The organism is Candidatus Methanomethylophilus sp. 1R26 (genome assembly GCF_001481295.1).
Lineage (GTDB): Archaea > Thermoplasmatota > Thermoplasmata > Methanomassiliicoccales > Methanomethylophilaceae > Methanomethylophilus.
The window spans coordinates 1-40,382 of sequence record NZ_LOPS01000016.1 but is presented as its reverse complement, the minus strand read 5'-3'; the positions used below and the strand labels follow the sequence as shown (position 1 = coordinate 40,382).

42 protein-coding genes and 4 pseudogenes are annotated in these 40,382 nt (G+C 60.8%); 29 read left to right on the top strand and 17 right to left on the bottom strand.

Going from position 1 to position 40,382, the window contains the following annotated elements:
- Window positions 1–193 (top strand): hypothetical protein (locus AUQ37_RS09880; protein ID WP_235584880.1); only part of this gene is annotated, 193 nt, incomplete at its 5' end.
- Window positions 194–422: 229 nt separating this feature from the next.
- Here AUQ37_RS09880 and AUQ37_RS03440 read toward each other — a convergent pair.
- The 7 genes and pseudogenes from AUQ37_RS03440 to AUQ37_RS03415 form a co-directional block, all read right to left on the bottom strand.
- The gene (locus AUQ37_RS03440) at window positions 423–668 is read right to left on the bottom strand and encodes an N-acetyltransferase (protein WP_235584881.1); all 246 of its coding nucleotides are present in this window, start codon (window positions 666–668) and stop codon (window positions 423–425) included.
- Window positions 629–823, bottom strand: coding sequence for a hypothetical protein (locus AUQ37_RS12100; RefSeq protein ID WP_235584882.1), 195 nt, complete (start codon window positions 821–823; stop codon window positions 629–631). The genes AUQ37_RS03440 and AUQ37_RS12100 overlap by 40 nt, the downstream gene beginning before the upstream one ends.
- Window positions 820–1,968, bottom strand: a complete 1,149-nt coding sequence (locus AUQ37_RS03435) for a phosphatidylserine/phosphatidylglycerophosphate/cardiolipin synthase family protein (RefSeq protein ID WP_058747416.1) — start codon at window positions 1,966–1,968, stop codon at window positions 820–822. The genes AUQ37_RS12100 and AUQ37_RS03435 overlap by 4 nt, the downstream gene beginning before the upstream one ends.
- Window positions 1,941–2,810 (bottom strand): hypothetical protein, encoded by an 870-nt coding sequence (locus AUQ37_RS03430; protein ID WP_162262201.1) that lies wholly within the window; start codon window positions 2,808–2,810, stop codon window positions 1,941–1,943. The genes AUQ37_RS03435 and AUQ37_RS03430 overlap by 28 nt, the downstream gene beginning before the upstream one ends.
- Before the next feature lie 125 nt (window positions 2,811–2,935).
- Window positions 2,936–3,612: pseudogene (gene tpiA, locus AUQ37_RS13485) on the bottom strand (triose-phosphate isomerase).
- Window positions 3,605–4,744, bottom strand: coding sequence for a fructose-1,6-bisphosphatase (locus AUQ37_RS03420; RefSeq protein WP_058747414.1), 1,140 nt, complete (start codon window positions 4,742–4,744; stop codon window positions 3,605–3,607). Before AUQ37_RS03420 ends, tpiA begins: the two are co-directional and overlap by 8 nt.
- Before the next feature lie 86 nt (window positions 4,745–4,830).
- The gene (locus AUQ37_RS03415; protein WP_058747413.1) at window positions 4,831–5,499 is read right to left on the bottom strand and encodes an AIM24 family protein; all 669 of its coding nucleotides are present in this window, start codon (window positions 5,497–5,499) and stop codon (window positions 4,831–4,833) included.
- Between the two features lie 188 nt (window positions 5,500–5,687).
- Here AUQ37_RS03415 and aspS point away from each other — a divergent pair.
- Together aspS and AUQ37_RS03405 are read left to right on the top strand one after the other, a co-directional pair.
- Window positions 5,688–6,990, top strand: a pseudogene (gene aspS, locus AUQ37_RS03410) (aspartate--tRNA(Asn) ligase).
- An 88-nt stretch (window positions 6,991–7,078) separates the two neighbouring features.
- Entirely contained in the window at window positions 7,079–7,651 is a 573-nt protein-coding gene (locus AUQ37_RS03405; protein WP_058747412.1) for a Holliday junction resolvase, read from the top strand.
- A 114-nt stretch (window positions 7,652–7,765) separates the two neighbouring features.
- Here AUQ37_RS03405 and nadA read toward each other — a convergent pair whose 3' ends face one another.
- The gene (gene nadA, locus AUQ37_RS03400; RefSeq protein ID WP_058747411.1) at window positions 7,766–8,668 is read right to left on the bottom strand and encodes a quinolinate synthase NadA; all 903 of its coding nucleotides are present in this window, start codon (window positions 8,666–8,668) and stop codon (window positions 7,766–7,768) included.
- Between the two features lie 106 nt (window positions 8,669–8,774).
- On the opposite strand from nadA, the gene AUQ37_RS03395 reads away from it, so the two are divergent.
- The 6 genes and pseudogenes from AUQ37_RS03395 (at window position 8,775) to AUQ37_RS13480 (ending at window position 13,156) form a co-directional block, all read left to right on the top strand.
- Window positions 8,775–9,161, top strand: a complete 387-nt coding sequence (locus tag AUQ37_RS03395; protein WP_058747410.1) for a dihydroneopterin aldolase family protein — start codon at window positions 8,775–8,777, stop codon at window positions 9,159–9,161.
- A 169-nt stretch (window positions 9,162–9,330) separates the two neighbouring features.
- Complete coding sequence (locus AUQ37_RS03390) at window positions 9,331–9,873, top strand: NTPase (RefSeq protein WP_058747409.1); 543 nt, start codon at window positions 9,331–9,333, stop codon at window positions 9,871–9,873.
- A complete protein-coding gene (locus tag AUQ37_RS03385; RefSeq protein WP_058747408.1) occupies window positions 9,873–10,805 on the top strand; it encodes a N2,N2-dimethylguanosine tRNA methyltransferase in 933 nt (310 codons plus the stop codon). Before AUQ37_RS03390 ends, AUQ37_RS03385 begins: the two co-directional genes overlap by 1 nt.
- Window positions 10,775–10,993, top strand: coding sequence for a hypothetical protein (locus tag AUQ37_RS12875; protein ID WP_255354873.1), 219 nt, complete (start codon window positions 10,775–10,777; stop codon window positions 10,991–10,993). The genes AUQ37_RS03385 and AUQ37_RS12875 overlap by 31 nt, the downstream gene beginning before the upstream one ends.
- Entirely contained in the window at window positions 10,993–11,790 is a 798-nt protein-coding gene (locus AUQ37_RS03375; RefSeq protein WP_058747406.1) for a hypothetical protein, read from the top strand. Before AUQ37_RS12875 ends, AUQ37_RS03375 begins: the two co-directional genes overlap by 1 nt.
- 60 nt (window positions 11,791–11,850) lie before the next feature.
- Window positions 11,851–13,156: pseudogene (locus tag AUQ37_RS13480) on the top strand (adenylosuccinate synthase).
- Window positions 13,157–13,280: 124 nt separating this feature from the next.
- On the opposite strand, the gene AUQ37_RS03365 reads toward AUQ37_RS13480, so the two are convergent.
- Complete coding sequence (locus tag AUQ37_RS03365) at window positions 13,281–13,850, bottom strand: InlB B-repeat-containing protein (protein ID WP_082662385.1); 570 nt, start codon at window positions 13,848–13,850, stop codon at window positions 13,281–13,283.
- 107 nt (window positions 13,851–13,957) lie between these two features.
- Between AUQ37_RS03365 and AUQ37_RS03360 the strand changes: the two genes are divergently transcribed.
- Window positions 13,958–14,347 (top strand): NifB/NifX family molybdenum-iron cluster-binding protein, encoded by a 390-nt coding sequence (locus AUQ37_RS03360; protein ID WP_058747404.1) that lies wholly within the window; start codon window positions 13,958–13,960, stop codon window positions 14,345–14,347.
- A gap of 141 nt (window positions 14,348–14,488) precedes the next feature.
- Window positions 14,489–14,752 (top strand): hypothetical protein, encoded by a 264-nt coding sequence (locus AUQ37_RS03355; protein WP_157844266.1) that lies wholly within the window; start codon window positions 14,489–14,491, stop codon window positions 14,750–14,752.
- Window positions 14,753–14,847: 95 nt separating this feature from the next.
- On the opposite strand, the gene AUQ37_RS03350 is transcribed toward AUQ37_RS03355, so the two are convergent.
- Window positions 14,848–16,116, bottom strand: coding sequence for a UbiD family decarboxylase (locus AUQ37_RS03350; RefSeq protein ID WP_058747402.1), 1,269 nt, complete (start codon window positions 16,114–16,116; stop codon window positions 14,848–14,850).
- Between the two features lie 23 nt (window positions 16,117–16,139).
- Complete coding sequence (locus AUQ37_RS03345) at window positions 16,140–16,856, bottom strand: TetR/AcrR family transcriptional regulator (RefSeq protein WP_058747401.1); 717 nt, start codon at window positions 16,854–16,856, stop codon at window positions 16,140–16,142.
- A 297-nt stretch (window positions 16,857–17,153) separates the two neighbouring features.
- Here AUQ37_RS03345 and AUQ37_RS03340 point away from each other — a divergent pair, with 297 nt between their 5' ends.
- The 4 genes from AUQ37_RS03340 to AUQ37_RS13475 all read left to right on the top strand — a co-directional run bounded on the left by AUQ37_RS03340 (window position 17,154) and on the right by AUQ37_RS13475 (window position 23,432).
- Window positions 17,154–20,009, top strand: a complete 2,856-nt coding sequence (locus tag AUQ37_RS03340) for an MMPL family transporter (protein WP_201013700.1) — start codon at window positions 17,154–17,156, stop codon at window positions 20,007–20,009.
- A 124-nt stretch (window positions 20,010–20,133) separates the two neighbouring features.
- A complete protein-coding gene (locus tag AUQ37_RS03335; RefSeq protein ID WP_058747418.1) occupies window positions 20,134–21,657 on the top strand; it encodes a nitrite/sulfite reductase in 1,524 nt (507 codons plus the stop codon).
- A 91-nt stretch (window positions 21,658–21,748) separates the two neighbouring features.
- A complete protein-coding gene (locus AUQ37_RS03330; protein WP_201013699.1) occupies window positions 21,749–23,290 on the top strand; it encodes a glutamate--tRNA ligase in 1,542 nt (513 codons plus the stop codon).
- Window positions 23,274–23,432, top strand: a complete 159-nt coding sequence (locus AUQ37_RS13475) for a hypothetical protein (RefSeq protein WP_394325618.1) — start codon at window positions 23,274–23,276, stop codon at window positions 23,430–23,432. Before AUQ37_RS03330 ends, AUQ37_RS13475 begins: the two co-directional genes overlap by 17 nt.
- 120 nt (window positions 23,433–23,552) lie before the next feature.
- On the opposite strand, the gene AUQ37_RS03325 is transcribed toward AUQ37_RS13475, so the two are convergent.
- Window positions 23,553–24,209: a metal-dependent transcriptional regulator gene (locus AUQ37_RS03325; protein WP_082662382.1), complete on the bottom strand. Its 657-nt coding sequence runs from the start codon at window positions 24,207–24,209 to the stop codon at window positions 23,553–23,555.
- 193 nt (window positions 24,210–24,402) lie between these two features.
- Here AUQ37_RS03325 and AUQ37_RS03320 point away from each other — a divergent pair, with 193 nt between their 5' ends.
- The 8 genes from AUQ37_RS03320 to AUQ37_RS03285 all read left to right on the top strand — a co-directional run bounded on the left by AUQ37_RS03320 (window position 24,403) and on the right by AUQ37_RS03285 (window position 29,522).
- Window positions 24,403–25,245, top strand: coding sequence for a DUF1638 domain-containing protein (locus AUQ37_RS03320; protein ID WP_082662381.1), 843 nt, complete (start codon window positions 24,403–24,405; stop codon window positions 25,243–25,245).
- 13 nt (window positions 25,246–25,258) lie between these two features.
- Window positions 25,259–25,594: a winged helix-turn-helix transcriptional regulator gene (locus AUQ37_RS03315; protein WP_394325617.1), complete on the top strand. Its 336-nt coding sequence runs from the start codon at window positions 25,259–25,261 to the stop codon at window positions 25,592–25,594.
- 186 nt (window positions 25,595–25,780) lie between these two features.
- Entirely contained in the window at window positions 25,781–26,506 is a 726-nt protein-coding gene (gene ribB / locus AUQ37_RS03310) for a 3,4-dihydroxy-2-butanone-4-phosphate synthase (RefSeq protein WP_058747399.1), read from the top strand.
- Window positions 26,507–26,508: 2 nt separating this feature from the next.
- Window positions 26,509–26,940: an adenylyltransferase/cytidyltransferase family protein gene (locus AUQ37_RS03305; RefSeq protein WP_058747398.1), complete on the top strand. Its 432-nt coding sequence runs from the start codon at window positions 26,509–26,511 to the stop codon at window positions 26,938–26,940.
- Window positions 26,937–27,407, top strand: a complete 471-nt coding sequence (gene ribC, locus AUQ37_RS03300) for a riboflavin synthase (RefSeq protein ID WP_058747397.1) — start codon at window positions 26,937–26,939, stop codon at window positions 27,405–27,407. The genes AUQ37_RS03305 and ribC overlap by 4 nt, the downstream gene beginning before the upstream one ends.
- 54 nt (window positions 27,408–27,461) lie before the next feature.
- Complete coding sequence (ribH, locus tag AUQ37_RS03295) at window positions 27,462–27,890, top strand: 6,7-dimethyl-8-ribityllumazine synthase (protein ID WP_058747396.1); 429 nt, start codon at window positions 27,462–27,464, stop codon at window positions 27,888–27,890.
- A 254-nt stretch (window positions 27,891–28,144) separates the two neighbouring features.
- Window positions 28,145–28,813: a formate/nitrite transporter family protein gene (locus AUQ37_RS03290; RefSeq protein ID WP_058747395.1), complete on the top strand. Its 669-nt coding sequence runs from the start codon at window positions 28,145–28,147 to the stop codon at window positions 28,811–28,813.
- A 139-nt stretch (window positions 28,814–28,952) separates the two neighbouring features.
- On the top strand, window positions 28,953–29,522 hold the full coding sequence (locus AUQ37_RS03285) for a phosphatase PAP2 family protein (protein WP_058747394.1): 570 nt from the start codon (window positions 28,953–28,955) through the stop codon (window positions 29,520–29,522).
- An 82-nt stretch (window positions 29,523–29,604) separates the two neighbouring features.
- Here AUQ37_RS03285 and AUQ37_RS03280 read toward each other — a convergent pair whose 3' ends face one another.
- From AUQ37_RS03280 to AUQ37_RS03260, 5 genes are all read right to left on the bottom strand, one after another.
- A complete protein-coding gene (locus AUQ37_RS03280) occupies window positions 29,605–30,789 on the bottom strand; it encodes an ATP-binding protein (protein WP_058747393.1) in 1,185 nt (394 codons plus the stop codon).
- A 435-nt stretch (window positions 30,790–31,224) separates the two neighbouring features.
- Window positions 31,225–32,214 (bottom strand): hypothetical protein, encoded by a 990-nt coding sequence (locus tag AUQ37_RS03275; RefSeq protein WP_058747392.1) that lies wholly within the window; start codon window positions 32,212–32,214, stop codon window positions 31,225–31,227.
- Between the two features lie 2 nt (window positions 32,215–32,216).
- Entirely contained in the window at window positions 32,217–33,005 is a 789-nt protein-coding gene (locus AUQ37_RS03270; RefSeq protein ID WP_157844265.1) for a hypothetical protein, read from the bottom strand.
- Window positions 33,006–33,009: 4 nt separating this feature from the next.
- A complete protein-coding gene (locus AUQ37_RS03265) occupies window positions 33,010–33,336 on the bottom strand; it encodes a hypothetical protein (protein ID WP_157844264.1) in 327 nt (108 codons plus the stop codon).
- A gap of 243 nt (window positions 33,337–33,579) precedes the next feature.
- Window positions 33,580–34,755, bottom strand: a complete 1,176-nt coding sequence (locus AUQ37_RS03260) for an aminotransferase class I/II-fold pyridoxal phosphate-dependent enzyme (RefSeq protein ID WP_201013697.1) — start codon at window positions 34,753–34,755, stop codon at window positions 33,580–33,582.
- A 209-nt stretch (window positions 34,756–34,964) separates the two neighbouring features.
- Here AUQ37_RS03260 and AUQ37_RS10775 point away from each other — a divergent pair, with 209 nt between their 5' ends.
- The 6 genes and pseudogenes from AUQ37_RS10775 to AUQ37_RS03240 all read left to right on the top strand — a co-directional run bounded on the left by AUQ37_RS10775 (window position 34,965) and on the right by AUQ37_RS03240 (window position 40,108).
- A complete protein-coding gene (locus tag AUQ37_RS10775) occupies window positions 34,965–35,864 on the top strand; it encodes a PUA domain-containing protein (RefSeq protein WP_201013696.1) in 900 nt (299 codons plus the stop codon).
- Window positions 35,821–36,915 carry a phosphoadenosine phosphosulfate reductase family protein gene (locus AUQ37_RS10770; protein WP_201013695.1) on the top strand — a complete coding sequence of 365 codons (1,095 nt, stop codon included), beginning with the start codon at window positions 35,821–35,823 and terminating at the stop codon, window positions 36,913–36,915. Before AUQ37_RS10775 ends, AUQ37_RS10770 begins: the two co-directional genes overlap by 44 nt.
- 107 nt (window positions 36,916–37,022) lie before the next feature.
- Window positions 37,023–37,673 (top strand): serine O-acetyltransferase, encoded by a 651-nt coding sequence (cysE, locus tag AUQ37_RS03250; RefSeq protein WP_058747388.1) that lies wholly within the window; start codon window positions 37,023–37,025, stop codon window positions 37,671–37,673.
- Window positions 37,670–39,090 (top strand): annotated as a pseudogene (gene cysS, locus AUQ37_RS03245) (cysteine--tRNA ligase). The gene cysE and the pseudogene cysS overlap by 4 nt, the downstream one beginning before the upstream one ends.
- On the top strand, window positions 39,075–39,227 hold the full coding sequence (locus tag AUQ37_RS09875; protein ID WP_157844263.1) for a hypothetical protein: 153 nt from the start codon (window positions 39,075–39,077) through the stop codon (window positions 39,225–39,227). Before cysS ends, AUQ37_RS09875 begins: the two are co-directional and overlap by 16 nt.
- The gene (locus AUQ37_RS03240) at window positions 39,203–40,108 is read left to right on the top strand and encodes a radical SAM protein (RefSeq protein WP_058747387.1); all 906 of its coding nucleotides are present in this window, start codon (window positions 39,203–39,205) and stop codon (window positions 40,106–40,108) included. Before AUQ37_RS09875 ends, AUQ37_RS03240 begins: the two co-directional genes overlap by 25 nt.
- Window positions 40,109–40,382 lie beyond the last annotated feature (274 nt).

Genomic DNA, 40,382 nt, shown 5'->3' with positions numbered 1-40,382 from the left:
CTCCCAGGGAGGCACCTACGAACCGATGGCGCATCTGTTCGACGAGCTGCGCAGCGACCGCCCCGAGTACATCGAAGGGCATGTCTGGATGTTCCCGAGGGAGAAGACCGATGTGAAGGGCCTCATAGGGAGGATCGGGCCTGTGGACGATCCGATACTGATAGAGAGCATCCCTCCTTCGATGATAGTCTGAACCGGCGCGTGCGGCATCCCGATAACATAGATGACCTCGGCGAAGTGGTGAAATACAGGCTGGCATTCTCGGACAGGCTGCCGGACGGAGATAGGTTCGGCCATATACTGCCGTTCCTGAGCGTCTGGCTGAGATGATGCGGTGCCGATCGGCCGACACAAAAGCTCATGTCCTCCGCCGAACCGGAGATGGCCTGAAAACGGACGGGCCCTACGGGAGACGTTATGCATCAGTTGTTGCCGCCGTATACCGATGCGATCATCCTGATCCCTGTGCCGCCGTCATCATAGAAATGTTCCATGCGCTCAATCGGCATGAACCCGCGGCGGCTGTAGAAGCGGATGGCGGCGGGATTCGTCTCGCGGACGTCCAGCTGGATGGAGGTCGCCCCGTCCATCCTCGCCTCGGTCCTGAATCTTTCAAGGAGTTCGGAGCCTATCCCTCTGCCGCGGCAGGAAGAATCGACGCAGAACAGGGCGATGTTCGCTCTCCCCTCCCCGAGACGGCTCCTGCCAGATATCCGACGATCCTTCCGAGCGGGTCGACGGCGACCAACTGGCCGAACGGCCATTGGAGCATGAAGTAATCCACGACCGAAGGCAGGAAGTACTGGTCGAGGGAGGAGTTCACCAGCGCGTATATGCGTTCAGATTCCCCGGGCCTTGCCCTCCGTATCTCCGTCCCCTGTTCCCCCTGCGGCCGTGCAGGAATGCAGCGGCCGTTCCGACGAGGATGACTGATGCCGCGGTTAAATAGATGATGCACCCGGACAGGCCGTCCTCTGACGGGACGTCGAATTCCGCCGTCTGGGATACCTCCGTCCCTTCCAGCGTCACCGAGGCGGTGTGATGCCCCGGGGAGACGCTGAACATCGCGGACGGATGCTCAGACCTCCTGATGTCGCCGTCGATGTTCCAGATGTAAGAGGAGCCCTCGGGGCCTGACGTCCGCAGGACCACGGAGCGCCTGCCTCCGCCTGTGTCCACGACATCCGCCGTCAGTTCCAGGCCGTTCTCCTCCAGGTCCTCGGAATCCATGCCGTAGTCGGACATGAACAGGCCGGCGAAGAAGTCGGACACGCTTTCCGAGACGATGAAGGCGGCCGTTTCGCGGTTCCTCAGGAACGAGTTCTCGGTCCAGTTCACAGACCCCACCCAAACCCCTCCGTCGATGACGACGCCCTTGTTGTGGATCAGGGAGAACCCCTGCCCGCCGTCGACCGCCTTCGCGCGGACCTTCGTCGTCTGGTTCATCAGGTTGGCGAAGGTCTCCGCATCTCCGGAGGAGGTTGATGCGTCGAGTATGAGCCTAGTCTCGACCCCTCTGACGGCGGCCGCCGCCATCCAGGACACGGGGGAATCCCCCGATACGGTCCTCAGGGAGCTTCCGAGGTCCATCTCCTCCGCGTAGATCCTCTCCTCGGCGGATCCCATCAGTTCCTTCATAGCGGAGAACGAATCGTCCGGGGAGAATATCGGGTAGACGAGGGACCTGAAGCTCTCCCTTTGTACATCATCGGGAGGCTCGTACGAGAGGTCTCCGCGGTAAGGCTTCGCATCCGGATACGCAGATGCCAGGGTGACGGTGTCTCCGAATCCGGCGGAGAAATCGTTCTCGAAGACCTCCTCCATGCACGAAGCGTACTCCGTGCTGTCGATGACAGCGCCCCAGCCCCTGTTGCCGTTCCCGAACCCCATGTTTCCGGAGGTCCAGTTCTCCGAGGTTATGACGGTCTTCTCGCCGTCGATCACGGCGTATTTGCTGTGGACGTACATGTAGCGCTGGGCGGCGTCGCGTGGTTTATCAGCCGGACATCGGCTCCTGTCCGGCGCAGGGACTCCAGGAGGGAGATCTCGGTGCTGATGTCGGTCCCTAACGGTTCGGCCTCCGCGAGGACGCGGACGCTCACCCCCCTGCTCTGAAGCTGTACCAGCAGCGCGACCGTGTTGGGGCAGGATATAAGGTAGATGCAGATGTCCGCGGTGCGCGAGGCGGATTCCAGCAGACGGTAGACGGGCTCTCCGCCGCTCTCAGGGAAGGAGAACGGGGTCACGTCGGCCTCGTACGGGCCGTCCCCCGGGAACGTGAACTCGGTCCATCCCGGCTTCGCAGATTTCCAATCCGATGATGTGCCAGTATCTTCTCCGGGGATGCGTTTCAGATAATGCCCGGAAGGGCACGTCGCCGGAGTCCCAGACCATCCGGACGCCCCTTTGGAGGAGCCCCAGCAGACGCTGTCTGCGACGGCATCTCCATGCATGAGGATGAGCTCGTCGCCGCCGTCCGCCAGGACGAGGGACCCCTTCCTGGTGCCTGCTTCTGAATATGAGATGCAGTTGTCCCCGGACCCCAGCCTGCAGCCGTCTGGGTCCTTGCAGAATACCGCCGATGAACCGGGAGCGACCTTTATGCCGGAGAACGAGAGCGTGCCCTCGCCGTCCGTGATGCTCCAGCCGGACAGCGATGCTTCGGAGCCGCCGATGTTGGCAATCGCGAACCCCTCTCCGGAAGGATCAGCCGCCTCGATACGGAACGTCTCCCCTCCTGCGCCCGATGAGCCATCGGCGGACAGCGCCGAAGGGAACAGCAGCAGCGCTGCCAGGAACGCAGTTAGCACGACGGATCTCCGCATGTGCATACGGAGGATATCAGGAACTTAATGGGAGCATGCGGCAGTCAGCGGTGCACCGCGGACGCATCAATCGAAGAGAAAAGAAGCCGCGGCATTGCCGCGGAGAGGTTTCAGAGGCCCGACGCGAGGTCGGAGAGGGCGGCATGCCAATCGGCCGCTTTGACGACGCCGCTGGCGATGAGGACGCCGTCGGCGCCCAGCTCGATCGCTTTCGAGACATCCTTTCCGTTCTTGACGCCGGCCCCGCAGAGGACGCGCACCCCGCGTCCTGCGTCAGCGACGGCCTCGACGGTGCCGGAGACTATCGCCGGGTCCGCCGTGGTGACGCTGATGTCCCCGCCGATGAGCTCGGGCGGCTCGACAGCGACGTAGTCGGGGGAGAGGGCGGCCATGGCGGCCGCTTCCCTGACGTCGGCGGCGCATACACAGGTCATGAGGCCTGCCTGCTTGGCCGCGGAGACGATCCTCCCGGCGGCGTCCGCCGGCACCCTGTGCTCCGAATGGTTGATCAGGGTCCCGGCCGCTCCGGCCGCCTTCACCATGGGGGCGGTGACCCAACCGGTCGCGACCCGGGTGCGCGGTCGTCGAGGCTCTGGGAGAACACGGGTATGTCCACCGAGCGGGCCACGGCCTGCAGAGAGACCATCGGAGGGCAGACGGCGATGAGGGCGCCGGTCTCCTCGGAGACCTGCTGGCACATCTGCGCCAGCCGGACAGCGCCCTCCCCGTCGACCTGCGGGTAGGCCTTGAAGTTGACTGCTATGACGTGCTTGCCCGTCTCAGTCAAGAGGCTCGAACCTCTTCTTGAGGTCCTCGAGGACCTGGGGCCTGGAGGTGTATTCCATCTCCTCGGCGCCGAGGATCGAAGGCTGGAAGGGTCCCTGGCTCCTCATGAGCTTGCAGGCGCGCATGGCATCTGCCCTGACGGTGTCCCAGGTGGAGTTGCCGAAGAAGTCGACGGGCTTGTGCTCGCCGCCCTTGGCCCCTTCGGGCTCGAGTCCCTGGAGGTGGCCGTTGTTCAGCTGGAACCCGAGGGCGCAGATGCGGGGAGGCCCGTCGAAGTAGACAGGGTTGCTCTCCTCGGGAGAGCAGGGGTAGAACGCGCCGATGTGCGATCCCCTCATCCATCCGGCGACCAGCCAGGTGTTGTTGAAGACCTGGGTGTACTCCCCGACGGAGGGGAACCCGCTCTGGCACCTGCAGATGCAGACGGGGTCGTCTTTGCCGACGTACCTGCCGGCGGTCATGTTGAGCTTGTCGGTGGAGACGACGCAGGCGGGGCCGAGGCCGGCCCTGCTGCTGATCCTCTTGATGGCGTACCTGGAGGTGTCGCCCAGGAGGCTCAGGATGCTGAGGGTCTCCTCGGGAGAGGACATGACGACCTTCTTGTGGTCCATGACGTCCTGGATCTCTACATCGAATCCCATCTTGGCCCTCTTGTCGATGACGAGGCCGGTGGTGGTGAAGGGGTCGAGGAAGATCCTCGAGAGTATGGGAGAATAGGCGGAGGGCTCGGTCTTGTCCGCCATGAAGAACAGGAGGGGCTCGGAGGGCCTCTCCTCGAAGGTCATCTCGGCGGATCCGGGCCCGGCGCCCTTGACATTGCCGGAGAAAGCATCGGTGAGGATATCCTGACCGGCGGCGTAGAGGTGCATGCGCTTGGAGATCTTGGTCGCTTCCTGGAAGCACTCCCAGGCCGCGGTGTGGACCTCCTTGTTGCCCTCGCCCTTGTAGTGGGTCATGTAGAGGTTGATGTCGTCGCCGACGCGGGTGACGTAGAAGTCCTCGATGATGCCCTGCTTCTGTTTGTCTGTCAGGATGTCTTTGGCGGCCTGCATCATCGCCGGGTGCGGGGCCATGTGGCCGCAGACGGATCCGATGTCGGCTTTGATAATGGATACAGTGACTTTGTCAGTCATGGATTCACCGATTGGTTCGGTGTTAGGGGCACGACATTAAATAGATTTGCGGTTCGTCCTTATTTAAGTTAAAGAAGAGAAGAACCTCAGAGGAGTCTGCGGTCGGTATCGGGCCCGCTGCCCAGCAGGGTCGTCCTCCTGGGGCTGAGGCTCTGGAGGATCACTTTCCCGGGCCCCTTGAAATCGACGAGGGTCACTCCCTCCCAGCCGTCCGCATCGTAGACCTTGGCCCTGACCGAAGCCTGCCATCCAGCCGTGTGCGCCACGGACGCGGTGTAATGCTGCTCGGGGCGGAGCTCGAGGGTGAAGGCGTTGCCGACGGTGCTGATGAAGGCGGTGCCCGTGCCCGAGAGCTCGGCCAGGACCAGGCCGTCCGTCCCGAGGCGGGGGTCGTCGACGTGCTCCTCCGAGTGCTTGGTGATCTCCACCCCGTCCCCGGCGCCGAGGACCGAGTCCTTTTGGACGATCCATTTGGATTCCCCTATGTCTAGGTCGCAGACCTCTCCCGGGAAAGCAGGGCCGACGGTCACGGTGCAGGGATCCCCCTCGGTGGAATAGACCACCATGGGGATGAACGAGTCCGAGATGAGCCGCCTCAGGCCGGAGAGCCTGCCGGTCTCCGGGACCGCGCGGGTGTTCCCGGACATGTATATCAGGCGGGGCGCAGGAGATCTGAATGTCTCGTCCCTGCTGAGCATGACGCTCAGCATCCCGCTCAGCATGCCGGTCCCGGTGAACTTCATGTCCGACGCCATCCGCTCCGCCGTTATAAGGTTAATGCCGTATGCACGGATGTCATATGTGCCAGATGCGTGGATGCGTGCACGGGGCCCGTCCGAACGTTCCGTTCTGCGCGTCCTGTTCCCCGCATAAATCCCGTCCTGCCGCGCCGCGCCCTGCTGAAGCGGTTTTATAACTGTGCGCGATAGCGGGATATGTTAACATGGCAGAAGTCAGGAATTCCTCAAGCATAGCCGGAACCGAGGGCCAGGCCACCGTGAACGGCTGGATCCAGGACACCAGGAACATGGGCGGTATCTCGTTCATCATCCTCAGGGACCGCTACGGGACCCTGCAGATCACCCTTCCCAAGAAGAAGATCGAGCCTGGGCTTTTCGATCTCATGACCAAGCTCCCCAGGGAGTCCGTGGTCTCGGTCACCGGAGAGGTCAAGCCCAGCAAGCAGACCGCCCTCGGCGTGGAGCTCATCCCGTCGGAGTGCATCGTGCACAGCAGGGCGGCCGCCCCGCTCCCCCTGGGAGTCGTGGACAAGGTCAACGTCGAAATGGATACCCGCCTGAACAGCAGGTTCATGGACCTCAGGAAGCCCGAGGTCAGGGCGGTCTTCGAGATCAGGTCCGTCCTCACCGCGGCAGTCCGCGAGGCGATGGAGTCGAGGGCGTTCCTCAACGTCGTCACCCCCAAGATCGCGGCCGCGGGGGCCGAGGGCGGCGCGACCCTGTTCAAGGTCGACTACTTCGGGAGGCCCGCCTTCCTGGCACAGAGCCCCCAGCTGTACAAGCAGATGCTCATGTCCACCGGGATGGACCGCATCTACGAGATCGGCCCCGCGTTCAGGGCGGAGGAGTCCAACACCACCAGGCACGTCACCGAGTTCACATCATTCGACGCGGAATACTGCTGGATAAAGAACGAGGAGGAGGTCATGAGCCTCATCTCCGAGATCGTCAGCAGCGTCCTGGCCGCCGTCAGGGACAGGTGCGCCCCGCAGCTGGCGCTCCTCGGGAAGGAGATCAAAGTGCAGCAGGCGCCGTTCCCCATCCTCACATATTCCGAGTGCCTTAAGATGGTCCAGGACGCCGGCCTCCCCCTGAAGGACGGGGACGACCTCGGGACCGAGGGCGAGAAGATCGTCGGCGAGAAGATGGCGGAGAAGGGCATCGACCTGTACTTCATCGCCGAGTACCCGGAGGAGGCCAAGCCGTTCTACATCATGGAGAAGGACGGGACCCCCTACTCCTACTCCTTCGATCTCGATTACAAGGGCCAGGAGATCGTCTCCGGAGGGCAGAGGGAGCACAGGTACGATGTGCTCGTCGCCAGGATGAAGAAGAAGGGCCTGAACCCCGACGACTTCGTGGACTACCTAGCGCCTCAAGTACGGCATGCCTCCCCACGGCGGATGGGGAATGGGGATCGACAGGCTCGTCGAGAAGATGCTCGACCTCCCCAACGTCCGCGAGGCCATCCTGTTCCCGAGGGACCTGAGCAGGCTCACCCCGTGATGCCCGCGGCGCAGGGGCCAGATTCGGTCAGAATCGGCCACCCCTGCCGCTTCTGTTTTAATATCCGTAAAACTCTGGCACATTTATCATGGCAGCACCGGGCGATGTTTACGAGCGCGAACTGAAGTACCTCCTCACGGGGGACCCCGGTACGGTGACCAAGATGGTCAAGACCTGCGACGATGAGGAGACATCGGCGTACTGCTCCACCATGGACCATCCTTTCATGGTCATACGCGCGGCCGGCTCCCTCGGGGTGGACCTCGTCGCGCTCCGCTGGGACTTCTCTTTCCCGGTGGAGGTCAAGAGCTCGGAGAACGACATCCTGTACCTGAGCAAGAGCGAGCGCCTCCGCGACCAGGCCGTCCGCATGCTCGATGAGTGCGACAGGTGCCATGTCATCCCGATCTACGCCTACCGCCTCAAAGGCGTACGCGGGGACCCGTGGAGGATCTTCACGCTGCCGTCCGAGTCCAAGCTCATCGGCAGGATACAGATGCTCAGGGACCGCATCCCGAAGGTGGAGATCACCAAAGGTGGGAACTTCGTCCTGCGCTGGTCGGACGGCATGAAGCTGTCCGACCTCCTCGCATTCGTGGGGCAGGCATCGGACCCCGGCGAGGGGACCATCGCGGACACCGCCGCGTACGAAGAGGACTGAACCCGCTGGGACGCGTCGGCACTCATAGGGCTCATCACGGATCAGCTCGGAATCTCTTCATCCGGCATCCCGCCCCTTGATAGCGGGGCGGGGTTAAAGGAAGATGTCCGGACGTCAGCCGAGGATATCGGTCATTCTCTTCACCGGGACGTACGCCTTTCTGGCAGCATCCTCGGACAGGACGACCTCGTTGCTCTCCTTCTCCAGGCACTCGAGCACGGATTCGGGGGAGATCATCTTCATCGTCATGCACAGCGACTGCTCGGTGAAGTAGAACTTCTTCCCGGGGCACGCTTTCTCGAGCCTGTGCCCCATGCCCATCTCGGTGAGGACGATGAACTCCTCCGCCTCCGAATCCCGGCAGTGGTTCAGGATCGCCTCCGTGGAACCGACGAACGATGCCATGTCGAGCACGTCCGGCCTGCACTCGGGATGCGCCACGACCTCGGCCTTGGGGTGCATCGCCTTCAGGGCCTCCACCTGCCGGCAGGTTATGCACTGGTGGACGGGGCAGAACCCGGACCACAGGTGCACGGTCTTGGAGCAGTTCTTCTTCACATAGCGCCCCAGGTTCGCATCGGGGACGAAGATGACCTCGTCCTCGGGCACGGCCTTCACCACGTTCAGGGCATTGGCCGAGGTGCAGCAGTAATCCGCCTCCGTCTTGGTGTCGGCGGAGGTGTTGACATAGGCCACCACTGCGGCCTTGGGGAACATCTTCCTCGCCTGGCGGATCTGGTCCGCGGAGCACATGGCGGCCATGGCGCACTTGGCCTCGGGCTCGGGGAGGAGCACCTTCTTGCCGGGGCTGAGGATCTTGGCGGTCTCGCCCATGAAGGACACGCCGCAGAACACGATGATGTCGGCGTCCGTCTCCGCGGCCTTCTTCGAAAGGCCGAGGCTGTCGCCCACGAAGTCCGCGAGGTCCTGCACCTCGGGCAGCGTGTAGTTATGGGCCAGAATGACCGCGTTCTTCTCTTTCTTCAGCTGCGCGATTCTCTCAGCTACGGTTTCCATCTGGGCAACTTCACTGCAGGTCTACGTTAAAAGCTTCGCCCTCCCGCGCCCTCCTGCGGAACAGGGTCGCGAAAGATTAACAACGGTGCACGGTCTTCCGCATCCCATGGACCGTGAGGCTCTGGCATCGTCCAGGTTCGGATGCGGCGATGCGGAGAGGGCGTGCTTTGAGGCGGGGATAAAGCTCGCCACCGTTTACCATCAGTTCGTCGGCACCCCGTTCAGGGGATCCACCAAGGACGATCTGGCACGTTCGATCGAGGAATGCATCCGCGTCCAGCCGTACGTTGAGTCCGCGAAGGTGTCCATCCGCGCCGAGCCCGGGGACAAGGAGGACCAGTACTCGTACGCCTCCCTCGCCGGGGACATGATCGAGGCCGAGGTCGTCATCCGCATCGGGAACGAGAGGGCGGTGGCCCGGATGGGGTACGATGCGGAATTGGGCTATCCCCTGATGTACATCGTCTCCGTCGAGCATGCCGGGAAAGAGTGAGGGTTTTAAAACACATCTGAGCCGGAGGCCGGGAATGGGCCGAATGTCCTGTCAGTGCCTGCCGTCCGCGGAAAAATGCCAGTATCTGTCAGTTCGGAAGGGCCGGAAACGGCGCATATCGACTACAGTATTTATACTTTAAATCCTATTCCCTATGGGGAATAATCGCATGGTGAACGACATCAAAATAGGTCTTACTGGCCTGCCCGGATCTGGGAAGACCTACACTTTGAAGCGTGTCATCGAGATGCTAGGCAAGAACGTGACCGTCGGCGGCATGATCGACGAGAAGATCACCGACGGCAGGCATGAGATAGGCATCAGCGTTTGCAACCTCGGAAACGGGGAGAAAGTCACATTCGCCAAACCTGACATCGAGAGCAGGATCACCGTCGGCAACCTCGGTGTGGACCTGGCGAGCTTCGAATCCGTGGCAGTGGAAGCTATAAAAAGCGCCTGCGAGAACGCGGACGTCATTGTTATCGACGAAGTGGGCAAGGTCGAGGTCGAGAGCGAGGGCTTCGTGGACGCCGTCAAAGAGGCGCTCGATGTGGACAAGCCCATGATCATCACGCTCCACAAGAAATCCAGGAACCCTCTCCTGCAGGACATCAGGAGACGGGACGACATCCGCATCTTCGAGGTCACTCCGATCAACAGGAACCTGCTCCCTCACAAGATCATGAGCCTCATGAACGGTGAAATGCTTTGATGCCGCCGGGCACGGTGATCACCGAGGGCTCCACCAAGATACTGGTTCCGGAGGTCCATTCCGTCCACGGTCCCGGCAGGATCGTCGCCGGGACGGTGTTCTTCAACGAGCAGATGAGCTTCAACCGCGACGTGAGCGTCATGCTCCTCCGCGCGCTCGGCAAGCCGTCGATGACCGTCTGCGACGCCATGACCGCGTCCGGCTCCAGGGCGGTGAGGATCGCCAACGAGGTGCCGGGGACCGAGGTAGTCGCCAACGACTTCGATGAGAACGCTATACCTTACATAAACGCGAACATAGAGCTGAACGGCCTGTCCAACTGCCGCTCCAGCCATGCGGACATGCGCGTCCTGCTGGCGCAGGAATCGTTCGACTACGTCGACCTGGACCCATTCGGGTCCCCGTCCCTCTACATCCAGCCCGCCATCGGGGGATGCAGGAAGCATGCCGTGCTGGCGGTCACCGCCACCGACACGGCCCCCTTGGCCGGCGCCCAGCTCGGCAAATGCCGCCGCCGCTACCAGTGCGAGCCGGTCCGCGGGTACATGTGCCACGAGGGCGGGCTCCGCATCCTGATGTGCAGCATAGCCAGGGAGCTCGGGAAGTTCGATATGGGCATGCGCCCGCTGCTGTCCTTCTACGCCGACCACTACTACCGCACCTACGTGCAGCTGGTCCCGGGCGCCGATGCCTGCGACGAGATGCTCTCCCATCTGGGATATATGAAATACGACCGCTCGACCCTGGAGAGGGGGACATCGCGCACCCGCGACCCCGAGCATCCCCTCGGCCCGTTCTGGCTGGGGCCCCTGTTCGATAAGGCGCTGATCTCCCGCATGGACCGGCCGGGACCGCCTCCGAGAGGAAATGCGGGAAGATGCTGGCATTGTGGAAGGGCGAGGTGGATTCCACGCCCTTCCTGTACGACATGAGCGAGCTGTCATCGTTCACCAAGCTCTCGCCGCCCAACCTCGACGAGTTCGTGGAGAGGCTGAACGGGTACGCTCCGTCCTCGAAGACGCACTTCTCGCCGACATCGTTCATCACGGAGCTGGACTCCGAGGACGTCATCTCATTGTACAAAGAGATGGGGCGCCGGCCTCCTGCGCCGGAGGCCTGATGGCCGGCATCGCCGAGGGCGTCCGCGGTTTCCCGCAGCCGCCCGGAGGGCTCCTGAAGGCAGGCATCTTCGACCCCGTCCCCCTGGCGTTCAACGACGGCAGGTACATCGGGCAGGACAACCTCCCCGGGGACATAGTCGAAGGGGCCGTCTGCCTCCTGTCCTGCTTCAGCCTCTTCAGCGCGATGAGCGGGTACAGTTACGGCGAGCGGGACGCCTGCCTCAAGGAGGCCGAGCGCACCGCCTTCCAGGACTGCGCCCCCGGATGGACGGGGCTCTACGGCACCGTCTCGAAGGCCGACGCCTTCGAGGACGGCATCGCCTGCGCCTACGGGAAGGAGATCGAGCCGTACACGGCCGACTGCGCCTGCCGCCTGGCCGCCGGCGCCGCCGGAGGGTACCGTCCGGCGAGGGTCCGCGCCGATGACCGCACCTGCTCGAACATCGCCACCATGGTCCGGCGCACCGTCGGGTTCTTCGGGAACAACGGCCCGGTCAAAAGGATAGGGTTCTCGTTCGGGGCCGGCTACGGGGAGAGGATCGGCTCAGGGTTCGGGCACTTCCTCACGGATGCGTGCATCTGGGACATGAGCGTGACGCAGGACCCCCTGCCCCCGGAGCGCACCATGAGGCTGCTGGTCCGCCTGGTCATGTGCAGGGAGTCCGGGGACCCCGATCTGGAGCGCATCTCCAACATCGGCCTGCTCAACCCCCGCCTCGGGTGCGCCTACGTCACCAGCCTGTCCAGGGTGCCGCCGGAGGCCGTTCAGGCCGCCCGCGATACCATCGGCCTGTGAAGGCCCCCGCGTCAGCAGTTTAATTATAAATGGATGAAGGGGATAGCGAACCGCGATACCATGCCCAGCCTAGCCGTTCTCGGTTCCCAGTGGGGGGACGAAGGTAAAGGAAAGATCATCGACTACCTCGACGGGGACGCGGACCTCATCGTGCGTTTCCAGGGAGGCAACAACGCCGGCCACACCATCGTGGTCGGCGACCGCGTGTTCAAGCTCCACGGCCTCCCGTCGGGAGTGGTGAGGCCGGGGAAGCTCGCGGTGATCGGGAACGGCACCGTCGTGAACATGGAGGAGCTCCTCGAGGAGATCAGCCAGGTGGAGGAGAACGGCGGGAACGTGGACGGCCTGCGCATCTCCGACCGCGCCGCGCTCATCATGAACTACCACAAGAAGCTGGACGGGGCCGAGGAGGCGTACCGCGGCAGCAAGGCGGTGGGGACCACCAAGAAAGGCATCGGGCCGGCATACCAGGACAAGATAGCCAGGATAGGGTTCCGCGCAGGCGACCTCCTCGAAGAGGAGACCCTGAAGGACAAGATCTCGCTCCTCCTGCCCTATAAGAAAGACCTCATGAAGATGATGGGCACGGAGGTCTGCTGCTGCACTCCCGAATCGCTCCTGGCCAAGATGGAGGGCTGGGGGCAGAAGCTCGGTAAATACATCTGCGACACCTCCGTCCTCGTCAACGACGCCCTCGACGCCGGCAAGAACGTGATGTTCGAAGGAGCTCAGGGAGCCATGCTCGACATCGACCACGGGACCTATCCGTACGTCACCTCCAGCTCCACCATGGCCGGGGGGCGTCTGCACCGGCGCAGGCATCGCGCCCAAACGCCTCAACAAGGTCATGGGAGTGGTGAAAGCCTACACCACCCGCGTGGGCGAGGGGCCGTTCGTCACCGAGCTGAAAGGCGAGGATGAGAAGAAGCTGCAGCAGAAGGGCGGCGAATTCGGCGTCACCACCGGAAGGGGCAGGAGGTGCGGCTGGCTGGACCTGGTGGTTGTCAACCACGCCAACATGCTGTGCGGGTTCGATTCCCTCGCGGTCACCAAGATCGATGTCCTGAACGATGTGGACACCATCCCTGTATGCTACGAGTACGATATCGGCGGAGAGAGGACCAGGCACTATCCCGCATCGCTGCAGAAGCTGAGCGCGGCGAAGCCCGTCTACAAGGAGTTCAAAGGCTGGAAAGGCTGGGACGACACCGAGGCGGTCGTGAAAGGCGGCTACGACGAGCTCCCGAAGGAGATGAAGGATTACATCTCGTTCATCGAGGAGCAGACCAAGGTGCCTGCCGACATCATCTCTGTCGGACCCGAGAGGGACCAGACCATCTGCCGCCGCTCCGACTGGTGGAACTGAATCTAATTTTCCATTTCACGGGGACCAGCCGGCCGTTTCAGGCCGGTGTCTCCGTCCACAGTACGGTCCCGGTCACGGGCCCGCTGTACGCGAGGTCGAACGCCGGCCACCTTCCTTCGAAAAGCTAGGCCTGGGATATCTCCGCGCCGTTAACTTCGAGGCCCAGGGTGCAGGTGTACGCCGTCCCTCCGGAGGTGTACCTGCCCGAGAAGGCCCCGGTATCAGCATCGTACGACCATCTCCCGTTCCCCATGATCAGGAGGGTGGCGCTCCCGTCGTTCGGGAGCGGCACGGCGCCGTCCGCCTGCTGATAGGATTCCGACGAGGTCCCGAGCCCTTCGGCGATGTAGAACCTGATGCTGCTCCTGTCCTCGGTGCCTGCGAACGCCGCCGTCACTCCCCATTGGGCATAGAGGTCGATCCTGCCTCCGGAGTCTATATGATCTCCGGTGTTGAACAGTTGCCCGGAGCCGTCAGCTGCGGTGTTCCAGGAGGCGAAAAGCTCATTTTCATTGACGAAATCGTTAGCCGACACTGTATCGCCGCGGACCTCATAGGTGTCAGAGCCGTCGGCGGTGAGCCCGCCGTTGCCGTGGTAGACCACGGTCCCCTCTTCGCCGCTATCATCATCGCCGAGGAAGAAGAACGCCCCTGCAGCGAGTGCGGCAGCGGCGGCCGCCGCAATTAGGATCAAGACCGATGCCCTTCCGGGATTCATGCTTATTAATTGACACAATGTATTTTATTATTGCCGTTCACGGAAGCATATCCGATTTATACCGTCCGAACCGATTACGGGGCATGCGCATCGCCGTCTCGACCGAGAACGGGCTCGTCTTCAAGCATTTCGGAACATCCCCGGAGTTCACCATCTTCGATTTCGGAGACAGCGGGGAAGCTGAGGTCCGGACGGTGGAGAGGACCTGCAGGCCAGGTCACAACCCTGCTATCGATTTACTTGCTCCGTTCTCTATAGATGTCCTCATCGGCGGCGAAGTCTGCCTTGCCGGGATATCCCGCCTCGAGAAAATGGGCGTGACCGTGTACTCCGGACACGGCGGAGAGGATGCGGCGGAGATCGCCGGAAAGGTCTTCCTCGGGGAACTGGAATCCGACGCCGACAAGAAGGCCCGCAGCGATATCTCGATGGTCGCAGTTCCCCGGAAAGGGAACTGCTCAGGCCGGCAGTGATCTTCTGCCCGGCAAAGAAAATCTTGCAGTATTGAAGAACTGTACAAACACAGCGGAGAATCATCAAATATTCGGCAAGGAGATAGATTCTCTGTGATGTGAAAGATGAACCTAGAATGCTATTGCCTGTTCATTTTCCTGATGATCGTCATCTATTTCTGCATCTCAGCGTGCTGCAGGCGCTATCCAGGCTGCATGCCCTGGAAGGTTGCCGTGGCATGCACATGGGCAGCATCATTCGCCCTGATGGCGGTACTGGCCGTCATTTACGCGACCATGGGCCAGAGCTTCTCAGAGCACGCCGGTCTGGCAATCGCGCTGTCTATACTGACCGCACATATCGCCTTGCTGCTGTACATCTTTGCGAAGATACATCATAGCCTCCGCCTGAACAGCGCAGAATGAACAAAGTGCTGGGAAGATGTGCGTCTCCCGGCACCTTTCTGCCAATCAGATTGCTTCCGCGATGGTTCAATCGGATTTGCCGGCGCCTTTTCTGCTCAGGCTCCGTCTTTCTCGGGCACGGTGGCCTTCACGAAGGGGGCCCTGTCGGCGCCCATCGGGAGGGTCGCGTCGAACCCGACCTTCCAGGTGGTCTTCCCGGCCGAGGGGTCGAGGGACGAGCCTGCCGCGCCGGGGATCTTTATGATCTTATCGGCCTGCATCCTGGTGGCCACCGCCCACTCGACCTCCCTGTCGTCGAAGATGTCTATGTCGTCGTCGACCACTATGACGTTCTTCATCGAAGTGTGGCCGGTGAAGGCGGCCATGATGGCGTTGACCCCGTCGCCCTCCTTGTTCTTGGCGATGGAGACCACGCCGTCCAGCCAGCAGCAGCCCCCTTCTGTGAGCCTCACGTTCTTCACCCTCGGCACCGCCTGGCGGACGGTGCGGAAGATGACAGGCTCCCTGGGGACTCCCATGAGCAGGAAGTGCTCCCAGCCTCCGGGCAGGAGGAACTGGAAGACCGGGTCCTTCTTGGCCCAGATCCTCTCGATCTTCACAATCGGCTGCTCCCTGACGGAGTCGTAGGTGCCGGCGATGTCTACGAAGGGCCCCTCGGGCGCCGTCTGCGAGGTGATCCTTCCTTCAAGGACATACTCGCAGTCGGCCGGTACCTCGATGCCGTTGGAGCATACCGCGGTCCTGAGCCTTGTTCCATGGCCCTTCAGGTGCATCGCGGAGGCGATGGTGAGCTCATCGACTCCGTAGTCCACAGAAAGCGCGGCGGCGACCATCGCCTCGGCGGGCGCCCCGATGCATATGGATATCTTCAGGTCCTGCCCTGCAGCCTTGGCCTCGTTGTAAAGCGTGAAGGTGTGCCTGGGGACCAGCCTGATCCCGATCTCGTCCTTCCCGCGGATGAGCATCCTGTGGTAGGATACGTTCCTCTTCCCGCCGAACTGCGATACGACGATGCCGGCGGAGATGTACCTGCCGGCGTCCTTCGGGAAGTATTTCACGATCGGGAGCTTGGTGAGGTCCAGCGGAAGCTCTTGGTATTTGAAGGCGGGAGAATCGGTATTCTCGGTCGCCTCGGGCTTGGCCATGGCGTCCATGATATGGAACACGAGCCTGTCCTTGGGGATCCCCATGGCCATGGCGATCTTCTCCCTGGTGGAGTAGACGTTCCCGGCGGCCCTTCCCCCGTTGAGGTTCTCGAACAGGAAGGTGGCGCTCTGGTCTGCCTGCATGTGCCTCGTGGCGCCGTACCCGTCCGGGTCGATCTTCTCGGAGACCTTCACCGCGCCCTCTAGGTCGATTGTCATGCTCAGGCTATCGGGCGCGGCGTTTAATCGGTTTTCGGTAGGCAGCTGATGATCTCGGATATCTTGCGCCCGCCCAGGTACACGTCCCCGGACTCGACGATGTTCGCGATCCTGTCCACCAGCTCGGTGATGTTGAACACAGGGATCTCCATCGTTGAACTGGCGACCCTCACCATGGTGTTGAGGACGCCGCGGTAGTCTCCGTCGAACCCGTGCGCATACTGGGCGCACACATTCCCGACGGCGCCTATGATGGCGGATACCCTTACCCTGAATATCTGCGGGTTCCTGATCCCATTCATCAGGTCGCTGAAGACCTCGTTGAACCATTCCTCATAGATATCCACATATTCGCATACTGCCGCCCATGAGCGGTGGGCATTGTAGATGATGTCCGCCAGCCTCGGGGAGGAGCTTGCGAGGTAGAGCTCAATGGCCGCCGGGAGGATGATGGCGCTCATTGGGTCGTCAAGTTTGCTGAAGACGTTCTTCGAGTCCTCCAGGAAGTCATGGAGGGCGTCCGTGACCGCGCTGAGCAGTATATCCTCCTTGTTCTTGAAGCGGTTGTAGATGCTGCCGTTGAGTATGCCGGTCTTCAGGACGATGTCGCGGGTGGTGGTGTTCTCATATCCTTTCAGATAGAACAGTTCCACTGCCGCCATCTTGATCTTGTCGCGCGCCTCCTCGCGTTTTTCCTCTGCGGATTTCTTGGCTGCCTTGCCTTCCGCTGTTCCCTGCATATCGGGATTCCCCATGTTCAGACCCTATTTAAATTTGAGCAGGCTCAAACATTTTTTATCAAAATTTCCGTACAAATCACTTTTCAATAGTTCAAGTATATATAGATTATATCGAAAACGAACCGCTGACACGCTGCCTCAGAAAGATTATCAATCGTTGAACAGATTTATTTTTTGACCATGTTCAAAATATATTTATAGAGTTAAAAAATAGCCCCGCCCTATTGGTGAAACCATGTTCTCCAAACTTGCGGACACAGTCATGAAACACTCCAAAGCGATCATCGCGCTTTGATCGTGGTTCTCTGCTGTGCCCTGCCCTTCGGGCTCAAGAGCGGCGACGTTCTCGTTTACGACATGAACGAGCTGCCGGGCTCATCCAACGAGGCGTCCGAAGGTCAGGACATCATTGATGAATACTTCACGAACACAATCGATCTCTCGGAGATCCTCGTCATCTCATACGATGATGCCGAGGAGGCAGCTCTTGCCAGTGCTGTCTATACGGAGTTTGCTTCCCGCATGAGCGCTGAGCTCGGGGACAAGGGCTTCACCGTCTCTGATTACGGATCATATTCTAAAGACTCGACCGGGTATCCGGGTATCGAGCTGATAGCCATCGGCTGCACCGACAAGGATTATGATGTGGTCGATGAGACAGAGAACATCAGGAGCATAGTCAAAAACTCCGTCAATGCTGTTTCCGGAGCCGATGCTCTCAACACCTATGTCACCGGGAACGATGCGCTCACCCACGACACCATGACCTCGTCGACCGAGGATGTCTCCAAGATCGATCCCATGTCGATCATTCTCATCTTCGTGCTGCTGGGTCTGTTCTTCTATGCTATCGTCACCGCCGTCATCCCGCCGGCGGTCGTCGGGATGTCCTACGGTATCGTCCTGCTCCTCCTGTACGTCATCGGGAACATGATCGGGATATTCTACATCACCCAGATCCTCATCCTCGTCGTCATGCTCGGAGCGGGCTGCGACTATGCGATCTTCATCATGACCCGCTACCGCGACGAGAGGAAGCTCGGGAAAGACCACCAGACCGCCCTCAGGGAGGCCATCATGTGGGGCGGGGAGTCCGTCTTCACTTCCGGTGTCTCCGTCGTCATCGGATTCGCCTGCCTGGCCATCTGCGACTACTCGCTCGTCAGGACAATGGGCATCATACTGGCGCTTTCCATCGTCGTTGCCTTGTTCGCCGCCCTGACCTTCATTCCCTCGCTCATCAACCTGCTTGGGGAGAAGATTTTCTGGCCCAACAGCATCAAGAAATACCAGGACAACGAGGCCAATGTCAAGAAGGGCAAGGTCAGGGGGCTCCACGCTCACCTGTCCTCCATCTCCAAGAGGTACTTCACCTGGCTTTCCAGGAACACCCACAAATACGCTGCGCCTATCGTCGCCGTGCTCATCCTCGTCGCTGTCCCCAGCGTCTGGTACTATGCCGAGTCTGAGGATTCCGCCGATATGATCAGCGTCGAGCCCGACTCCGAATCGGTGGACGGCCTGAACGCCATCATGGATGCCACCGACGGCGGCATGATCATGCCCACATACCTGGTCCTCGACCTCAAGGAGAGCGCGGTCCAGAGCGTAAGCACTTCCTCTGACGATTACGCATATGCGCTCGGTTCTTCCGGGAACCCGACCTCCACCAGGCTTCCGTACCTGGTCTGGTCGTCTGCCGGGCTCACTGTCGATTCAACGACCATGTCAGCCTCCGGAACCGTCGTCGACATAATGACGATGACCAACGAGATCCAGAGCAAGTACAGCAGCATAATCGGCTCCGCCTCCGGTCTCAACTCGTGGACCGTGCTGTATGCGACCGCAGCATCCCAGATCGCTGCTGCCGGCGGAACCCCCACGCCTGCTCTCGTCAACGCCACTCTCGTCAGCATGATGCCGTCCGCAGTCCAGAGCGCTGTATCGCAGCTCGTCGGCACCGGATCGCCTTACAACTCGATGGCGCCTACGCAGACTGTTGCGGTCACCATGTCCGGTACGACCGTAACCGGCGCGATCACCGTCTCCAACATCATCGATTACATACTGAACTACGCCACCGGCATTGTGTCCGCTAACGGGTCGTACGTCAGCATCATGATCGTCACCAACGAGAAGCCCATGTCGGCCAACACCATGGACTTCGTCAACGACCTGCTGGACGATATGCACAGCGGCGACAGCAGCTACGACTCAGTCTATGCTTCCGACTGGAACGCATCGTACGTGGCCGGAACGTCGGCCTCGATGCAGTTCATCATGGACGATGTCGAGGAGCAGTTCAGCTTCATCAGGGTCGTCGTCGCGGTCCTGCTGATCTGCCTGCTGTTCTTCATCCTGGGAAGTTACCTGACCCCCATCAGGGCCATAGTGACCATCCTGCTGAGCGTCATCATCACCGTCGCCCTGACAAGGGTGGTCTTCGCCGTCCTGCTCGACACGCCTGTCATCTGGCTGATCCCGATCGTCCTGTTCGTCGTCCTGCTCGGGCTCGGTATGGACTATGAGATCTTCATGACCACCAAGATCAGGGAGAACAAGATCCGCGGCATGTCCAACGACGCGGCCATCGACAGCGCCATCAGGACCACCGGACCGGTCATCAGCCTGTGCGCCCTCATCATGGGAGGCACCTTCCTGACACTGCTGATCGCCAACTCCTCCATGCTGAGGGAGTTCGGCTTCGCGCTCGGGTTCGGTATCCTCATCGACGGCCTGCTCATGGTCGGCTACGTCAGCCCTGCCCTCATGCACCTCATGGGCAGCTGGAGCTGGAAGGGCCCCGGGTTCCTCACCAGGAAGCACGGCATCAACTCCGACGGAACCAACCTCAACCCCGTCCCCTCCGGGACTGTGGACGCTCAGACCGGCGACGTCATCACCTCCGACGAGGATGTGAAGAAGTTCAAGGAGGAGACCGTCCGCGGAGTCGCCGAGAGGGAGCAGAAGCTCGATGCCCTCAAGGCCGAGATCAAGCCCCTCAGGGACGACAACAGGATCGGAAGGCTCGACGAGGCGGGACAGGCCCTCCTCGCCCAGAAGGAGAAGGAGCTCAGCGAGGCGAAGAGGGAGTTCAAGGCCTACTGGAAGGGACGCCGCGAAGAGCGTTACAAGATGCTTGGCATCCAGTGAGGCTGTTCCGACCTCGGAAACCGTTTCCCAAACATTTTTCGGCCCCTCCTCCGGGAGGGGCCGGCCCTTTCTTTCTCTGTTCTTCTCGGAAAACGGCATGAACCCCATCGGCGATATGAGTGCCATGGATTCCGAGACATACAAGGCGATGCTTCCGAAGCTCTCGGAGGCGTCGCAGGCATTCTATTCGGGCAAGATGTCCGTCAAGGAGTACAAGGGCATCTCCGGCGGGTTCGGCACCTATGCGCAGCGCGGAGCGAAAGAGGGCATGGTCCGCCTCAGACTGGCCGGCGGGCGCATAACGAAGGACAAGATGGCGTTCATCGCCGGCTGCATCAGGGAGTACAGCCCGTCGCTCGTGCACTTAACGACCTGCCAGTCTGTCCAGCTTCACGGCCTGTCGGGGCCGGCGGCGGTGGAGATCATCGGCAGCGCGGCCGACCACGGGATACTCACCTACGGCGGCGGAGGCGATTATCCCAGGAATGTGACCGCGACCCCGCTCTCCGGCGTCATAGAGGCACCGTTCGATGTGCAGCCGTACGCGGAATGCGCTTCGAGATACCTTCTCAACTACGTCGAGGGGAAGAAGCTCCCCAGGAAGCTGAAGGTGGGATTCTCCAACACCCTCGAGAACATCACCGACGCCACCGCCAGGGACCTCGGCTTCGTGGCCAAGGCCGACGGGAAGTTCGATGTCTACAGCGGAGGCGGCCTGGGGGCGAACCCGAAGCTGGGTCTCCTCGTATCCGAGGGAGCGGACCCGGAGGACCTCTGCGACTACCTGGCCGCCATGGTCCGCATGTTCATGAAATACGGCAACTACCAGGACCGCTCCAAGGCCAGGGTGCGCTACATTCGCGATACGCTCGGCGATGACGGTTACATCGAGAAATTCAAAGAGTGCCTCGCCGAGGCGGAGAAGGACGAGACCGTTCCCAAGGTCTTCCCCGACCACATCCTCTGGTTCAAGAGGGGAGACGGCACCGTCCCCAAGGACCCGAGGGCCCGCCCGCAGGCGAGGAACGGGCTCTATTATGTGGTGTACCACCCGATAGGCGGAAGGATCGCGCCGTCGAAGTTCGTCGAGATCAGCGAAGCTGTCTCCCCCATCGACGAGGCGGAGGTCCGCGTCGGCCCGAACGAGACGCTGTACGTCATCAACCTCACCGGCGCCGAGGCCGACAGGATCGCCGCTGTCACCTCAGACGGGTCCCGCACCCTCTTCGAGTCGTCCATGTCCTGCATCGGGAACACGGTGTGCCAGATCGGCCTCCGCGATTCCTACGGGCTCCTGACCAGGCTCATAGAGATGGAGAGGGCCGAGGGCTTCGCCGACGGCGTTCTCCCGATGGTGAGGATCTCCGGATGCATTTCGTCATGCACAGCGCAGCAGCTCGGCGCGATAGGCCTGAAGGGCTGCGCGCCGGTGGACGGGGAGCCTGCGTTCGAGGTCTCCGTGAACGGCTCCCATGTCCGCGGGAAGGAGCGCCTCGGGGACGTTCTCGGTGCCGTGAAGGAGTCCCAGATCCCCGATTTCTTCAGGGACCTCGGCAGGGCGGTGCAGGCATCCGGGAAGTCCTTCCGCGAATGGTACGGCGGGGACGCCTCCAAGCTGAAGGCCGTCGGCGCGCCCTATCTGCACTGAAGTCCGCGCCTTCCGGCCCCGGCCTCCAGCCAGGGCCCGCGGACGGTTCCGCGGAACTGTATTAATAGGCGCGCGCGATTCGAAGGCCATCATGTCAGAGCCCATAGAGGACACCATCAGGAAGCTCGCGCTGCAGAACGCGGTCAATTTCAAGGGCAAGGCCAACCCCAAGGCCATCGCAGGGAAGATCCTCGGCTCGCACCCCGAGCTGCGCGGGGACGTCGCCGGGCTCAACGAGACCATCGGCGGCATCGTCGCCGACGTCAACGCCATGGCTCCGGAGGCCCAGAGGAAGGAGCTGGAGGAGACCGCTCCCGAGATGCTCGTGAAGGAGAAGAAGGTCAGGACCTACGAGCTTCCCGACCTGGAGAACGCCGAGAAGGGCAAGACGGTCATGAGGATCGCCCCCGGGCCCTCCGGCCCGCTGCACATCGGGCACACCAGGGTCTCCGTCCTCAACGACGAGTACACCAAGAGGTACGGCGGCAAGCTCATCCTCAGGTTCGAGGACACCAACCCCGAGAAGATCGACCCCGATGCGTACGACACCATCCCCGAGGACCTGGATTGGCTGGGGGTCAGGATCGACCGCTCCTACATCCAGTCCGACAGGTTCGAGCTCTACTACAAGGTGACGAAGCAGCTGATCGAGCAGGGGCACGCCTACGTGTGCACCTGCGATGCGGAGAAATGGAGGTCCCTCAAAGAGCAGAAGACGGCCTGCCCCTGCAGGGACCTGCCGGTGAACGAGCAGCTTGAGAGGTACGACAAGCTGATGGAGGGCGCTCCCGGCTTCGAGGATGCCATCGCCGTCGTGAAGACGGACATCGCCCACCCCAACCCCGCCATCAGGGACTTCGTCGCCCTCAGGGCGGTGGACACCCCCCATCCCAGGACCGGGGACAAATACCGCCTGTATCCCATGATGAACCTGTCCGTGGCCGTGGACGACCACGAGATGGGCATGACCCACGTGATCAGGGGGAAGGACCACCTCAACAACACCCTAAGGCAGAAGTACATCTTCGATTACTTCGGCTGGAAGCAGCCCGAGTACATCCACTACGGGCTAGTGCACATTCCGGACACGGTGCTCAAGACCTCCCTCATCAAGGAGAGCATCAGGAAAGGGGAGTACACCGGCTGGGACGATGTCAGGACCGGCACCGTCCGCGCCCTGGCGCGCAGGGGGATCAGGCCCGAGGCCATCAGGCGCTACTGGGTCGAGAGCGGGATAAAATCCGTGGACATCAACTTCTCATGGGACGGCCTGTACAGCATGAACAGGGACATCATCGACCCGATCAGCAGCAGGTACTTCTTCGTCCGCGACCCCGTCCGCTACGACATCGAGGGAGCGCAGGAGATCAAAGGGAAGGCGCCTCTGCTGCCCGACGACCCCTCGAAGGGCTTCCGCGAGTACGACCTCAAATCTCCTTTCACCGTCTTCATCACCGAGAAGGACTCCGCCGAATTCTCGAAGGACAAGAAGATCAGGCTGAAGGACCTCTGCAACCTCGATTACTCCACCCCCGCGAAGTTCGCCGGGAACGACGTCTCCGGAGTGCGCGGCGGGAAGATGAAGGCCGTTCAGTGGGTCTCCAGGAGCTCCGTGCCTGCGAGGTCCTCATGACCGACGCTCCGTCGCCAAAGGGCTGGTCGAGGATGCCATCCTCTCTGAGAAATCCGATACCGTTCAGTTCGAGAGGTTCGGGTTCGTGAAGGTAGAGAAGAGAACTCCCGAGAAGATCGTCTGCGTCTACACGCACGACTGATCGGGTACCGGGGCCGCAAGGCCCCGCGCGCCGCCGAAGAGAACAATCTGTCGGACCGGCGCGCATCATCCATTAAAAATCATTTTTCCGGAGTGCGGCTGTTTCCGCGCCCCGGTGTTTTCAGGCCGTGCAGATGTCGATGTAGACCGACGAGGCGGAATCGCCGTCGATGGCCAGGGTCTGGTCCCCGACGGAGATGACCCAGGTCCCGTCGTTGGACTCTACCGATACCTTCCTTCCGGGGACGAGCCCCATGGAGAGGAGCTTCTTGAGCACAGATGCATCGTTGGACTTGAGGTGGGATATCGTCCCCGTGTCCCCGGGGTGCATGTCCGAGAGCAGCGAAGTGATGTTGACCTGCTGCATCGAGACCCCCTTGCACGGATCGACGCAGCACTGGCAGTCGCAGTCGGGAGGATTGCCGAGCATGTTGCACATCCTGACGGCAGATGCGTCCGAAATGGAATGCTCGATGCGCGATGCCTCCTCATGGGCCTGCTGATGGTCCATCTCGAGGATGTCGGTGAAGAAGCGTTCGACGACATGGTGCCTCTTCCTGGTGAGCCTGGCCTGGGTAAGCCCCTCGTCGGTCAGCTTCACCCCGCGGTACTTCGCGTATTCCACGAGGCCGTCCTTCGACAGGATCTTCAGCATCTCGCTGACGCTGGCGGGCGAGACGCCCATGAATGTAGCGAGCTCCGTGGTCTTTGCCACGTTTCCATCCTCAGTGAGTTTGAGGATCGCCAGGAGGTAATCCTCGCGGTTTCCGGTGGTCATCCCTTTCCCCAACGCGCTAACTATAATTAAAGGTTAGGGGCGCCTAACAGGAATCCAGTGCCGCGATGGCATATATCGGACGCGGATCTGCATCCGGCGGCCTGCTGTGAATTCTGCGGATCGGCCTGGCACTGGAAGGTATTGTGAAAATACTTAGTATATTATTAATACCAACACTACATGCGAAACATCCATGACCGAAGGGGTTCTGGGCGTCATCGCCTGCCCGATGCTCGAGGATGAGCTGCTGTGGGCTCTCAGGAATGACAGGGAGCAAAAGACCGTATGCCTCGCTGACAACGAGCATTGCGCTTCAGTGCGCAAGAAAATGGATTACTGGCACATCCCGTACACCATGGTGGCGGAAAGCGATGTATGGAACGGATCCTTCCCCAAGGGAGGGTACACGGTCGTCATCGTGATGAACGACCTCGCCCTCCATGCCCAGCCCAAGGACCTGCAGGCGAAGATCGAGGGCCAGGTCAGGCTCATGAGCGCGCACGTCGATTCGATCGCATGTTACTACGCGCTTTGCGGCAACTACGGCTGGGATATCTCGGAGTTCGCCAGGAAGAACGGCCTGAAGCCGACGGCGTCTTCCGCGACAGCACCGGGAGGGTATGCGACGACTGCGTCGGCGTCGCGGTCGACGGGGGGCGCCAGGTACCTGGAGCTGGAGAAGACGTACAAGGGCATGTTCTACGTCATACCTGCCATAGCTCACAACTGGAAAGCGTTCATGGGAGCGAGCGACGAGGCCCAGAAGGTGCTGAGCATAGACAAGGAGATCCTGAAGGAGCTGGGGATCACCGATGAGGAGAGCTACATGCGCTGGCTCTTCGAGGTCGGGCATTACGAGAACTACCTCATCATGGACACCGGCCTCGAGCCCAACGAGGAGCAGTTCTATGAGGATCTCGCCGCCATGGAGAAGTCGATCAGGCTGAAGCCGATCACCATCGCCGGCGGGTGGCTATCGCTGAAACCATCGGAAACGATATACCGCACCGCCAAGGCCGCCATAGGGGGCGATTGATACGGCAAGGGAACTGACCGACCTGCCGCCGTGCCCTGTCGAGACCGCGCTGAACATCATCGGGAGCAAATGGAAGGTCCTGATCCTGAGGGACCTCATGACCGGCACCAAGCGCTTCAGCGAGCTGAAGAGGTCTGTCAGCGGGGTGTCCCAGAAGGTCCTGACCCAGAGCCTCAGGTCCCTCGAGGACGACGGCCTGATCTCCAGGAAGGTCTATGCGGAGATCCCTCCGAGGGTCGAGTACTCCATGACCGACCTCGGGGCCCTCCTGCACCCGGTGCTCGATGCCCTGGCCGTCTGGGGCAACGAGTACAAGGCCTCCCTGAAGGATGACGGCGGGACCGCTTGACCGTGCGGGCCGGCCCTCGGGGGGCCCTGCCCCCATAAACTTGTAGGTCGATGCCTGTCCCGCAGCCGTCTTCGGCTGCTGCAGGCCTACCCAGCCGTCCCCTCAGCTCTCCGGATGCAGCTACTAATTTATTGGTTATTACCCATCTGTTATTTCAAGTGCCGTCTTCGGCGATTCCGATAGGCTATGGTTAGCGAGAATATCGAGAAGGCCCTGGAGGCCGTCCGTCAGGGGAAGATAATCCTGATCTACGATTTCGATGACCGCGAGAAGGAGAGCGACATGACCTGCGCCTCGCAGTTCATCACCCATGATATCATCAGGCAGATGAGGCAGGATGCCGGCGGCCTGCTCTGCTGCATCACCCCGTGGCGCCTGGCCAAGGAGATCGGGCTCCCGTTCCTGTCCGACGTCTTCTGGGACGCCAGGGAGAAGTACCCGGTGCTTGGCTACATGGCGCCCACCGATATCCCCTACGACAACACGAAATCGTCGTTCGGGGTCACCATCAACCACAGGGACACCTACACCGGCATACCTGACTGCGACAGGGCCCTTACCATCAGGGAGTTTGCCAAGACCATCTTCCAGAAGGGGAAGACCGGCGAGGAGCTCGCCCGCGACCTCGGGAAGAACTTCCGCGCCCCCGGGCATGTGCACCTCCTGAACTCCAGCGAGCACATCCTGACCAACAGGCACGGGCACACCGAGCTCGCCAGCGCCATGATGTACATGGCCGGCGTCGAGCCCTCGGCGACCATCTGCGAGATGATGGGCGATGACGGCCATTCGGAGAAGAAGGAGGACTGCATCGCCTACGCCAAGGAGCACGGCATCCCGTTCGTCACCGGCAACGAGATCATCGAGGCCTGGAACGACTTCAAGAAGCAGCATCCCGAACTGGACGTGTGAAATTGACGAGGGTCATGGCTTCGGGCGTGTTCGACATCATACACCCGGGCCACATATCCTATCTCAGGCAGGCGAAATCGTATGGCGACGAGCTTGTCGTCGTGGTGGCGAGCGATGAGACCGTCCGCCGCGAGAAGCACGAGCCCATCACCCCTGAGGACATGCGCGCCAAGATCGTGGGTGAGCTCAAGCCGGTGGACAGAGCCGTCGTCGGCCACAGCGGCGGGAGCATATTCGACATCGTCCGCGAGATAAAGCCGGACGTCATCGTCCTCGGCTACGACCAGCATTTCGACGAGGCGAAGCTCTCCAGGGACCTGGAGTCCAACGGCCTCCGCGGGATAAAGGTCGTTCGTGCGACCGAGACGGCGGACGACCTCAACGCCACCCGGCGCATCGTCGCCAAGATAAGGAACATGGGGGGAGCGAACTGAAGACCATCGGCATCGCGGACACGACGTTCGCAAGGTACGATATGGGCAAGGCCGCCATCGACGAGCTCGAGCGCACCGGCACAGGGTTCAGGATCATCAGGGTCACCGTGCCCGGGATGAAGGACCTGCCGGTCGCCTGCAAGAAGCTCATCGAGGAGCAGCACTGCGACATCTGCATGGCCCTGGGCATGCCCGGGCCCATGCCGAAGGACAAGATGTGCGCCGACGAGGCATCCAACGGCCTCATACAGGCGCAGCTGATGACGAACACCCACATCATCGAGGTGTTCGTCCACGAGGACGAGGCCAAGGACGATGCGGAGCTGGCCTGGCTGGCCGACCGCCGCGCCCGCGAGCACGCCGTCAACGTCTACGATCTCCTGTTCAGGCCGGAGAGGCTCACCGAGAGGGCGGGCACCGGCCTGAGGCAGGGGTTCGAGGACAAAGGGCCGGTGTACCGGCAGTAAACGCTTTGAGGACCACTAACCACTTACCGTGCATTTGCAAAAGGAGGACAAGAAATGAAAGAATACAGGATCGGAGCGGTCGTTGCGGAGTTCAACTACGAGGTCACCATGCTGATGATGGAGAGGGCCAAGGCCGAGGCGGAGTTCCTCGGAGTGAAGATCACCAGGATCATCAAGGTCCCCGGGGTCTTCGACATGCCCCTGGCCATCAAGACCATGCTCGAGCGCGACGACATCGACGCCGTCATCACCATCGGCGCGGTCATCAAAGGCGAGACCAAGCACGACGAGGTCATCATGGCGCAGGCCGCCCGTAAGATCACCGACCTGTCGCTCGACTACGACAAGCCGGTCGCCCTCGGCGTCACCGGCCCCGACATGACCGAGCTGCAGGCCGTCGACAGGATCGAGAAGGGCCGCGACGCCGTCGATGCGGTCGTCAAGATGCTGCAGCGCGTCGAGAAGCTCAAGACCGAGCAGTGAAAAATCTCTTCCCGGGGTATTACCCTCCGGGCTAACATCTTCCGGGCGCATGCGCCGCAGGAGCCTCTCCGGCGGCGGATTCCGGAGGTCCGCGGGCCCGTGCGCAATGTCAGCACGCGGTTTACCCCGAACCTAAATCGGTTACATTTATTAGCGCTCCATTGATGACATTCCAACGTAAACCGAAAGGCGCCGGCTGTCCCGTTCATGCATAATAGGAGAAACCGAACGGCGCTTTGCGGGGTGCGTGAGAAATGAACTGCAAGCATTACGGCAAGTGTTTTCTCAGGTCCGTATTGGCGGGCCTGTCGATCGGAATGGGCGGATGCGTCTTCATGGCGATGTCCACCGGCGAATACAAATGGGTCGGGGCGATCCTCTTCTCTATCGGCCTTTTCACGGTCTACACCTTCGGGTTCGACCTCTACACCGGGAAAGTGGGCTACGCGGTGGAGAACAAGCCGCCTTTCATCATCGACCTCCTGATTATGATCGTCGGGAACTTCGTGGGGGCGCTCATCATCGGATGGATGATCCCCATGTCCGACGCCGCGGCGGCGGTCATCGTCGATGCCCGCCTGGACGGCGACATCGATTGGTGGAGGGTGTTCTGCAAGGGCGTCTTCTGCGGCGTCCTGATGTTCATCGCCGCCGACGTCTACAAGACGCAGAAGAGCTACCTCGGGGCGTTCGTATGCGTCCCCGTCTTCATCCTCTCGGGCTTCGAGCACTCGATCGCCGACATGTTCTACTTCTGCTCTGCGGGAGAGTTCACCATGGACGCTTTCCTCTTCATCCTCGTCGTCATCCTCGGCAACGGGGTCGGGGGGATCGTCATCCCCGAGTGCAGGAAATACTTCAAGGAGACCCCCGGCGGCGCCGTCGAGGCCGTGAAGAAGGCCCTGGCGGACGACGACAGCTGAATCTTGCCGTCATCTGGATAGGCCTGCGGCCCGCAGGGGCCGCCAAACCCCGGCCCCCATCGGGGCCGAACATTCTTTCATCTGGCACATCGGTGTCTGCTGACGACCGTATTTATACGCGGAACGAGAATCCATATCCGTGTCCGAACTGGATGTCCTCATATGGATACGCGACAACATGTCCTCTGCGGCCATGGACGCCGCCTCCGAGGCGGCGGACCTGCTGGCCGGCGGGGCGTTCACCTATGCGCTGTCCCTCCTGCTGCTGATACCCAGGAGGACCCGTCCTCTGGGCGTTCTTATGCTGCTCTCCGAGGCCCTCTGCGACCTGATAGGCGGGCCGCTCAAGGCCGTCACGGCCAGGGACCGCCCTTTCGAGGATTATCCTGTGGACCTCATAATCTCCCGGCCGAGCGATTATTCATTCCCTTCAGGGCATACAGCCAACGCTTTCGCCCTGGCGTTCTCGGTCCTCTGCTTCGACAGGAGGTACGGCGTCGCCGCGATGGCTTTTGCAACATTCGTCGCCTTCTCCAGGTTGTATCTGTTCGTCCATTGGCCGACTGATGTGATCGCCGGCGCGATCATGGCCGCTGCGTGCGTCTTTGCCGTCAGGTCCCTCATGAAGTCGCGCCTTGAAGGGAACAGGCGGTGGCAGAAGTTCTTGGATTCCGATGTACGCAGCGCGATCCGTGCGAAGAGAGGATGAAGCTCGCAGCCAATACCGCTTTTTCGCAATATCTGGGTCATCTTGATGCTGGTGTCGGCCCCGTGACGGCCGGAACCTTGGGTCATCCCATGAAGAAATCAACCGCATTGATCGCTTCGATCCCTTCGGGAACATCGGGAAGGTCCCTGTCCATGGTTATCAGGACCCTTCTGCCATCCAGTTTGGCAATGGAACCGACTTCCCTTTTCAGGACATTGGAATCCTGTACGCTCCATGCGACCTGATAGTATTCCGGTTCTCCGTCCAGCCATGCCGTGAAGTCGATTTCCCTGTCCCTGTACGAGCCGACGGATACTCTGTACCCTCTGCGCAGGAGTTCGATGAAAACTGCATTCTCCAGCATCGCAGCTTCATTATATTCGGAACTGAGCAATATGGCATCCCTGAAGCCCGTGTCCGCCAGATAATATTTAGCGTTGATTTTCAGATGTTTTCTGCCTATCACATCGTATCTGTCCGCTTTGTAGAAGATGTAGCACCCGCAAAGTTTCCCAAGGTACTTCTCGATCGTGCGTTGGTCGCCGACATAAGATCTCCCGGCTATGCTTCCGTAGGATGTGAGATTCCCGACATTGGATATCATGAACGAAGTCATGTTGTCCAAAATGGTCTGATCTATCTCCATGTTGGGCCTGATATCGTTGTTGATTATGGAATCGTACACTCCTCTAAGAATCGTCCTGTTCTTCCTCTGGCTGTCCTTGAGGTCTATGATTGGCATGCCGCCGAAGCGCAGGTATTGGGTGAATCTCTGGGTATATCCGTTCTCAGAATCGATCGGATAACGGGCTAGGAATTCCTTGAAGGAGAAAGGGAAGATGTTGATCTCGACGTACCTTCCGGTAAGGTGTGTTCCCAGCGATTCCGACACTGTTTCAGAGTTGGAGCCGGTGATATAGATGTTGGCGTTGTATTTCAGGCGGATGGTGTCCACTGCCTTTTCCCATCCTTTTACCAACTGAACCTCGTCGATGAGAACAATCGGTTCATCGGAATGAATATTGGACGATATGAAGTCATAGAGCATTCTTTCCGAATCGATGACATACCTCATCTTCTCCAGATCGATTAGCATGATGTCCTTTTCAGATGTCCCGCTGTTCAGAAGATACTGTCTGAATTGTTCCAGGATGACAGATTTTCCGCATCTGCGGATTCCGGTGAGGACCTTGATGATGTTGCGGTTATCGAAGTATTCCATCATCAGTTTGATGTACGAGGGACGTTCCACATACTCTTCGGCCATGAATGATGAATATGATAACTGTATTTCAATGTGTTTAATTCCTGGATTAAAATCCAGTTATGCCTGTTTTTGAAAAATATTCATTCTATGCAAAGCGAAATTTCTTCGATGGGCAAGCTTCGCAGGCCGCAGGCCGTATCGGAAGGCCATGAACGATTGTGTGCTCCGACGGAACAGGCTTGTCAGAGATCCCCGGATATGGGCTCCGCAGCGGAGGCTTATACTCTTCCTCTGCGTGCAGGCTCGCATAGGCTGGATTCAATTTATGTAAAGAATCTTCAGGGGAATTGCAAACCGCCAAATACGCAGTAATGCATGAGGATTCGCTTTCGGTAGGGTTGTCATGGTAGTCAAGTCTTGCCGAAAGCAACTTCCGTTATTCCCGGGCCCCGCCGATCCGCTCAGACGGGGCCCGGTTTCATGTTTGCTTCGGTCTCAGGAGTTCTTAACGAATCCTGCGACCGAGGAGCCGTCGGAGAACGTGACCGTCATGTACGTGTACGTTCCGGCGCTCACGGTCTTGTCTGGCTTGGCGCTAGAGGATGACGGCATCTCCGAATAGAATCCCGGGCTGCGGACTTTCACCGAGAACCCTTCGCCGATAACCGCGACGTTCCCGTCGCTGAATGTAGCGGTGCCGAACGAGGTTATCGATGAGACGGTGAACGTGTACTCCGTACCGTTCACTGTGAGCACTACATCGGACACGGAGAGGCTGATGCTGCCGGAGTTGGTTATCCCGCTTAGGACGGCCGTGTACTCGCTCGCCGAGTGGCCCTCCGCAGGGGATATGTCGGTCCCCGCCGCGAACGCCTTGGGGTCGCTGACGATGTTCTCCGGTGCGGAAACGGTGTAGACGGCGTTCCCGCTCGCGATCGATGCGTTCAGTGTGTTCCATTGGGCGACGTAATAGCCTGAGGTCTCGTCATAGTCGAAGGTCGTCCCGACGAAGTTCTTCACGGACACCTTGATCTCCTCGTCAGCGGTCACCGTACCGTCGTCGAGGGCTCCTTTGGCCGCGAACTTCGCATCTCCGAACGCACCGGAGGATATCGATGTCACCGATGCCTTCACCGAGAGCGTGTTGATGCTGTACGAATCGGTTCTCAGTTCCAGGGACCGTATCGCCGTGGGCACAGTGGACGATCCTCTGCCCCTGGAGGCCGTGTCCTGGCCGATCGTGAGCGAGATGTCCGAGGCGTTCAGCTTGGGGTTGGAGGCCAGAGCGTTTTCCAGGTCGTACCCGGTCACTGTGACCGTGCGCCCTTCGATCTCAAGCTCCAATCCGTTGGAGACGGTATAGGTCTTCTCCACTGGGGTGTATTTCTCGTCGGCCGCGTATGCTATGCACGCGACGATCGCGACCGTGAACACGAGGCAGAGGACCAAGGTCGCCCTCTTGCCGGGCCTGAATTCGAAGCCCATGCTCAGGTCCCTCCTGCATCGCAGTATGCCGGACCCTTATCGGTGTCCTCATCCTCGATCATCATGTCGCGCTCGACCTTCTTCGCCGGATGCAGCCACTGGAACAGGTATTTCGCTATGCGGAGCACGAAGTAGGAGACCCAGATCCACAGGTAGCACCTCAGTGCGTCGGCGTGCCTCCCGGTGAGGAAGTCCGAGATCCCTCCGTCGAAGTTGCCGTAGAGGCCGACAATGTGCAGCAGGAGCCCGAAGTAGAACAGGTAGGAGAAGTACTGCAGCCTCTGCCAGTTCTTCGGCTTCATGTGCCTCCTGACGAAGTACAGCGAGGTCAGCATCAGGGGGACCATCAGCACGAACAGGAGGATGGTCGCTATGGTGGCGATGTTCCTTCCGGTGGAGAGCTCCCCGTTGAAGAACATGATGAAATAGTTGGCGTAGTAGAAGATCTCCCCGAAGGAGATTATGCATCCGAGGACCGAGAGCTCGGCCCTGACGGATTTCAGGCGCTTGGTCAGGTCCCATTTGGACGGCATGACCCCGACGTAGGCGACGACGGCGAAGAGGGCCTCCGCCATGATGCCCATGCAGAAGAACGATCTCAGGGCATTGCGGCCTTCGCTCAGCCCGAAGGCGAGCGAGTAATCGAAGTATGTGGGGCCTACGAAGTACGCCTCGACGATGATCATCGCCGAGTAGAGGATGATGCGGTGCTTCTTCACCGTGTTCGGGAAGGCGATCAGCACCATCGCGAAGAATATGGCGCATAAGAGCGCTAATTCGATCGTCTGCACGGTATCACGCCCTCACGCCGTGGAAATTCTTCGAGTCGCGCCGGCCGATCAGGTAGATGGCGGCGGACGCCAGGAGAATCTCGAGGATCAGTTCGTTGTCGATGCCTGCGCTGAGCACCCAGGCACGGACGATGTAGAGGACAGCGAAGACCAGCACGAGCATGGAACCGTACCAGTTCCATGCGCCGCTGAACTGCAGCGCGTATCCTGCGGCCATGACGAGGATCCCCACCGGTATCAGCCAGAGGTCCCCGTCCAGTATCAGAAACGCTCCCAGCAGGAGAGCCAAAGCTCCCGCTGTCCCGAGAGCATCGGGTTTTTGGGTTGTCATGGTAATGTGTGCAAATGTTTAGGCTTATTTAATCATACTTGTAATAATTAGGATTAACTAAATAAGCACGGACAGGAACCCGACGCAAGCTAAATCGCGATGCTGGAACATGCAGTTCCGCCTGTTACGGTGCGGAACCAAGGTGCAGAAACGTATAGCGCCTGAACTGTTGTTCGCCTGTCCGCGGCCTTCCGGTTTTTGATATCAGCAACCGGGAGGCCGCGCGGAACTCCGGCGGTCGGCTCAGTCGATCTTCCCGGTCATGAACTTCTCGAGCAGGTCGTAGGCCTTTTCGAGCTTGTTCATAGGCGGGAGCAGGATGGACCTGAAATGGGATTGGCCGAACTCCTTGCAGAACCCGGACCCGTGGACCAGGACGACGCCGGTCTTGTCGATGAGGTCGTACACGAAGTCCCTGTCCGTCTTCCACCTGTCCCCGAGGTCCACGTGCGGGAAGATGTACAGCGCCCCGTGGGGCTTGTTGGTGGATATCCCGGGTATCTCGTTGAGGCGCTTGTAGCTGTACTCCGCCCTCTCCCTCAGCTTCCTGTTCATCTCGACGATGTAGTCCTGGGGCCCCTGCAGCGATGCCCTCGCTGCCTCCTGGCAGGGGACGTTGGCGCAGATCCTCGCGCGGAACTGCTTCATCATGCCCTCGCGGATCTCGTCCATCAGCCCGTTGCGGTCCATGAAGTAGCAGTACCCTTCCCTCCAGCCCGGCATGAGGTTGACCTTCGAGAAGCCGTTCAGGATTACCCTGGGTATGTCGTCCGGCAGGCGGGACATGGAGAAGAACGGGACGCTCTCGTCGAAGACGATCTTGTCGTAGATCTCATCGGAGATGACCGGGATATCGTATTCCGCGGCGATGTCGCCGATCTCCCTCAGGTCCTTCTCTGAGTACACAGCGCCGGTCGGGTTGTTGGGGTTGATGACCACTATGGCCTTGGTGCGGTTGGTGATCCTGTCGCGGAGCATATCCACGTCAGGCCTCCAGTCCTCAGACTCGATCATCCTGTAGGGGACGGTCTTGCCCTCGTAGAAGTTGATGTACTGGTCGTAGTTGGGGTACCCCGGCCCCGGGACGAGGATCTCGTCCCCCGGCTCCACGAGCGCGCCGAACATGACGTTGATGCACTCGCTCACTCCTGCGGTGACATAGACGTCCTTCGCCTGGATGCGGATGCCGTTCTTCTGGTACTCCCTGTCGACGATGGCCTCCCTCAGGTCGAGGTTGCCCTGGGAATCCCCGTAGCCGTTGTCGGTGTTGTCCACCGCCTGCCTGAGCGTCTCCTTGAAGTACTCCGGGGTCTCGAAGTCCCACTTGTTGGGGTCGCCGATGTTGAAGTTGTACATCTTCATCCCGCGTGCGGCGGCAGCGGCGGCGGGAACGGTGATCTCTCTGATCGCATAGTTCATACCCATCGAGCGCTGGATGCCTTGATCTTCTTCTGCACGGCGATACCTTCTTTGTTCCCGCTATGCCGACCCATCTTTAATACATTTACACGCGCGCAGGGCCGATGGCCAGGATGCGGGCCGCAGGGCCGTCCCGGACATCTTCCTTCACAGGGGTTTCCGGTCCTTTCCTCTTAATTTATTTATCATGCCCTGGCATAGCGTCAGGCATGGCCATGACTAAGCTCGGGAAGAACTGCCTCCGGTGGTGCCCCGCCTGCAATCTGCCGATCATGGATGTTAAGACCTGCCCCGTTTGCGGCGGAGCGACCCTCGAGACCGAGCTCACGCCCCCCGCCGACTCCCGGCCGGCCTTCGATTACGACATAGAGAAGACGCGCTCGATGTGCGATGCCTGCTTCGGTGAGGGCACCGGGAAGCTGCTGCTCCCGGAAGGGCATCTGGCTATCATGAACAAGGCCCCGTCCATCGACAGGATGGAGGAGGTCTTCTCCGACGGGACCGTCGTCGCCACCCTGAGGTACGACCTCGGCCGGGGATGGAGGTTCATAGTCCGCATGCAGGGCGCCATGCGCATCGCGGCCGCCGCCACGAAAGGCTGGGTCATACTCAATCCGGACGCCGAGGAGTTCATCAGGCAGAACAGGAACCTGATGGTCCCCGGGGTGAAGGACGCCGATCCGGGCATCAAGGAGGACGACGAGGTCCTCATGCTGTCCGAGGACCGTACCGTGGTGGGCACCGGGGTCGCCAAGATGTCCGGAGCGGACATGAGGTCGCAGGACCGCGGCATCGCCGTGAAGACGCGCTGGCACAAGCCGGAGGAGCTCATCTCATCAGATAAAGCGCACACCTGGGACGATGCGGTGCAGGCGAACGCCGCCCCCATGGGGAAGCGCGTCGATGAGGCTGTCGCCTTCATAAAGAAGACCGTCTCCGAGCGCCAGGACCTGCCGGCGGCGGTGTCGTTCTCCGGAGGCAAGGATTCCCTGGCCTGCATGCTCCTGACCATGGACGCCGGCATCGATGCCGTGCCCATGTTCGTCAACACCGGCCTCGAACTCGATGAGACCCGTGGACTACGTCCGCGATTTCGCCGCCAGGCATAAGCTGAAGATCATAGAGCAGAACCCTCCCGAGAACGCTTTCTTCGGGAACCTGGTCTACTTCGGCCCGCCCGCCAAGGATTACCGCTGGTGCTGCAAGACCAACAAGCTCGGCCCCACCGTGGCCCTCATCTCCGAGCATTTCCCCAAAGGGGTGCTCTCGTTCATCGGCCAGCGCAGGTACGAGTCTGAGGCCAGGAACTCCAAGCCGAGGGTGTGGCAGAATCCCTGGACCCCCGGGCAGATCGGGGCCTCGCCCATCCAGAACTGGATGGCGATGCACGTCTGGCTCTATATCTTCTCGAAGAAGGAGCCGTACAACTACTGGTACGCCCACGGGCTCGACCGTATCGGATGCTTCATGTGCCCCGCGTCGGACATGGCCGACCTGGACACCGTCTCCAAAGCGTCGAGGTACCCGCAGTGGAACGATTATCTCGAGAAGTACACCGCGGAGAACGGCCTCCCGAGGGAATACAAGGACTACGGCCTCTGGAGGTGGAAGTCCGTCCCCCAGTCGGTGAAGGACGAGATCAAGAGGCTGACCGGGAAGGACCTCCCGCCGATGGCGAAGGCCGCGAAGAAGGAAGACGCCGCGGACGGGCCGGTGGCCGTCAGGGTTCAGGACGGCTTCTCTCCGTGCACCATGGGCTACAGCATCGAGGCGGCGCTCTCCCGCCCGATAGACCTGATGAAGCTCGAGCCCTTCACGCATTCGCTCGGCTGGGTCATCGAGGTGGACGAGGAGAACAACACCCTGCAGGCCAATTACGTCACCTTCTACGGCGACGGGTCGATCGTCAGCAAGGCGTTCGTCAAGAACGATGCCCAGACCAACATGGACCGCGCCATCCAGCTGATCGCCCGCGCTTTCAACTGTGTCGGCTGCGGGCTGTGCGCGGCGAGGTGCGAGTCCAAGGCCCTGTACATGGAGAACGGGAAGGTCCGCATCCACGAGGACGACTGCATCTTCTGCTGCAAGTGCTACGGGCCCTGCCCCGCGGTCAACTTCGCCCCCGAGGGCGAGAAAGGGGACAAGGGGTTCGAGGACTGATCAGCCCAGGAATATCTGGGGCGGCGCCGGCAGGCCGGTCCTGCCGTCGCCGGACGTCCCCCATAGAAACAATAAATTAGCGCGCGCGGATTGGGTACCTGATTCAGATGGACTACTATCCGGGAGACCTCAAGGCGGTCATGGACCGCGACCCCGCCATCGTCGACGAGAACGATGCCAAGAAGTACCACACCGGCTTCCGCGCGGTCTGCATGTACCGCGAGAGCCACAAGCTCTGGCTCGAGGGAAAGAAAGAGGAAGCGAGGGCCATAAACTTCAGGGCCCACCAGGAGACCGGCTGCGACATCCATCCCGGCGCCACCATCGGGCAGAGGTTCTTCATCGACCATGCCACCGGCGTCGTCATCGGGGAGACCGCCGTCGTCGGGGACGACGTGTCCCTGTACCAGGGCGTCACCCTCGGCGGCGTCTCGTTCAAGAAGGGCAAGAGGCACCCCACCCTCGGCAGCAGGATAGTCGTCGGGGCAGGCGCCATCGTCCTGGGGAACATCACCATAGGGGACGACGTCCGCATCGGCGCCGGTTCGGTGGTCGTCAAGGACGTCCCCCCGAACAGCACCGTCGTGGGGGTTCCGGGGCACGTCGTCAGGCACGACGGGGTCCGCGTCGACCTCGCTGACGCCCTCGACCACAACAAGATCCCCGATGTCATGGAGGACAGGATGGACCGCATGGAGGTCGAGATGGAGCAGCTGCGCTGCGAGCTCGAGGCATGCAGGAAGGAGGCATCGCAATGACGCTGAGGATAATGAACACCCTGACCAACAGGAAGGAGGAGTTCGTCCCCCTGGAGCCAGGCAAAGTGAAGATGTACGTCTGCGGGGTCACCGTGTACGATGACATCCACATGGGCCACGCCCGCAGCATCATCGTGTTCGACACGGTGAACAGGTACCTGAGGTACCTGGGCTACGACGTCACCTACGTCACCAACTTCACCGATGTCGATGACAAGATCATCAACCGCGCCGCCGAGAGGGGCGTGAAGGCGCTGGATCTCAGCGCCGAGTACATCGCGAAGTACTTCCGGGACATCGCCTCGCTCGGGGTCAGGAAGGCGGACATCTACCCGAGGCCTCCGAGTCCATGCCGTACATAATCGAGATGGTGAAGGACATCGTCGATAAAGGCTACGGGTACCCGACCAAGGACGGCAGCGTCTACTTCAGGGTGAGGAAGGTCCCCGATTACGGGCTGCTGTCCAACCGCACCGTCGAGGAGATGCGCTCGTCCGGCAGGATCGACCCCAACGCGGACAAGGAGGACCCCCTCGACTTCGCGGTATGGAAAGGGGCCAAGCCCGGGGAGGTCTCCTGGGACTCCCCCTGGGGCAAGGGAAGGCCCGGCTGGCACATCGAGTGCTCGGCCATGATCCGCCACTATCTCGGCGACGAGATCGACATCCACGGCGGGGGCAACGACCTCGTGTTCCCCCACCACGAGAACGAGATTCTGCAGACCGAGGCCTGCACCGGGACCCACCTAGCCCGCTATTGGATGCACAACGGCATGCTGGAGACCAAGGGCGCCGACGGCCAGACGGTCAAGATGTCCAAGTCCCTGAAGAACTTCTTCAAGGTCGAGGACGTCGCCAAGAAGTTCGACCCCCAGACCATCCGCTTCTACTACCTGAGCACGCATTACCGCAGCCCCCTCACCTACGGGGAGGAGAACATGGCGGAGGCCAAGGCCGCCCTGGGGAGGCTGTGGAACAACTACCGCGCCCTGCAGTCGGTATCGAAGGAAGGCCCCTCCGGGGACCTGGGAAGCGCCGGCAAGCTGGTCTCGGACGCCCGCGAGGCGTTCACCGCCGCCATGGACGACGATTTCAACACCCGCGCGGCCATCGAGGGGCTGTTCGACCTCGCCAAGAGCACCAACAGGATGATCGCCGACCGCACCCTCACCAAAGAGGGAGCGGACCTCGTCCTCGGGCTGCTGTCGGAGATCGACGGCGTCCTGGGCATCTTCCCGTCCGCCGAGGCGTCGGCGGGAGGGGACTTCGATGCCGTGATGCGCATCCTGGTCGACCTCAGGAAGGAGCTCAGGGCGAAGAAGCAGTACGACCTCGCCGACATGATCCGCGACCGCCTGAAGGATGCCGGCTACTCGCTCGAAGACTCTGCAGAAGGCGCGGTATGGAAGAAGATCTGATCTTCAGGAAAGCAACGCTGGCACTCGGCGGGAAGGTCAAGCTCCCCGAGGGGTTCGAGGTCCCGGTCAGGGTGTCGCATTCCACTTCCGGTCCCGCGCCGGCTCCGATTCGGTGGCGTTCCGCTTCGGGAACATGAGGGTGAAGAAGGCGATCTCCTACACCGAAGGGGAGTTCGAGCTCCATGCCCGGGAGGACGGGTCGCTTTATCTCACGCACCGCGGCGAGCCGTTCATAGATAATATCGAGTTCGACCCGGTGGCCTTCCATTGCCCGGGGCAGGCGTTCTTCACCCTGGACCCCAGGTGCTCGTACCGCTGCGCCTTCTGCGCCTCGCCCAGGCTGCCGGCCTCCGATAACAAGGGCCTCACCGATGAGGAGATCGCGGAGAAGGCCCTCGAAGCGTACCGCGAGGGGCGCATCACCGCGGTCTCTCTCACAAGCGGCGTCATCGGCGGGGATGTCGGCCTCACGGCAGACAGGTTCATCTCCTGCATCAGGGCCGTCAGGAAAGTGCTGCCGGACATGCCGATCGGCATCGAGCCCTACGCCGATTCCCCGGAGCAGGTCCGTGCCTTCAGGGAGGCAGGCGCCGACGAGATCAAGCTCAACATCCAGGCGGCCACGCCGGAGATCTTTGCCAGGGTCTGCCCGGACCTGGACCGCGGAACCATACTCAGATGCCTGAAGGAGGCGGCAGGGGTCTTCGGGAAGGGGAAGGTCTCGTCGAACATCATCATCGGCCTCGGGGAGACCCGGGAGGAGCTCGAGGAATGCATGTGCCAGCTGTGCGGAATGGGTGTCGTCCCCACGGTGCGCCCTCTTCGCAGGAACGCTTTCAATGCAGAATCGCTGAAAGCGGCCGGAGTCACCCAGCCGCTTCTTTCCCCTGAAGAGATGGTGTCCGCCGCGGAACTGCATAAGGATGTACTCCGGCGCTACGGGATGGATACCCGCACCTTCAGGACCATGTGCCTCGAATGCACCTGCTGCGACCTGGTGCCTTTCAGGGACTTCTGAGGACGGCTCAGGATAATAAGGCCGAGTCGTGGAGGGATCCCGATCGAGGGTGTTGCCTGCCGCCTCGGCCTTTCTTTTACCTTATCGTACGCCGACCTTCGATCGTTGCAGACTTATTGCTTTCATCTATGCAGCGAAATGCGACAGGAATACGGCATAATGCGCCGGAAATAAATTGCTGAGGTTCCGTCCCGTCCGGTGCTCTCTGATTTTCCTGCTGGGCCACCATTATTTTCGGTTTATGTAAAAATATATTGTCAACAAATATTTTATA

What these genes read in the sequence shown, in the direction of transcription:
- AUQ37_RS03435 (WP_058747416.1), bottom strand. Translation starts at nt 1,968, where the DNA reads ATGTACGTCCACAGCAAATACGCCGTGATCGACGGCGAGAAGACCGTC.
- AUQ37_RS03420 (WP_058747414.1), bottom strand. Translation starts at nt 4,744, where the DNA reads ATGACTGACAAAGTCACTGTATCCATTATCAAAGCCGACATCGGATCC.
- AUQ37_RS03415 (WP_058747413.1), bottom strand. Translation starts at nt 5,499, where the DNA reads ATGGCGTCGGACATGAAGTTCACCGGGACCGGCATGCTGAGCGGGATG.
- AUQ37_RS03405 (WP_058747412.1), top strand. Translation starts at nt 7,079, where the DNA reads ATGGCAGCACCGGGCGATGTTTACGAGCGCGAACTGAAGTACCTCCTC.
- nadA (WP_058747411.1), bottom strand. Translation starts at nt 8,668, where the DNA reads ATGGAAACCGTAGCTGAGAGAATCGCGCAGCTGAAGAAAGAGAAGAAC.
- AUQ37_RS03395 (WP_058747410.1), top strand. Translation starts at nt 8,775, where the DNA reads ATGGACCGTGAGGCTCTGGCATCGTCCAGGTTCGGATGCGGCGATGCG.
- AUQ37_RS03390 (WP_058747409.1), top strand. Translation starts at nt 9,331, where the DNA reads ATGGTGAACGACATCAAAATAGGTCTTACTGGCCTGCCCGGATCTGGG.
- AUQ37_RS03385 (WP_058747408.1), top strand. Translation starts at nt 9,873, where the DNA reads ATGCCGCCGGGCACGGTGATCACCGAGGGCTCCACCAAGATACTGGTT.
- AUQ37_RS03375 (WP_058747406.1), top strand. Translation starts at nt 10,993, where the DNA reads ATGGCCGGCATCGCCGAGGGCGTCCGCGGTTTCCCGCAGCCGCCCGGA.
- AUQ37_RS03360 (WP_058747404.1), top strand. Translation starts at nt 13,958, where the DNA reads ATGCGCATCGCCGTCTCGACCGAGAACGGGCTCGTCTTCAAGCATTTC.
- AUQ37_RS03355 (WP_157844266.1), top strand. Translation starts at nt 14,489, where the DNA reads ATGATCGTCATCTATTTCTGCATCTCAGCGTGCTGCAGGCGCTATCCA.
- AUQ37_RS03350 (WP_058747402.1), bottom strand. Translation starts at nt 16,116, where the DNA reads ATGACAATCGACCTAGAGGGCGCGGTGAAGGTCTCCGAGAAGATCGAC.
- AUQ37_RS03345 (WP_058747401.1), bottom strand. Translation starts at nt 16,856, where the DNA reads ATGCAGGGAACAGCGGAAGGCAAGGCAGCCAAGAAATCCGCAGAGGAA.
- AUQ37_RS03335 (WP_058747418.1), top strand. Translation starts at nt 20,134, where the DNA reads ATGGATTCCGAGACATACAAGGCGATGCTTCCGAAGCTCTCGGAGGCG.
- AUQ37_RS03330 (WP_201013699.1), top strand. Translation starts at nt 21,749, where the DNA reads ATGTCAGAGCCCATAGAGGACACCATCAGGAAGCTCGCGCTGCAGAAC.
- AUQ37_RS03325 (WP_082662382.1), bottom strand. Translation starts at nt 24,209, where the DNA reads ATGACCACCGGAAACCGCGAGGATTACCTCCTGGCGATCCTCAAACTC.
- AUQ37_RS03320 (WP_082662381.1), top strand. Translation starts at nt 24,403, where the DNA reads ATGACCGAAGGGGTTCTGGGCGTCATCGCCTGCCCGATGCTCGAGGAT.
- ribB (WP_058747399.1), top strand. Translation starts at nt 25,781, where the DNA reads ATGGTTAGCGAGAATATCGAGAAGGCCCTGGAGGCCGTCCGTCAGGGG.
- ribH (WP_058747396.1), top strand. Translation starts at nt 27,462, where the DNA reads ATGAAAGAATACAGGATCGGAGCGGTCGTTGCGGAGTTCAACTACGAG.
- AUQ37_RS03290 (WP_058747395.1), top strand. Translation starts at nt 28,145, where the DNA reads ATGAACTGCAAGCATTACGGCAAGTGTTTTCTCAGGTCCGTATTGGCG.
- AUQ37_RS03280 (WP_058747393.1), bottom strand. Translation starts at nt 30,789, where the DNA reads ATGGCCGAAGAGTATGTGGAACGTCCCTCGTACATCAAACTGATGATG.
- AUQ37_RS03275 (WP_058747392.1), bottom strand. Translation starts at nt 32,214, where the DNA reads ATGGGCTTCGAATTCAGGCCCGGCAAGAGGGCGACCTTGGTCCTCTGC.
- AUQ37_RS03265 (WP_157844264.1), bottom strand. Translation starts at nt 33,336, where the DNA reads ATGACAACCCAAAAACCCGATGCTCTCGGGACAGCGGGAGCTTTGGCT.
- AUQ37_RS03260 (WP_201013697.1), bottom strand. Translation starts at nt 34,755, where the DNA reads ATGAACTATGCGATCAGAGAGATCACCGTTCCCGCCGCCGCTGCCGCC.
- AUQ37_RS10775 (WP_201013696.1), top strand. Translation starts at nt 34,965, where the DNA reads ATGGCCATGACTAAGCTCGGGAAGAACTGCCTCCGGTGGTGCCCCGCC.
- AUQ37_RS10770 (WP_201013695.1), top strand. Translation starts at nt 35,821, where the DNA reads ATGAGACCCGTGGACTACGTCCGCGATTTCGCCGCCAGGCATAAGCTG.
- cysE (WP_058747388.1), top strand. Translation starts at nt 37,023, where the DNA reads ATGGACTACTATCCGGGAGACCTCAAGGCGGTCATGGACCGCGACCCC.
- AUQ37_RS09875 (WP_157844263.1), top strand. Translation starts at nt 39,075, where the DNA reads ATGGAAGAAGATCTGATCTTCAGGAAAGCAACGCTGGCACTCGGCGGG.